Annotated in this window: 60 protein-coding genes and 3 pseudogenes (1 of these 63 cut by a window edge); 20 read left to right on the forward strand and 43 right to left on the reverse strand. The window is 62.0% G+C overall.

Going from position 1 to position 54,529, the window contains the following annotated elements; genetic code table 11:
- Positions 1-113: 113 nt before the first annotated feature.
- From LB572_RS11005 to LB572_RS11040, 8 genes and pseudogenes are all read right to left on the reverse strand, one after another.
- Complete coding sequence (locus LB572_RS11005) at positions 114-674, reverse strand: SH3 domain-containing protein (RefSeq protein ID WP_224667736.1); 561 nt, start codon at positions 672-674, stop codon at positions 114-116.
- 81 nt (positions 675-755) lie between these two features.
- Complete coding sequence (locus LB572_RS11010; protein ID WP_224667737.1) at positions 756-1,001, reverse strand: DUF982 domain-containing protein; 246 nt, start codon at positions 999-1,001, stop codon at positions 756-758.
- 70 nt (positions 1,002-1,071) lie between these two features.
- Entirely contained in the window at positions 1,072-1,587 is a 516-nt protein-coding gene (locus LB572_RS11015; protein WP_412033554.1) for a hypothetical protein, read from the reverse strand.
- Positions 1,588-1,992: 405 nt separating this feature from the next.
- Positions 1,993-2,148 (reverse strand): annotated as a pseudogene (locus LB572_RS11020) (HlyD family type I secretion periplasmic adaptor subunit); the annotation flags it as partial.
- A gap of 696 nt (positions 2,149-2,844) precedes the next feature.
- Positions 2,845-4,092, reverse strand: coding sequence for a GGDEF domain-containing protein (locus LB572_RS11025; protein WP_224667908.1), 1,248 nt, complete (start codon positions 4,090-4,092; stop codon positions 2,845-2,847).
- A 514-nt stretch (positions 4,093-4,606) separates the two neighbouring features.
- On the reverse strand, positions 4,607-5,050 hold the full coding sequence (locus LB572_RS11030) for a VOC family protein (protein ID WP_224667738.1): 444 nt from the start codon (positions 5,048-5,050) through the stop codon (positions 4,607-4,609).
- A gap of 42 nt (positions 5,051-5,092) precedes the next feature.
- A complete protein-coding gene (locus LB572_RS11035; RefSeq protein ID WP_224667739.1) occupies positions 5,093-5,515 on the reverse strand; it encodes a BA14K family protein in 423 nt (140 codons plus the stop codon).
- Between the two features lie 26 nt (positions 5,516-5,541).
- On the reverse strand, positions 5,542-5,964 hold the full coding sequence (locus LB572_RS11040; protein ID WP_224667740.1) for an EF-hand domain-containing protein: 423 nt from the start codon (positions 5,962-5,964) through the stop codon (positions 5,542-5,544).
- 233 nt (positions 5,965-6,197) lie between these two features.
- Here LB572_RS11040 and LB572_RS11045 point away from each other — a divergent pair, with 233 nt between their 5' ends.
- The 5 genes from LB572_RS11045 (at position 6,198) to LB572_RS11065 (ending at position 8,574) form a co-directional block, all read left to right on the forward strand.
- Entirely contained in the window at positions 6,198-6,632 is a 435-nt protein-coding gene (locus LB572_RS11045) for an EF-hand domain-containing protein (RefSeq protein ID WP_224667741.1), read from the forward strand.
- A 32-nt stretch (positions 6,633-6,664) separates the two neighbouring features.
- Positions 6,665-7,048: a hypothetical protein gene (locus LB572_RS11050; RefSeq protein ID WP_224667742.1), complete on the forward strand. Its 384-nt coding sequence runs from the start codon at positions 6,665-6,667 to the stop codon at positions 7,046-7,048.
- Positions 7,049-7,124: 76 nt separating this feature from the next.
- Positions 7,125-7,736 (forward strand): RNA polymerase sigma factor, encoded by a 612-nt coding sequence (locus tag LB572_RS11055; RefSeq protein ID WP_224667743.1) that lies wholly within the window; start codon positions 7,125-7,127, stop codon positions 7,734-7,736.
- Positions 7,733-8,173 carry a hypothetical protein gene (locus tag LB572_RS11060; protein ID WP_224667744.1) on the forward strand — a complete coding sequence of 147 codons (441 nt, stop codon included), beginning with the start codon at positions 7,733-7,735 and terminating at the stop codon, positions 8,171-8,173. Before LB572_RS11055 ends, LB572_RS11060 begins: the two co-directional genes overlap by 4 nt.
- Entirely contained in the window at positions 8,170-8,574 is a 405-nt protein-coding gene (locus LB572_RS11065) for a periplasmic heavy metal sensor (RefSeq protein ID WP_224667745.1), read from the forward strand. Before LB572_RS11060 ends, LB572_RS11065 begins: the two co-directional genes overlap by 4 nt.
- A gap of 35 nt (positions 8,575-8,609) precedes the next feature.
- Here the strand turns inward: LB572_RS11065 and LB572_RS11070 are convergent, their stop codons facing one another.
- Positions 8,610-8,816, reverse strand: coding sequence for a hypothetical protein (locus tag LB572_RS11070; RefSeq protein ID WP_224667746.1), 207 nt, complete (start codon positions 8,814-8,816; stop codon positions 8,610-8,612).
- A 146-nt stretch (positions 8,817-8,962) separates the two neighbouring features.
- Between LB572_RS11070 and LB572_RS11075 the strand changes: the two genes are divergently transcribed.
- A complete protein-coding gene (locus LB572_RS11075) occupies positions 8,963-9,850 on the forward strand; it encodes a zinc ribbon domain-containing protein (protein ID WP_224667747.1) in 888 nt (295 codons plus the stop codon).
- A gap of 102 nt (positions 9,851-9,952) precedes the next feature.
- On the opposite strand, the gene LB572_RS11080 is transcribed toward LB572_RS11075, so the two are convergent.
- Positions 9,953-10,672 carry a DUF4336 domain-containing protein gene (locus tag LB572_RS11080; protein WP_224667748.1) on the reverse strand — a complete coding sequence of 240 codons (720 nt, stop codon included), beginning with the start codon at positions 10,670-10,672 and terminating at the stop codon, positions 9,953-9,955.
- A 38-nt stretch (positions 10,673-10,710) separates the two neighbouring features.
- A complete protein-coding gene (locus LB572_RS11085) occupies positions 10,711-11,256 on the reverse strand; it encodes a MarR family winged helix-turn-helix transcriptional regulator (RefSeq protein ID WP_224667749.1) in 546 nt (181 codons plus the stop codon).
- A 158-nt stretch (positions 11,257-11,414) separates the two neighbouring features.
- Between LB572_RS11085 and LB572_RS11090 the strand changes: the two genes are divergently transcribed.
- From LB572_RS11090 to LB572_RS11120, 7 genes are all read left to right on the forward strand, one after another.
- On the forward strand, positions 11,415-13,259 hold the full coding sequence (locus LB572_RS11090) for a chloride channel protein (RefSeq protein WP_224667750.1): 1,845 nt from the start codon (positions 11,415-11,417) through the stop codon (positions 13,257-13,259).
- Positions 13,260-13,335: 76 nt separating this feature from the next.
- Positions 13,336-13,509, forward strand: coding sequence for a hypothetical protein (locus LB572_RS11095; protein ID WP_181179671.1), 174 nt, complete (start codon positions 13,336-13,338; stop codon positions 13,507-13,509).
- A gap of 275 nt (positions 13,510-13,784) precedes the next feature.
- Positions 13,785-14,318 carry a sigma-70 family RNA polymerase sigma factor gene (locus tag LB572_RS11100; RefSeq protein WP_140807037.1) on the forward strand — a complete coding sequence of 178 codons (534 nt, stop codon included), beginning with the start codon at positions 13,785-13,787 and terminating at the stop codon, positions 14,316-14,318.
- The gene (locus LB572_RS11105; protein WP_140807036.1) at positions 14,305-15,090 is read left to right on the forward strand and encodes an anti-sigma factor family protein; all 786 of its coding nucleotides are present in this window, start codon (positions 14,305-14,307) and stop codon (positions 15,088-15,090) included. Before LB572_RS11100 ends, LB572_RS11105 begins: the two co-directional genes overlap by 14 nt.
- Before the next feature lie 559 nt (positions 15,091-15,649).
- Complete coding sequence (locus LB572_RS11110; RefSeq protein ID WP_224667751.1) at positions 15,650-15,922, forward strand: hypothetical protein; 273 nt, start codon at positions 15,650-15,652, stop codon at positions 15,920-15,922.
- Positions 15,922-16,203, forward strand: coding sequence for a hypothetical protein (locus LB572_RS11115; protein ID WP_140807034.1), 282 nt, complete (start codon positions 15,922-15,924; stop codon positions 16,201-16,203). Before LB572_RS11110 ends, LB572_RS11115 begins: the two co-directional genes overlap by 1 nt.
- Before the next feature lie 65 nt (positions 16,204-16,268).
- Complete coding sequence (locus tag LB572_RS11120; protein WP_224667752.1) at positions 16,269-16,988, forward strand: DUF4336 domain-containing protein; 720 nt, start codon at positions 16,269-16,271, stop codon at positions 16,986-16,988.
- Between the two features lie 193 nt (positions 16,989-17,181).
- On the opposite strand, the pseudogene LB572_RS11125 reads toward LB572_RS11120, so the two are convergent.
- The 15 genes and pseudogenes from LB572_RS11125 to LB572_RS11195 form a co-directional block, all read right to left on the reverse strand.
- Positions 17,182-17,565, reverse strand: a pseudogene (locus tag LB572_RS11125) (chloride channel protein); the annotation flags it as partial.
- Between the two features lie 98 nt (positions 17,566-17,663).
- Positions 17,664-19,841, reverse strand: coding sequence for a glycogen debranching N-terminal domain-containing protein (locus tag LB572_RS11130; protein WP_224667753.1), 2,178 nt, complete (start codon positions 19,839-19,841; stop codon positions 17,664-17,666).
- Positions 19,842-20,179: 338 nt separating this feature from the next.
- Entirely contained in the window at positions 20,180-21,679 is a 1,500-nt protein-coding gene (locus LB572_RS11135; protein WP_224667754.1) for a Do family serine endopeptidase, read from the reverse strand.
- A 361-nt stretch (positions 21,680-22,040) separates the two neighbouring features.
- Complete coding sequence (locus LB572_RS11140; RefSeq protein WP_224667755.1) at positions 22,041-23,387, reverse strand: virulence factor family protein; 1,347 nt, start codon at positions 23,385-23,387, stop codon at positions 22,041-22,043.
- Positions 23,380-26,046: a bifunctional lysylphosphatidylglycerol flippase/synthetase MprF gene (mprF, locus tag LB572_RS11145; protein ID WP_224667756.1), complete on the reverse strand. Its 2,667-nt coding sequence runs from the start codon at positions 26,044-26,046 to the stop codon at positions 23,380-23,382. Before mprF ends, LB572_RS11140 begins: the two co-directional genes overlap by 8 nt.
- 3 nt (positions 26,047-26,049) lie before the next feature.
- Positions 26,050-27,009 carry an ABC transporter permease gene (locus LB572_RS11150; protein WP_224667757.1) on the reverse strand — a complete coding sequence of 320 codons (960 nt, stop codon included), beginning with the start codon at positions 27,007-27,009 and terminating at the stop codon, positions 26,050-26,052.
- On the reverse strand, positions 26,993-27,934 hold the full coding sequence (locus LB572_RS11155; protein ID WP_224667758.1) for an ABC transporter ATP-binding protein: 942 nt from the start codon (positions 27,932-27,934) through the stop codon (positions 26,993-26,995). The genes LB572_RS11150 and LB572_RS11155 overlap by 17 nt, the downstream gene beginning before the upstream one ends.
- Complete coding sequence (locus tag LB572_RS11160; protein ID WP_224667759.1) at positions 27,931-29,148, reverse strand: NEW3 domain-containing protein; 1,218 nt, start codon at positions 29,146-29,148, stop codon at positions 27,931-27,933. Before LB572_RS11160 ends, LB572_RS11155 begins: the two co-directional genes overlap by 4 nt.
- A 248-nt stretch (positions 29,149-29,396) precedes the next feature.
- Positions 29,397-29,822, reverse strand: a complete 426-nt coding sequence (locus LB572_RS11165) for an ion channel (protein ID WP_224667909.1) — start codon at positions 29,820-29,822, stop codon at positions 29,397-29,399.
- Positions 29,823-30,067: 245 nt separating this feature from the next.
- Positions 30,068-31,270 carry an FAD-binding domain gene (locus LB572_RS11170; RefSeq protein ID WP_224667760.1) on the reverse strand — a complete coding sequence of 401 codons (1,203 nt, stop codon included), beginning with the start codon at positions 31,268-31,270 and terminating at the stop codon, positions 30,068-30,070.
- A 12-nt stretch (positions 31,271-31,282) separates the two neighbouring features.
- Positions 31,283-31,888 carry an SH3 domain-containing protein gene (locus LB572_RS11175; RefSeq protein WP_224667761.1) on the reverse strand — a complete coding sequence of 202 codons (606 nt, stop codon included), beginning with the start codon at positions 31,886-31,888 and terminating at the stop codon, positions 31,283-31,285.
- A gap of 64 nt (positions 31,889-31,952) precedes the next feature.
- The gene (locus LB572_RS11180) at positions 31,953-32,198 is read right to left on the reverse strand and encodes a DUF982 domain-containing protein (RefSeq protein WP_224667910.1); all 246 of its coding nucleotides are present in this window, start codon (positions 32,196-32,198) and stop codon (positions 31,953-31,955) included.
- A gap of 60 nt (positions 32,199-32,258) precedes the next feature.
- Positions 32,259-32,684 (reverse strand): hypothetical protein, encoded by a 426-nt coding sequence (locus tag LB572_RS11185; RefSeq protein WP_224667762.1) that lies wholly within the window; start codon positions 32,682-32,684, stop codon positions 32,259-32,261.
- A gap of 492 nt (positions 32,685-33,176) precedes the next feature.
- A complete protein-coding gene (locus LB572_RS11190; protein WP_224667763.1) occupies positions 33,177-33,443 on the reverse strand; it encodes a conjugal transfer protein TraD in 267 nt (88 codons plus the stop codon).
- Entirely contained in the window at positions 33,394-33,771 is a 378-nt protein-coding gene (locus LB572_RS11195; RefSeq protein WP_224667911.1) for a conjugal transfer protein TraD, read from the reverse strand. The genes LB572_RS11190 and LB572_RS11195 overlap by 50 nt, the downstream gene beginning before the upstream one ends.
- 173 nt (positions 33,772-33,944) lie before the next feature.
- Here LB572_RS11195 and traA point away from each other — a divergent pair, with 173 nt between their 5' ends.
- Complete coding sequence (gene traA, locus LB572_RS11200) at positions 33,945-36,992, forward strand: Ti-type conjugative transfer relaxase TraA (RefSeq protein WP_224667764.1); 3,048 nt, start codon at positions 33,945-33,947, stop codon at positions 36,990-36,992.
- Between the two features lie 186 nt (positions 36,993-37,178).
- Here traA and LB572_RS11205 read toward each other — a convergent pair.
- Positions 37,179-37,406: pseudogene (locus tag LB572_RS11205) on the reverse strand (transposase); the annotation flags it as partial.
- Between the two features lie 279 nt (positions 37,407-37,685).
- Positions 37,686-38,747 (reverse strand): site-specific integrase, encoded by a 1,062-nt coding sequence (locus tag LB572_RS11210; protein WP_224667765.1) that lies wholly within the window; start codon positions 38,745-38,747, stop codon positions 37,686-37,688.
- A gap of 115 nt (positions 38,748-38,862) precedes the next feature.
- Between LB572_RS11210 and dusA the strand changes: the two genes are divergently transcribed.
- Positions 38,863-39,861, forward strand: coding sequence for a tRNA dihydrouridine(20/20a) synthase DusA (gene dusA, locus LB572_RS11215; RefSeq protein ID WP_224667766.1), 999 nt, complete (start codon positions 38,863-38,865; stop codon positions 39,859-39,861).
- Positions 39,862-39,941: 80 nt separating this feature from the next.
- Here dusA and LB572_RS11220 read toward each other — a convergent pair whose 3' ends face one another.
- Positions 39,942-40,646, reverse strand: a complete 705-nt coding sequence (locus LB572_RS11220) for a TIGR02281 family clan AA aspartic protease (RefSeq protein WP_140805794.1) — start codon at positions 40,644-40,646, stop codon at positions 39,942-39,944.
- 10 nt (positions 40,647-40,656) lie between these two features.
- Entirely contained in the window at positions 40,657-40,887 is a 231-nt protein-coding gene (locus tag LB572_RS11225) for a DUF1289 domain-containing protein (protein ID WP_224667767.1), read from the reverse strand.
- A 162-nt stretch (positions 40,888-41,049) separates the two neighbouring features.
- On the opposite strand from LB572_RS11225, the gene LB572_RS11230 reads away from it, so the two are divergent.
- Positions 41,050-42,048, forward strand: coding sequence for a nicotinate-nucleotide--dimethylbenzimidazole phosphoribosyltransferase (locus LB572_RS11230; RefSeq protein WP_224667912.1), 999 nt, complete (start codon positions 41,050-41,052; stop codon positions 42,046-42,048).
- 16 nt (positions 42,049-42,064) lie between these two features.
- On the opposite strand, the gene LB572_RS11235 is transcribed toward LB572_RS11230, so the two are convergent.
- The gene (locus LB572_RS11235; RefSeq protein WP_224667768.1) at positions 42,065-43,588 is read right to left on the reverse strand and encodes a sensor histidine kinase; all 1,524 of its coding nucleotides are present in this window, start codon (positions 43,586-43,588) and stop codon (positions 42,065-42,067) included.
- A gap of 76 nt (positions 43,589-43,664) precedes the next feature.
- Between LB572_RS11235 and LB572_RS11240 the strand changes: the two genes are divergently transcribed.
- The 4 genes from LB572_RS11240 (at position 43,665) to LB572_RS11255 (ending at position 46,184) form a co-directional block, all read left to right on the forward strand.
- Positions 43,665-44,279, forward strand: a complete 615-nt coding sequence (locus LB572_RS11240; RefSeq protein WP_224667769.1) for a thermonuclease family protein — start codon at positions 43,665-43,667, stop codon at positions 44,277-44,279.
- A gap of 48 nt (positions 44,280-44,327) precedes the next feature.
- Positions 44,328-44,939: a glutathione S-transferase gene (locus LB572_RS11245; RefSeq protein WP_224667770.1), complete on the forward strand. Its 612-nt coding sequence runs from the start codon at positions 44,328-44,330 to the stop codon at positions 44,937-44,939.
- 28 nt (positions 44,940-44,967) lie between these two features.
- On the forward strand, positions 44,968-45,585 hold the full coding sequence (locus LB572_RS11250; RefSeq protein ID WP_224667771.1) for a uracil-DNA glycosylase family protein: 618 nt from the start codon (positions 44,968-44,970) through the stop codon (positions 45,583-45,585).
- 107 nt (positions 45,586-45,692) lie between these two features.
- Positions 45,693-46,184, forward strand: coding sequence for an Lrp/AsnC family transcriptional regulator (locus LB572_RS11255; protein ID WP_006205209.1), 492 nt, complete (start codon positions 45,693-45,695; stop codon positions 46,182-46,184).
- A gap of 22 nt (positions 46,185-46,206) precedes the next feature.
- Here the strand turns inward: LB572_RS11255 and LB572_RS11260 are convergent, their stop codons facing one another.
- The 12 genes from LB572_RS11260 to LB572_RS11315 form a co-directional block, all read right to left on the reverse strand.
- Complete coding sequence (locus tag LB572_RS11260) at positions 46,207-46,740, reverse strand: DUF3299 domain-containing protein (RefSeq protein ID WP_224667772.1); 534 nt, start codon at positions 46,738-46,740, stop codon at positions 46,207-46,209.
- Between the two features lie 103 nt (positions 46,741-46,843).
- On the reverse strand, positions 46,844-47,284 hold the full coding sequence (locus LB572_RS11265; RefSeq protein ID WP_224667773.1) for a GNAT family N-acetyltransferase: 441 nt from the start codon (positions 47,282-47,284) through the stop codon (positions 46,844-46,846).
- 97 nt (positions 47,285-47,381) lie between these two features.
- Positions 47,382-48,086: a DNA alkylation repair protein gene (locus LB572_RS11270; protein ID WP_224667774.1), complete on the reverse strand. Its 705-nt coding sequence runs from the start codon at positions 48,084-48,086 to the stop codon at positions 47,382-47,384.
- 6 nt (positions 48,087-48,092) lie between these two features.
- Positions 48,093-48,962 (reverse strand): NAD(P)-dependent oxidoreductase, encoded by an 870-nt coding sequence (locus tag LB572_RS11275; protein ID WP_224667775.1) that lies wholly within the window; start codon positions 48,960-48,962, stop codon positions 48,093-48,095.
- Positions 48,963-49,140: 178 nt separating this feature from the next.
- On the reverse strand, positions 49,141-49,965 hold the full coding sequence (locus LB572_RS11280) for an ABC transporter permease (protein WP_140805814.1): 825 nt from the start codon (positions 49,963-49,965) through the stop codon (positions 49,141-49,143).
- Entirely contained in the window at positions 49,962-50,678 is a 717-nt protein-coding gene (locus LB572_RS11285) for an ABC transporter permease (RefSeq protein ID WP_140805816.1), read from the reverse strand. The genes LB572_RS11280 and LB572_RS11285 overlap by 4 nt, the downstream gene beginning before the upstream one ends.
- 77 nt (positions 50,679-50,755) lie before the next feature.
- Entirely contained in the window at positions 50,756-51,541 is a 786-nt protein-coding gene (locus LB572_RS11290; RefSeq protein WP_140805818.1) for an ABC transporter substrate-binding protein, read from the reverse strand.
- 151 nt (positions 51,542-51,692) lie between these two features.
- Complete coding sequence (mobB, locus tag LB572_RS11295; protein WP_224667776.1) at positions 51,693-52,208, reverse strand: molybdopterin-guanine dinucleotide biosynthesis protein B; 516 nt, start codon at positions 52,206-52,208, stop codon at positions 51,693-51,695.
- The gene (mobA, locus tag LB572_RS11300; protein ID WP_224667777.1) at positions 52,205-52,837 is read right to left on the reverse strand and encodes a molybdenum cofactor guanylyltransferase MobA; all 633 of its coding nucleotides are present in this window, start codon (positions 52,835-52,837) and stop codon (positions 52,205-52,207) included. The genes mobB and mobA overlap by 4 nt, the downstream gene beginning before the upstream one ends.
- A gap of 4 nt (positions 52,838-52,841) precedes the next feature.
- On the reverse strand, positions 52,842-53,762 hold the full coding sequence (locus LB572_RS11305) for a DMT family transporter (RefSeq protein ID WP_224667778.1): 921 nt from the start codon (positions 53,760-53,762) through the stop codon (positions 52,842-52,844).
- A gap of 186 nt (positions 53,763-53,948) precedes the next feature.
- A complete protein-coding gene (locus LB572_RS11310; RefSeq protein WP_140805826.1) occupies positions 53,949-54,305 on the reverse strand; it encodes a hypothetical protein in 357 nt (118 codons plus the stop codon).
- A gap of 112 nt (positions 54,306-54,417) precedes the next feature.
- Positions 54,418-54,529: the 3' portion of a hypothetical protein gene (locus LB572_RS11315; RefSeq protein ID WP_140805828.1), read on the reverse strand. The gene runs 383 nt beyond the window's last position; the window shows 112 of its 495 coding nt (coding positions 384-495); its start codon lies beyond the right edge, outside the window; the stop codon is at positions 54,418-54,420.

Genomic DNA, 54,529 nt, shown 5'->3' on the forward strand with positions numbered 1-54,529 from the left:
GGGCCCGCCGCTGGCGGTGCCTTTTCTGCATTCCTGCTTATGCGCGGCTATGTCTCTGCATGGCACGGCGGAGGTGCTGTCTGATCCCACCCGCCATTCGGTGAGCTATCCCTCTAAAGCGATTCATCGGGATAGACGCCCCACAAGTCGGTCTGTTTGACGAAGCCGGACGTTTCCCCTAACGCGACAGCGCACCACTTTCCGTCACACCGTGTCAGTTTGACTCGGACGCGAGGCTCGAGCCAGGCAGTGATGCGACCATTGATGGTCGGTTTGTTGCGCAGCGCGACATTGTTTTTCGTCCAGGGAGCGACAATCCCAGTTCGGTGCCCCGACAGGAGCGGTCCAAAGATCCAGCCGGTGGTTCCCTCCCAATCTCTTACGCGGCGCCAATTGCCATACTGTTGGTAGATTTCCAGCGGGATGCCCGGGCGTGTCATGACCCATTGGATGTCGTACCCGGTGCCCGGCCCGACGCGCAGGTTGGCGGATGAGGCTTTCAGCGAGACGAAGCGAGGTAGAGGAAGAGTTTTGACCTCCGCCCGCAGCCCGGCCATAGGTGCGGGTATCGAGACCAGCGCTGTTGTTAGAATGAAATGGGCGAGGACGAGTTGTAACCGGCGCCCGACCAGCCGGCGGACTGTCAGGAAGTCGAGCGGCACTTCGGAACTCATGGCCGTTCACCTGCGAATACGGAAGGGATCGATCGTCATCAGACGCCCGTCAGAGGCGCCGCTTGCTGGTCGGGACCAGGCCTACTCGACGAGCATGCGCGCCTCTCGAACCGCATCGACCACTGCGTTCCTGGCGACGTCAGCCGCCATGCCGCCGTTCATGGCTTGGCGGCAGGCGCGTAGTGCCGCCAAATGCTTCTGACTTCCTGCGCTGCGCCAGTGCTTGGTAAGCAAGTCGACCGCCTGATTGGCGTTGGCAAGGTTCTTGATCTCGCCCGAAATGCCGGTCGCCACCGGTACCGGCCTTGAAAACGATGCTTCATACATGGCCTCACCTCCATCGCGATGAATGCCCGGCAAACGCACGCGCGCTGCCGGGCGAAAGCTGAAGTGGCGGTCAGCTTTTGGTGTTGTCCTGAGCCACGCTATTGGTCGGGATCGTGTCCATCGCTGCCAACTTGTCAGCACACAGGTCCGCGGCGCCCGGGGCATCGTTCTTGATCCCGGCCAGTTTCACCCACCCGCCGTCGCTGATGAAACTATCTCTCTGGTACGAGGACGTTCCCTTCAGCTTGGTCAGGTTTTCGCTCGCGTTTGACGCGGTGATGAATTTTTGGACGCAAAGATTGGCGACCAGTTCAGCTCGCGCCTTGATGGCGGATGCCTTCGCCATTTCCGCTGCTGTTCCCGCCAGGGTCCAGCCGCCAGCCGTGAAGCCGACTATCATTGTCAGCACCACGGCGCCGACGACCGACCAGAACCATAATGTCTTAGAGGGCTGATATTCGTCGAGGCGCTGCGAAATCGTTTGATTGGCTGCCATGGTTTCCTCCGTTTGAGACACTCTTTTTGCTTCACGTTGATTTCCGCAATCCGGCCGACAATGGCCAGAAATCGCCCTGTTGATCGACATGATGAGGCGTCTCCGCAGAGGCGACCCAGCTTGGGAGATGGGGCAGGGGGATACCGGGTCCGACCGGCAGAATTTTCGGTCGCGGGCAGGTCCGCGCAGATACTGTTGCGCTCACACTTGTCTCGCGCGCTCCAGCGGCTGAGACGCTGTGCTTGAGCAACCGGAAATTCTCCAAAATGGCGAGCGCGGACAAACTTCACCTCGATGCCGCATATACCGAGCCCGGCCGGAAACTATTCCACGCCGGTAGCAATCATGTGAGGATGCGACAGGCTCGGGTAGCGGAATCGATGGCAACGCCTTGAGGCGTTAAGATCTCCGGCGGCTTCTGAAGCAGGGTGTTGACGCGGCGCCGGCCTTGTGGCCGACGCTGGCGGTGCTGCGCGTGGCGGCTATTTCTCCCGCAATGGCCCGGCGGAAGTTCTGCGTGATCGGCTCGGCGAGGTAGGAAAGTACGGTGCGGGCGCCTGTCCGGATCATGGCTTCGCTCGACATGCCGGGCAGAAGCTTGCGGCCATCGAGCTTGGCGAGTTCGTTCTTCTCGATCAATACGGTCGCTGCGCGCTTATTTGTGGAATTTTCAAATCGGACTATTGCCTTTTAACAAAAAGTGTGAAGCAGGAAAAGGTCTCCTCATGCGAGGGACTTTTGTCCATCCCTTCCGAACTCTTTGAAATCAAACAAGAATATGATAGGTCGCGCCAAAGGAATTGACTGTGATACCCGCGGCAGCGATGAAATAGGCCTATGAGGAAGATAATCGCCGTGGCGCCGATGATGGATTGGGCAGATAGATAAGTAATATCAGATAGTTGCGGGAGGCGGTGTGCAAAAATCGCACACGAAAGTTCTGCTTCTCTTCTTTTTTCGTTCCCACGACGGAGCCGCCGACAGCCCTATCCGGACGCTCTTTTACCGACGATATTCGCCGCTCCATCGCGGATATGCGCCGGGATATCCGTGAACTTCATTGTCCGCCTCGGCGGCGGAGGAGGTGACCTTGCTGACGTGCTCCAGGTAACTCCAGAAAACCGACACAACGGGAGAAGTCGTAGAAGTCCAGAGCTTGAAGCATGCTTTGCGGCTGACTGAGAAGCTAGCGGCAAACGCGGCGGGCATGGTCGCATTAACCCGGAAGGGGACCTTGGCACCGGAGAGTTCGAGGATGCTGTTATTCTCTGCGCTAATGGCACGGTTCCCGTACCTAGTTTAGGCTGCCTTGGCAATTGCCTGCTAATCATCCGACCGCTTACGGCGTCATCCTCTCGACCGGAAACTCTTGCGCACGACTGGCTCCGAACCGTGCAGCATAACCCGGTTGCGGCCGGTTTCCTTCGCTAGATAGAGTGCCTCATCCGCTTGACGCTGTAGTTGCTCCGGCGAGCCGGTCTCCCCAGGAGTCTGAAGGGCTACTCCGATGCTGATGGTAACGCGGCGCGAAACGGGGGATCCAGGGTTGCGAAGCGCGGCAGCCTCGACACCTTCACGAATTCTCTCAGCTACGGAGACCGCTTTTTCCTCGTCCACCTCGGGCAGGAGCACGAGGAACTCTTCGCCACCATATCGGGCCACGTGATCCAGATCGCGCCTGACGTTGTCCTGGATGATCCTGGCCACCTCGACCAGACATCGGTCGCCGTCGGCATGCCCGAGGTGATCATTCAGCTTCTTGAAGTGGTCGATGTCGCACATCAGCATCGCGAAACCGTCAGGGCGACCGTTTCCGTTTCCCCATAGGTGGTTGAGCGTTTCCGTCATCCAGCGCCTATTAGCTATGCCGGTGAGCGGATCGGTTCTCGCCAGGAGTAACAGTCGATCGTTCGCTTCCGCCAGTTCGGCGACCCTGCGCCGGTCGCGAAGCTCAAAAAGGAAAGTCTTTTGAGCGAGAATTGTCATGATGCGCCGAGCGGCGACCGTTGCGAAGATACCGCTCGCAAAAAATAGCGTTGCGGCGACGGCGCTCCCAAACTCAATAGCCGGATTCTGCAGTTGAAAAACGAGATAGAGACCGAGCGCCAGCGCGGCAATGGTGGCAGTCCAGGCGAGAGGGATACCGAAGATGATGATAGCTGTTATGGCCACGAACAGCATGATGTTCAAATGCCGCTCGTAGAATTCGCCGCCCGCGTTGACGCCGACTAACGCGACCGACAACAAAATGAAGAACACGCCAGCGATCAGTGAAGCCGCTTGAAACCAAGCCGCCCGCGGCTGTCGCCAGACAAAAACTGTGGCGATGGCCACTGGCGGGATGATGGCGCCGGGCAGCAGCATGGACAGCGCGACCGGCTCTGGCAGGATCAGCATGTTAATCGCCAGAGTCAGCACATCTAGCAAAGCCACCCAGATCATCCAGGCTCGGATGATCTTCGCCGTTTGCGACCAGACTCGTGCTCGAAACAGCCGTTCAATCTCGCCCTTCAGGCGGATATCGCGCGTGCGGCGCGCCAGAAGTCGGTCAACTTCGGCGGTTAAGACACGGTCTTCCTTCCCGTCGCTTTGCATCAGTTCGGACACAGTCGATAGGCCTTAAGCTGCTTTCTCCTGAAAATTCATCCGGCGCATTCCCTCGTCGGGGCGATGGGCAAGCCTGCCGGATCAATCTGAAGATTTGCTTTCGAGGCGAAAGGATTTCGCGGGCAGGACCAATTTCTTCGGGTGAGGGATCCCGGATCGTCAGGCCTATTTTTGGAGAGCGCTTCACGCATCTGTCGTATACCGCAATTTGAGCGACGCCGAGATAAATCCCAGAGCGGAAGCTGTGAGATGGCTCCCGCAGACCCAGACTGCATCTAATTCGCCTGGGGTTCTTGGAAGCTTTTCGAACTTTCTGGATCGCGCCGCAGCCCGAGTTGCAGTTGCTTATGGACAAGGTGGGTCAGTAGATTCGACTTTCGGGTAAGAGGCGTCGACCTCTGGCACGTGTGCCTTGCTGATAGCGCGCGTGAGCACGAGCGATTAAGCATTCCCAACGACAGCTTTGCGCCCATGCAGGCAGCGGCATACGTCAAAACAACGCTTAAAGCGTGTCGTCTGAATCCGTTTCGACGTGACGCTTGGCTCTGCCGCCCCATTCCTCGGGCGCGACATCGGCGATCGTTTGCGAGAAGGTCCAGGCGTGACCGGCGAGATCGCGGCAGGAATATTGCCGTTCGCCATAGGGGTAGCTCGTCGGCGCGGTCAGCGCCATGGCGCCGCGGCGCATCGCGCGACGGTGGTGCGCATCGACATCCTCGACACGCACCATGACCGAGAATTCCTCGGGCGGCGGCGCGGATCCGCCGCTCTTCAGGGTCGTGACCACGACGGCGCCGTCACGGAAGCCGAGTTGGGCGCGATGATTGCCGATCGTCAGCCGCAATTCGAACCCGAAGGCCTCGCAAAGCCAACGGCTGGCCGCTTCCACGTCTGGGTAGGCAAGCACCGGTATGACCGTATTGGCAGGCATGGAGCGGTTCTGCATGGGCGAGCCTCCTTCCGGCGTCGATGACGGCAGCGCCGAGTTTCAATTATAGGGCGACCGGCATTGCTGCCGCGGGCCGTCATAGGGTTGGTAGCTGCTATCCCAGGCGCGGTAGGAGCGGTAGTTGTCAAAGCACCAGCGCACATGGGCGGCCGCCAGGCGCGCCGCGGGGGGCGGGGGTGGCGCGACCGTGGCGGCCGCCACGCCGGCCGCGAAGGCGGCGGCCGGGAACCAGTAGCCATTGTAGTAGCGATAGCCGGGCCGCATGCGCCAATAACCCCGGTAACCATTGTAGTAATAGGCGCCGCCGACGACGTAGAAGCCGCGCCGGTACCAGATCGGCGTTGCCTGGCTCGTCACGGACGTCGGCGCTGCCGGCGCCGCAAGCGGCATGGCCGCTGCGGGCGAGGCAAGGGCCGCAGCGCTGAGCATCACGCCGCACAAAGCATTGATCGTTCTGTTCATCGATTGTCTCCTCTGGTCTGATGTAGTCACTGGCGCCGCAGCGCCCGCAACTCGGTGACCGACAATGCTTTGTCGCCGTCGGTGTCCGCCTGCAGCAGCCTGTCGGGGACGGCAGCCGTAAATTCGTCGCGCGAGATCTTTCCGTCGCCGTTGCGGTCCATGTGGTTTGCTTCGGCCTGCAGGCCGGTGAACCGTGCAGCCTGCACATCGCGCTTCGACTTGATCTCTTCGATTGCCGCCCGTACCTCGCCAGGCTCGAGCACCCCATTGTGATTGACGTCCAACCGGTCGAACATCCGCGCTCGCGCTGCCTGGATTTCGCTGAACTCGAGCTTCCGGTCGCCATTGGTGTCGATGCGTCGGAACGCTGCCCTGGCGCTCTGGTCGGCAGCGAACGCGCTGCAGCCGCACAGAAGCAGCCCCGCAAGGGCGGTTACGATCTTGGTCATCTGGGTCTCCACTGTAATCGACGGCCCGCCGCGGACCGTCCCTGCAGCGTCTCCTACGCGGAAGTTCGACGGCTCCTACGCGCCGCCCGCAATTTTTTTGAGAACTCGATGCCCGGGACTGACGCTATGGCGGCCAACGAAAAAAATCCGGCCGCGGGCGTAGGAGCACGGACCGGGCGGCGTATTGATCGACAGTCGCTCCCCCGCGACGTCACAATCGAAAGGAACCACCCATGATACGCTCAGCGATCCTTGCGGGCCTGCTTCTAGGCCTCACGCCGATCTGCGCCACCGCGGCGCACGACATGCCCGGCCAGCGCATCCTCCAGCGCCTCGACACCAATGGCGACGGGGCGATCTCGAAGGACGAGATCCTCGCCGCCCGCGAACGTATGTTCAAAAGGCTCGACCGCAACGGGGACGGAATCATCGACGAGAAGGAGATCGAAACTGCCCGGCAAGCCATCGAGGACCGCGCCGAGGCGGCCGAGGCCCGCCTCGGCAATCGTTTGCGGCGCATGGACAGGAATGGTGACGGCAAGGTCACCGAGAACGAGTTTCAGGCGAGCACGCCGCTCTTCGATCTCGCCGACCGCAACGGCGACGGCAGGCTCTCCGCCGACGAGATCGCGACCATTCGCAACATCGTCTCCGCTCACGCCAACTGAACCGACGCACGACCTGGAAGGAAAAACGTGACATGATTTCCAAAGCCAAACTTGCACTGCTAAGCCTCGGCGCAATGGTGGTCTGGTCGGCCGCTTCCCCTGCGTCGGCGGAAGACTGGACACGCAAGACCGCGCATGGCGGCGAGTTGAGCCGCAGTGTCAGCCGGGACGGCAACGTCTATACGGGCTCGACGACGCGAACCGGACCGAACGGCGGCACTTACACGTCCGGTTCCACCTGCAAGGCCGGCGTTGTTGACCGCTGCTCCAGGAGCTATTCTGCCACGGGGCCGAACGGCAAGACCGTTTCGGGCCAGCGCTATTCCGCGGCCGGGCCGTTTCGCGGCCGTTCGGTCGGCAGCTTCACAGGCCCGAACGGCAACACGGTTCACGGCTTTCGCCGCTGGCGCCGCTGACATCTGGTGAGGGACTTGACGTCGGAATTCGCCCTTCTGCCGAGCCGGACCGTCGCGGATTTCGTCCTCGCCGTCGATGCTTCGTCAACCGGTGCCGGCCGCCGTGCCGGGTGAAGCGTCCCGCGGCGACGACGAGCTTCTGGCTCGCATCGCCGCGGGCAGTCAGGCGGCTTTGTCCGAGCTCATGGCACGTTATGGCCGTGGGCTGCGGACTTTCGCCACGCGCTATCTCGGCCATGCCGCCGACGCCGAGGACGTGGTGCAGGAGGTGTTCGTGACCGTCTGGAAGCAGGCCGCGCGCTTCGACCCCGGCAGGGGACGCGCCTCGACGTGGCTCTACCGGATCACGGCCAACCGCTGCATCGACCAGCGCCGGCGCCGCGCGCTGCGCAATTTCTTCGGCCTGGACGACATCGGCGAGGAGCCCGCGGCGCCGGAAGCAAATGCCGAGACCGCGACGGCGGCCAGGCAGGAACTGGCGATCGTGCGCGAAGGCCTGTCCAGCCTGCCGGAGCGTCAGCGGATGGCGCTGCTTCTGAGGGCCGTGGCCGAGCTTGACATCGGCGGCATAGCCGACGTGATGGGCACCAGCACGGGTTCGGTCGAGCAGTTGCTCGTGCGAGGGCGCCGTACACTCAGGGATCTTTTGGCAGATGCGGCCCAGGGCCGCGAAAGGAAGTCCTCATGACACGCGAGGAATTCGAGAAGAACCGGCGCCGCTTCGGCGACGATATCGATGCCTGGCCGGTGCCCTTGAGAGGGCCGGCCCTGGCGTTCATGGCGCTTGACGGCGATGCCGGCGCGGATGGCGCGCTCGACAGGCTGGTGCGGCATGCAGCGCTGGTCGAGGGCGACGATCGCGCCCTGGCGCGCGAGGTGATGGCACGGATCGAGCGCGGCGCGGCGCGGCCGTCCCGGCTGCCGCGCTTCCTTGTTGCGCCGGCGGGCCTCGCGGCTTGCACGGCAGCCGTCCTCGTCGCCGCGACGCTCGCCGGCTACCAGGTAGCAGGCCTTCAGGACCAGCCCCAGGATTCCGAACTTCTGGCGCTGGCTGCGGGCGCCAGGCTTGCAGATGATGGAGGGTCGGCGATCGCGGCAGATCCGGGCGAGGGGGATCCGCTATGACCAGGCGTTCATGGATATGGGCGGCCGTGCTGGTTGTGCTCGCGCTGTCGCTTGCCCTCAACTTCTTTTTCATTGGCTATGCCGCGCATGGCCTGCGCCAGGCGGCCGTTGCGCGCGGGCTGCTGGCGGAGGTCGCGGGCGCCTATTCGCCTGAGGTGCGCAAGGAGTTCCGCGCGGTCATGCGCGACAACCGCGCCCGCACGTTCGAAGCGCTGCGGCAGCTGCGCGCGGCGCGCGCCGATCTGAAAGCGGTCGAGAAGGCGCGACCCTTCAACGAAGCGGCGGTCAGCCAGGCGATGGCCGCAGTGCGCGCCGCCACGACCAATCTTCAGGCAACGGTGCAGGATTATCTGCTTGCCGCCATGAAGAACGTCAATGCGAAGCCGGCCGGCGGCGGATGAGCGGATCGCCGCACTCGCGGCACAATTGCGGTGACTTATTTCAACATCGGAAACATGATGACGGTCCAATGCGGCACGACGGGCTTGTCCTGATATTGCTGTGGCGCGAGCTGGTCGCCGGCCTGCGTGCGATGCGGCGCTGCGATCTTGCCTGGATCGCGTTCGGCGGCAGTGGTCTTCTGGCCTATGCGGTCGCCGATACCGTGATCGCCTTGGATACTGCGGCGCCGAAACTCCGCCACGACCAACTTCTATGGACTGTCGGCCTGCCACTTGCCTTGGCGGTGCTCGGAGTGCTCGCCGGCAACGCGGTGTCCGAGCTCTGCCTTCAACGCGCCTTCGCGCCCTTCCTCGGGGCGCTGCCGCTTGCGCCCGGCAGCGCTGCCATATGGCCGGCGTGGCGACGCTCGTGCTCGCAGCACCGCTCGTGCTGTTGGTTGCCGTTTCGGCCGGCCTTGCCTGCGCTGTGATTGGCAAGCCGTTGGCGCTCGCCGCGGGCTTGGGCGCTGCGATCATGTTTGTCGCTGAGATCAAGAAGGGCAAATACGTCTACTATCACTGCACGGGGCATACCAACAAAGGCCGGGGCGGATACGGTGATTGCCGCCGGAAATATGTCCGCGAGGAAGTGCTCGATCAGGCATTCGCAAACCTGCTTGACCGGTTGCATTTCGACGAAGAGATACGGGAATGGGTCAAGGCAGCCCTCATGGCCAGCCATGCCGACGAGCACCGCGAGCATGAGCAGGCGATCCATCGATGCCAGGTCGAGTACAAACGGCTCGAGGATCGGCTGCACGCCATGTACCTCGACAAGCTCGATGGCCGCATCGACAACGCCTTCTACGACCGGATGTCAGCACAGTGGCGAATCGAACAGACGCGGCTGCTATGCGAGATAGAGCGCCATGGTAGCGCCGAAGAATCATACATGGAGGATGGCATCCGGCTGCTGGAATTGTCGCGCAACGCCCGCCGACTGCTTGCGAAACAGCCTGTGCATGAGAAAAAGCGGCTTTTGAATCTCGTGCTGTCGAACTGCCAATGGAACCAAGGCGAGGTTCACGCCATCTTCAGGCAACCGTTTGATCCACTTGCGGAAACGGTCGCAGCCGGAGCAGCGATAGGCGCACAGCGGGGAGCTTTATCGACAGGGAGTCCAGTTTGGCTGGGATTCCTAGAAGCTTTTCGAACTTTCTGGGTCGGACCTCACCCGGAATTACGTGCACTTATCGGGCAATTTGGGACATTAGATCCGGTATTCGAAAAAATCTGACGCGACATCGACTTTCTGACGTAAGATCCCCGGATAGTTTCTCCCGGCCGAAACGGCGGCAACCGTCGTGATCGAGATGGCCCTAAGGCGCCACGCAAGCATTCAGACCCAACGAAAAGCGCGCCTGAGTTCCTTCACCCCGTCTTTCTCGTACCAGCGGCCATGGGCGAAAATAATGCGCTCTGGCGCCCAGACAATCATCTGCCGAACCGCCTTTCGCAGAGCCTGGCTTGAGCGGAAGAAAGTCAATTGCATATCGATCGGAGCCTTGCCGTCGGGATCGGCGGCCCCAGAAAGATGCACAAGCAGGCGGAGGAACCAGCTGTGGATGCGGTTCAGTTCGAAGTTCTCAATGAGATCCGTCAGGATCAGCGTCCGCGACACGCGATGGAAGAACACGGCTTCTGTCAGCACGTCGCCTTTGACCACCAGAAGATCGATTTCGTTCGGCCAGGGAGACTGTCTGTCCATCAACAGTTGGTCGACCTGGATCGGCCTTTTGGCGCGCTTTTCAAGGCCGGGGACGGCATAGACCGGGACGTCCCGCAATTGCGCCTTCCAGTCCGGTATCCACCAGTAGTGCAGCGAATTCGGCGCTACGAGGAAACGGATGGGTCCCAATTTATCGAGGGCCGAATGAAGTCCGGGCGAAAACTCAACGGGCGAGTGAAGGATCAGGTCTCCATTGCTCATTCTGATCACCGTCATCCGGGTGGTGAAGGGCAGTTTCAGCCCGATCCGGTTCAAGGTGATTTCAGGGCCATCGACGATCCATAAGTCAGGGGCGACCGGCTTGAGGACATTGAGCGGCACGTAGGACACCAGCGTCGGTTCCTTCCGAAGGGTCACTGTTCATGGCGTCATCGGCTCAGATGCCTCAGCCGCCGCAGCGATTCCGCCAGCAATGGCTCCTGCCGCAGCATTTCGCGCAGGTGATCCGCGGCAAGCTTCTCCAGCAGGTGGCTGCCTTCGACAGTCATCGTCACAAGGACGCTGCGACGGTCGCTGGGAGCTTGCTTGCGCTCGACCAAACCGGCGCTGACCAGACGGTCGACCAGTTGCACCGCGCCGTTCGGCTGCAGCAGCATGTCGCGGGCGAGGTCCCGGATCATGATTGCCCGGTCCGGATGCACCCTGATTGCCAGCATCGCCTGATATTGCTGGGAGGTGACGCCGGCGGCGGTCAGCGTGGCCTCGCTGAAGGCGAGAAAGCGTCGCATCGCCCCGCGAAAACCGGCCAGTCCTTCATAGACGCTGTCGTCAAGAGCCGTGGATTCGACGGGATCGAAAGTGTCATCCGCGGGATCGATCGTTTGCGAGGCCACAACGTCCGTCCAGCCGCGACGGCGCGCCACACGGTTTTCGTGTGCTGAATCGCCGAGTGCCGGTCGTTCGCGCTCTGCCACTCTTCTCAATCCCGCCATTTTATGTCATGGCATGACATATTCGATTGTAGCTGAAAATGCCAGCAGATTTGGCTGACGTTTGTCGGCTGCAAGAGACGCGGCCCAGTTGCCGGCCGTCCATCGGCTTCGGGCGGGCGAACCCAATGACAAGGAGCGGCATGTCTGCGCCAAGCAATTCGGAAAGTCCGATCAGGAAGCTTGAGACTCTCTATCCCGTCGAGACGGTACCAGCCGACGAGCAAAGTCGGCGGCTGAACCTGCTTTCTCTTTCGCTGCTCGCTTTGGGACTCGGCATCGTCACCGGACTGGGCGCGGTAGTCTTTCGGGATCTGATCGGGCTGCTGCACAATCTGTTCTTCAACGGCACGCTGGCCATTGCCTACGACGCCAACGTTTTCACTGCGCCGAGTCGCTGGGGACCGTTCGTTATCCTGGCGCCCGTGGTTGGTGCGGTGATCGTCACCTTCCTCGTGTCCAACTTCGCACCGGAGGCAAAGGGCCACGGCGTACCCGAAGTGATGGACGCCATCTATTATAAGGAAGGGAAAATCCGGCCGATCGTGGCTCTGGTAAAATCGCTCGCCTCGGCCGTCGCCATTGGCTCGGGGTCGTCGGTCGGGCGCGAGGGGCCGATTATCCAGATCGGCTCGGCGCTGGGCTCGACGCTCGGCCAGATCATAAATATGCCGGTCGGTCAGCGCATTGCCATGGTCGCCTCCGGCGCCGGCGCCGGCATTGCAGCCACTTTTAACACGCCAATCGGCGGCGTGATGTTCGCCATCGAGCTGATGATGCCGGAAGTGAGCGTCAGCACGTTTCTGCCAGTGGCTATCGCGACCGGCACGGCAACCTTCGTCGGTCGCTGGTTCTTCGGCCAGCAGCCGGCCTTTCTCGTACCTCCTCTGCAGGCGCTGCCCGCCGATGCCAACGCCGTCATCCTACTGGTTCTCTATGCGGCTTTGGGTGCGATTGTGGGCGTGGCGGCAGCGGGCTTCATCCGCGGCCTGCATCTGGCCGAGGACTGGTTCGACAAGATTCCCGGCCGCTATACTCGCCATGTGATCGGCATGCTGGCGCTTGGTGTGCTGATGTACGTGCTCTTCGTCACGCTCGGGCAGTACTATGTCGACGGCGTCGGTTATGCCACGATCGAAAGCATCCTGACGGGCCACACATCCATCGTCTGGCTGCTGGTCTTGCTGTTCGTCTGTAAGATGGTGGCCACTTCCATCAGCCTTGGCGGGGGCTCGTCCGGCGGTATCTTCTCGCCTTCGCTGTTCATGGGTGCGACCCTTGGCGGCGGGTTCGCGGCGCTGCTGCAGGCGGTCGGTGTTCCCGTTCAGGTCAGCATTCCGGCCTTCGCCATGGTCGGCATGGGCGCCATGGTTGGCGGCGGTACGGGGGCGGTGATGACCGCCGTCACCATGACCTTCGAGATGACGCGCGAATACGACATCGTCATGCCGATGATCCTCGCGGTTGCCACCAGCGTCGGTGTGCGACGGCTGCTGTCCCGCGAGAACATCTACACGCTCAAGTTGGTGCGGCGTGGTCGCGCCATCCCCAAAGCGCTGCATGCTAACATGTTCCTTGTGCGTCACGCCCACGAGGTCATGGACGCCGACATCATGGTTCTGCCGGCGGAGCAGGGCTTCGACGAGTTCCTGCGCGAGCATGAGACGGAGGGGCGCCTTCGCCATGTTGTGATCACCCGAGGCGATCAGATCTTTGGCGTCTTGCGCGTCAATACGGGGCTGCGGCGCGGTCTGGGAGGCGCCCGCACCGGCGTGACCCTCGGCGACATCGCCAGCCGGGACTTCACCGTCGTGGGCGAGGACACGGTCGCCTCCGATGTCATCGAGCGAATTTGGCGCAGGAATGCCTTCATGGCGGTGGTCGTGAGCGGACGCGGCATCCCGCGGGCTTCCGATGTCGTCGGCGTCATCACACGCGAACATGTCGCCAATTCAGTGGCCGAGGGCATCCGGATCTATCCGCGATAACAGTAGGCCCGAACGAGCAAGCGATCTTGAGCACCCTCGACACGACGGGCGGTGGAAGAAAGAGAAGGGACATTCCATGACCGAAGAAACGCCGCCGGCGGACGAGGAAAAGCCGTTGGCGGAAGAGAACTACTGGGAAACCGCCGCATGGGGACCGTGGCCGACACGCAAGAACAACCAACGAAGGCTCTTTCCTACTGTACAACAGCTCGATGCGCCCCAGCGCCTTAGCAAGATCGTGCCTTCCTGAATCTGATTGCCAGTTCGACCAACTCCGCAACCGGAAGAAATTTCCCACGGCGATGGAATAGTTTCCGGAATAGATCGGTAGATGCAGCGTTGAGGGTGAGCTTCGACTGTGGCGGGTTGCCTCCAGAGGCCGCTGTCGGAACCAGGACCGAAGCAGGCATTGATGACACATGGCTATTCGACGCCTGCACTTCGCGAGGAAAGCGCTCCCATCTGGCCCAGCGGTTGCGTCCCTGACCGCTGGGCCGATCCCAAGCCGAGGCTATGCAGAATGGTATGAGCGCGAACTTCGACGTCACACCTTATCTGGAAGATTTATGGCGTTATGCGCGGGTGCTCACGCGTGATGACTCGGATGCTGACGACCTAGTCCAGGAGGCGCTCGTCCGCGCCTTGTCTTTGGCCAAGTCCTACGATACTTCGCGTCCGCTGTTACCCTGGCTGATCGCTATCGTCCGGAATACTTTTTTGTCCAGCGCAAGCCGCATGGCGGCCGACCGTCAGCGCCTTGCCTCTTACGCTGACCTGTCCGATAGAACGTCGCCGCCAACGCAGGAGCATTGTGCCGAACTTGCCGACGTGGAAAAGGCGCTCTCTGGCATGCCGGCGGAACAGGCGGAAGTTCTTCATCTGGTTGGCGTGTTGGGTTTCACTTATTCGGAAGCTGCCGAGTTGCTGGGAGTGCCCGCTGGGACGGTCATGTCGCGCTTGAGCCGAGCCCGCTCCGCGCTGAAACACAGCGTGGAGAAAGCAAGCGGCCAGGCATCGGGTCCGTTGAGAGTTGTGGGAGGCCGTGATGTGGCCCAATAGCCGGATTTCAGACGAGGAGATCAACCGGTTCCTCGACGGCGAGCTCTCGCCGTCGCAGCGATCCGACCTGCAAGCGCGGCTTGCGCTGGAGCCGGAACGTGCGGCCGAGGTGTTTGCACATGCGCAGCGCATGGAGGCTTTGCGCAATGCTCAACCGCAGCGAACTTTTCCGCCGCGCGCGAGTCTGGAAAAGGCAAGGCAGTTGGAGCGGGTGTTCCGTCGAAAGAAGCTGGTAGCTGTCCTCAAACTGCAGGTCGCCGCTGCCGCTCTCATTGCAGTCGGGTGGTCGGCAAACTCACTGACCGTACCGCTTCGCCAGGGCGGCAAGACGGCTGATGAAAGCTTCATCCTGGCCGCGAGAGACGCCTTGAAAGTTGCGCAGCTCAATGCAGGCCCTGACAGGGGCAACGAGCCGAAGCAGGACAAAATTGAACGGCTGGTCGGTGCAGTCAACGTCAGCATGCCGACCTTGCCGTCGGTGTGGGTGGTGAAGGACGTCCAGGTGCAGCCCTGGAACGGGCAGCAGAGCCTTGTCGTGACAGCCGACACCCCCAGCGTTGGCCGGATCACGCTCGTCGCGGCTCCGATGAACGGCGAGGATGCTGTTCCTCCAACCCCCGCCACTGACGGTCGGGTGCCGACGGTCTACTGGCAATCGGGGGGCACGGCTTACGCTTTGATGGGGTCCGCCGCGCCCGATCGGCTCGAAGTCGAAGCAAAGCAAATCGAAGTCGCCACCCGCAGAAACGTTGCGCCAAAGACAAGAGGCTAGCCAGTCGGTAATGCCATCAGAAGGGAACCGAATGCACTCACTCTGTGACCATTGGCAGTCGGCGTCACTAGCGTATCGTCGGAGCGGCTTTGGTTGGCCCTGTGGCCGACCGACTGCTGCCCTCCCGCAGACAGGGAGACCAGCGCCATGAACGTGCTGTCGTTCGAAAGGCGGTACTTTCCGTCCACCTGCCCGGTCTGTGCCGGGATGGCCCTGGAGGCCGAGCTCACGTCTCGCAAGGTCGAATTCCAATGTGCATCTTGCGGGGCGTTTGAGATTACTTCCGCGGCGCGCTCCGCGATGAGAGGGCTGTCGCAGGAAAACCGTGCTGTGTGGTTGTCGCGAGCTAGGCAGGCGGGTTCCACGATTCCTCTGGTCGACTGCGCAAACGAAACGCTGCACCGAGACGACCGCTCCGGTGCGCACAGCTAGGTTCAAGGAAGTGCGGCTGCGCGGGCACTTCCTAACGGCCCGGCATCAGGCTGGGGTGGTGTCGGGCCGTTTTCATTCACCACCAGCTCAGCCCCAATATCGCAGCGTTCATATCCAGGCGATCACGATGCGCAGATTGGAAGAGTACGAAGAAATAGGCCTGATCGGTTATCCAGGCGACGAAGATTATACCGCAGTCCTCGGCGGTCGAGATAACCAGAACTGGCTGCTTGGTGGTGAGCTTTGCAGGCTGGATGGGACTGTCGTTGCCGACCAAGCCGCAGGCCTGCCCAGATACTACCCGCAGGGATCGCGTCTTGTCCTGGTGGCGATCAGGGACAACTGGATCGTCGCGCTGAGGGACTACGACACGGCTGGGATCAGCCAAAAACCCGACTGATGATCGCGAGGAGCACTTTGGCTGCAGGGGAAAGGGATTCAAGCGAGAACCAGCGGCTGGCCGATCTCCAGGCCGCGGCGATGCTGCGCATGTCTGGCTCCGTGTCGTTTGATGCCGATACTGAGAGCGATCTCTCGGCGATCGCTGCCGAGATGAATCTGGATCGATTGGAGCTCATTCGGCTGGCGGTTGGGCAATGGCTCGCGTTGCGCAAAGGCGGGCGCTTTCCGACCGACGACAGCGCGCCAGTGGTGGCTGTCCGCTCGGACATCTGTGACTAGATTTTCAACGAGAGCTGAGCCAGGCCATGCTTCACAGACACGCCAACGGTAGGTCCGCTTTGGACTTGTACGAGCCAATCAACGTTCTCAAGCCGGTGGCGTCCGACCTCTGGATTGTCGATGGATCTGAAATCAGGTTCGGTTTGGGTTGGCTGAAATTCCCCTTCTCAACGCGCATGACGATCGTTCGGCTGCGAAGTGGGGAATTGGTCCTCCATTCGCCGGTGGCGTATTCCCCCGCGCTTCGGTCAGCCATCGAGATATTGGGACCAATTCGTTATCTGGTTGCGCCGAATTCGCTGCACTATTGGTGGGTGCCCGACTGGAAAGCCGCGGTCCCCGCTGCAAAGGTTCTGGCTGTACGAGGTCTCACGCGTCGGGCGAAGCGTCATATCGATGTTGATACACTGCTGGTGGGGCGTCATTCGCCCTGGCCCGACGACGTGGACCTTCTGGTGGTGCGCGGCGATATGCTAACGGAGGCTGTATTGTTTCACCGGAGTTCCAGAACATTAATCCTGACTGACCTGATCGAGAACTTTGAGCCAAGTCGGATTCATAGCTGGTTTCTCAGAATTCTCGTGAAGGTTGCTGGCGCTGCGGATCCGGACGGCAAAGCTCCTATCGACATGCGAATGAGCTTCTTTGGGCGCCGCACCGCGCTACGCATGGCCGTTCGCCAGATGCTCGACTGGGATCCGGAACGCGTCATCGTCTCGCATGGACGATGGTATGAGAAAGACGGTCTTTCCGAGCTGCAGCGGGCGTTTCGTTGGGCGTTGTGAGCACCCTGCTCAAAAGCTTAACGCCCTTTTGGTTAGTCTCTCTAATCGGAGCGTCTAGACTGGGCTCCAGCCATGAGCAAATCGCTGAAAATCGCACTCTTGATCGCGTTGCCGGCGGCTGTTGCCATCATCTTGTCCGTGTGGCTTTTCGAGCCACCCGATTGGGAGGGCGGCTCTGAGGCCCCTAAACAGCCTAGACGGCATCTCCCGATACCGCCCGCCGCCTCCTGATTGCCTCGGCAATGAACACCCGGGACATCGCATGATAGAGTGGCTCGTGCGAAATGAGGCGGGCAGTCCCGTAAACCCAGCATCGCCGCGCACATCAGCGCAATGAGGTTGTCGTGGTCGCCGGTCATCTCCAGGACGATAACGAAGGCGGTCATCGGCGCCTGCACGACGCCGGCGCAATAGCCGGCCATACCAAGCAGGGCGGCTAGGCCGGTGCCGGTGCCGAGGATCAGGCCGAGCGTGCTCCGAAAGCCGGCGCTGACAGCAAGGGACGGCGCGAAGATACCCCTGGGATGCCTGACACCATCGACAGCAGGCCGGCCGCGAACTTCTCCACGAAAAAGAACCTTCGGAACGGGCTATATCCAGGCGCGCGGTGCAATCGGAGGCACTCCGCTGCCGCCGTTCTGCTCGGATGACTGCTGCACGGTTTGCGCCAATGCATTAGGTGCCACGGCAGGCTTCAGATAAGTTGGGGCCCGTCGCGCAATTGTACGTTTCTACCAGGGAAGCATCTCCTCCGCACACTTCCCAATGCGTGGCAGGGCCAGTACGCCAGAACCGAAGGTGGAGGAGATTCTCGCCCAGGCGCAGGTCCGTTAAGGTCATCTCCGGCATCCAATCGGGCAGCTTCGGGTCGATGTATAACTTGCCGTTGGGCGCGTCTGCTCGCATCCCAACGATCGCCTGCAAAAAGGAAAAGCATGAGCCCGCGGCCCATGCCTGCGGAACGTTTGCCCGCTTGTACTGCACTGGAAAAGTCGTAGGCGTCCGCGCCGACCCGGCGTAGAGTTCGGGCATGCGATGCTGCATGAAGTAGCTCGCCGCACCGCTCACATCTCCGGCGATACAAGCAGCTTCTTTGAAGAATCCATAGCGCCGAAACCCGAGCGCGATCAGACCATTGTCATGGGGCCAGACGGAGCCTCTTTGATACGAATGCGGATTGTAGGCTCGATGATCGGCCGAGAGTGTCCGAATGCCCCAGCCGCTCCACATGTCGGGCATCATGAGCCTCTTCACCACGCTGTTGGCTCGCTCGGGTGCGACAATACCGGACCAAAGACAATGGCCAGGGTTGGAAGCGACGCTCAGAACCGGTTTCTTGTTCCCATCCAACGCAAGCGCATAGAAGCCTGACGCCTGATCCCAGAACACGTCGTTGAACCGCTCGAACAACGTTTTGGCCTTGGCCCTAAGTTGCCCGGCACGATCACCGTCGCCTCTGGCATCGTAGATTTCCGCCATTCGCTGCCAGGCGTCGTAGACATAGCCCTGCAACTCGCAAAGGGCCTTCGGTCCCTTGACCGGTGTGCCGTCGGGATAAACGACGGCGTCGTCGGCGTCCTTCCAGCTCTGGTTCTCATAGCCTGCGTTTGAGCGCGTTTCGTATTCCTGGAACCCGTCACCGTCGCGATCGCCATAGCGATCGATCCAGTCCAGGCACTTCTCGGCGGTGTCGATGTGCCGCTCGATCAAACTTGCGTCTCCGGTGCAGCGCCAGGCGTTGTGAAGCGCGATCAAATAGAGGGGCGTCGCATCGGCGGTGCCATAGTAGGGCGTATGCGGAATGAGATTGAAATGAGCGAGTTCGCCTGTACGAAGCTCGTGCATGATCTTTCCGGGCTCGGCGTCGCGATAGTCATCATGTGAGGTGGCTTGAAACCGAGCAAGGACATCGAGGGCGCCTCGCGCGAAATCAGGATAGATCAACGAATTCTGGAGCGAGACAATCAGACTGTCGCGGCCGAACAGCCCGATGAACCAAGGCAAACCGGCGGCCGGAACATACTCGAGCTGGTCCGTACCTTCGATCGGCAGTCGAAGTGCCGCCATATCTTCGATCGCCTGATTGTAGAGCTGCTGGAATTCGCCATTCGGGGTGCTGAGCTTGCATACCATGCTGCGCCAGGCGGAGACCCGTTTTGCAGCCTTCGAACTCAAGCAGTCGTCGACGCAGACGCGTGAGGCCCGAGACGTCTTTTGGCCCTGTTCGAAGTCGTAGAGCAGGCAGGCGTGCCAGCCAGCGCCGGGATCGAGCCTGATGTCGAACGATATCCTCCCATTCGCATAGACAGGTTTTGTGGGTGTTCTGTCTACCGTTATGGTGATGGCCCGCCTGAAATCCCGATTGACGTACGACGTGCGAAGGCGCGCGCTTTCAGGCGTCCATTTCGTGGTGATACGACCACGGCGAACAACTGAGTCGGCCTTCACTTCGAAGAGGTCGGCGAAGTCACAACGGATGCCGACCTCCAGATTGAATTCAACCGCCTCCGCCCCGTGGTTCACCAGGTCAAAATCCTCATGCAGCCCTCCGTGACCCAGGGCGCGACCGATGATCAACCCCAGATTGCCGGCCTCTACCGGACCGGTTTCGGTCTCGAAGAGCCGGTTTACGAGATAGATCTTGGCGGCGAAGTGGGCGATGTTCCCGGAGTTGAGCAGATCCCAGGGTTCTCCATTCGCATAGATCTGCCAACTGGACATGAGGCGTGTATCGGAGGCGTATAGACCTTGGTGAGTTGGCCAGGTGATTTGGCCATCCTGATCTGTAACCAGGAAGCTGAGGCCATCGTTGATTGCCAAGCGCGGCGGTCCGATCGCAATTTCAAGAGTCATGCCGGAGGTGCCTTTTCTGTCATTGGTCGCAGTCGGTCGCCATTTGATCTGATGCGGAAAGGAATTTGGCCAAGCGCGTGGCATGCCGTCACGGATGAAAGCTCAAGGCCTCCCGCTGCTCACGCCGGCGAGAATATGTCCGGAGCCGGACTGCCAATTTCCCGGGCAAGAACAGCGGTTCCCAGCAAGGGGAGAAAGCCGATGCAGAACTGGACCGCGAGGGTCTCGCCTGGCCTTCTGTCCATCAGCAAGCCATCTTTCCAGCGCGGCGGCTCAAGATGTGAAACCGATGCACTGGAAAGTCAAACAGGCTCAAACCGAATGTAGTTCAGAGCAGGTCAGCCCTGGTTAACAGGCACCGCGACAAAGCGGTTCGAGTCGTCGCGGGTGATCTGCATCAGCACTGCCTTGCGCCCGGACTTCACGGCGTCAGCCATCGCCTTGTTGACGTCTTCGGTGCTGTTCACCTTAGCCGAATTGATGGTGGTGATGACGTCGCCGGGCTGAACGCCGCGGTCGGCCGCGTCACTTGCAGGATCGACGTCGGTGACCACCAGGCCCTTGCCGTTGTCCGATTTGGTGACAGTGAGGCCGAGATCGGCCAGCGTGTCGGCCTTGCCGGGGGCCGCCTGTTTGCTGCTGTCGTTCGAGGCCTGCTTGTCGCTTGCCGGCAGCGTGCCGAGATCGACCTTGAGCGTCTCGTCCTTGCCGTTGCGCCAGACGGTGACGTCGACCGACTTGCCCGGCGCGAATGCGCCGATCAGCCGGGTGAGTTCCTTCGGCGAGGCGACATCCTTGCCGTCGACCTGGGTGATGACGTCACCGGCGGCGATGCCGGCCTTCTTGCCGGGGCCGGCGTCTTCTGCGCTCGACACCAGCGCGCCCTTGTCGGCCTTGAGGCCGAGCGACTCCGCGATGTCTTTGGTGACGGGCTGGATTTCGACGCCGAGCCAGCCGCGCTGGACGGAACCGCTCTTCATTAGGTCCTCGACAACCTGCTTGGCGGTCGATGCCGGGATGTCGAAGGCGATGCCGACGCTGCCGCCCGACGGCGAGAAGATAGCGGTGTTGATGCCGACCACCTGGCCGTTGAGGTTGAAGGTCGGGCCGCCCGAATTGCCGCGATTGACCGGGGCATCGATCTGGATGAAGTCGTCATAGGGGCCGGCGCCGATGTCGCGGCCGCGCGCCGAGACGATGCCGGCGGTGACGGTGCCGCCGAGGCCGAACGGATTGCCGACGGCCACCACCCAGTCGCCGATGCGGACCTTTGAATCGTCGGCGAAATCGACATAGGTGAACTTGGTGCTGCCGCCATCGACCTTGAGCACCGCGAGGTCGGTGCGCGGATCGGTGCCGATCAGCTTGGCGTCGAGTTCCTTGCCGTCATTGGTGACCACACTGAAGTCAGAGCCTTCCGAGACGACGTGGTTATTGGTGACGAGGTAACCGTCTTCGGAGATGAAGAAGCCGGAACCCTGCGCGATCGGGCGCGGCTCGCCATTGCCATGGTCGTGATGGTTGAAACGATGCATGCCGAACTCGCCACCCTGATCGCCAAAGCCGCGGAATTCCTTGAAGAAGCGGCGTAGCTGCGGATTGTCAGGTAGGTTGTTGAAGCCGTTCTGATCGTTCGAACCCTCATCGGCCGTAGACTGGACCTTGGCCTTGACCTTGACGCTGACGACCGCCGGCGACACGCGCTCGACGAGGTCGGCGAAGCCGGGGACCTGCGCCGACTGAACGTGCACGGCATCGGCCAGAACGGGTGTCGTGCCGGTTGCATAGGCCCCGAAGCCGATTGCCCCAGCGATAGCCAGGGAGGCAGCGGCAGCCATCAGACGTCCATGTGTACGGGGTAAGACTTTCATGATCTCGTATCCTCTTTCAAGATATCGCGCCCTGATGGGCGTCGTGTTGAAAAGAATAGGGAGGGGCGCATTACAACGTCATTTCCTGCGCATGAACTTTTAGTAACATTGGCGAATAATTGATCGCGGCTCAGCTATCGGGAGATCTCACGCTGCTTCTTCCGAAGCTGGAAACTTCGATTCCTGACCAAGCCAAATACTCGGCTACTTGGCGTGCTCGAATCTCCTACCCTTGGGACGAACGCAGTCGGTGACGAACAGCACCGGAAGCGTTGCTCTTCGCCAACGGCTGGGCGGGAATTCCAGAGCGGCGTCCAGTCAAGGAGCGCTACATCCTGGCAGCGACCCTCTTGTTGAAGCCATCCAGGATCTCCTCGGCCAAGCGAGCATAATTGCCATCAAAGTGATGGCCGCCGGTTGTCTTGATCACCTCGACGCCCCTCGGGGAGAGCGCGTTGCAGAATGTGTCGGTCTCTTCATTTCCGTAGAAACATTGGAGCAACTTCGCAGGCACCTGCTCGATCGCCGGCCCAACCGGAACGGCCTCGGAGCTGGGCGCGGCTCCAAGCCACCCTGCGACTTGAATCTCCCAATCGGCTGCATTGGCGAACCCCAGCAGGGAGATTTGCGCGATACGGTCTTTGATGCCTGTGGCGAGGTCGTTGTAGACGAATGGGAGCACGTCCGCGCCAAAGGAGTAGCCGACCAAGGCGACATCCTTGGCATGCCATTTTTCGCCATAGGCCTGGATCACCGCAGCAAGGTCGGCCGCCGTCTGCTCAGGCGTTTTCTTTTCCCAGAAATAGCGCACGCTGTCCCAACCGACGACCGAAACTCCCCGCGATTGCAGCTTTTCGGCGATCGTCTTGTCGAGATCTCGCCAGCCCCCGTCCCCCGACAAAACGATCGCCATCTGCCCGGTTGGGTGTGACGCTGGCAATTCGATCAAGGGAAGCGCCGCGAGGCCGCTAGCGTCGCCCGCATCGAAATGCGGCTGCACCAGTGAGGTCACCGCATCGCTCGCGCTGCCGGGGACAGACTGAACGCTCATCGGCATGTCCGCGCTTTGGAGCGAGGCAAAATAGGCGCGCGCTTCCTTCGGCTCGGCGGCCGAAAAACCAAGGTTCCAAAACCCCTGCAGGGCCTTGGACGGTCCGTACTCGAAGCCGCCGGGCTGAGGAGACGAGGGCGCGCCTGCGCAGAGCGGGCGTTCGCTCGGGAGAACCACGGTCGGATCCACCGAGACAGCCCCTGCCACCGTGTTGACCGGAGCCTGCGCCAGAATGGCCCCCGCGAGCGTTCCGCCGGCATCGACACCAGCCAGAATGGGAAAATGGTACTGCAGGCCACTGTGCTCGCGCTGCAGCCGACGGCTCAGTATCTCCACGTCGCCCACGAGGTTGTGGCAGGGCTCCTTTTCTTCCGCGAGCCTGGCCAAATAGGTTTTGGTGTCCACGCCGACGGCGAGTGCACCCTGCCGCCCCAGCGCCGCTAGCGCTGCCTGGTTCGCGTCGCTCCACCCGTCCTGCCCCGAAAACAAGACGACGTATCCCTGGATCGGACCATCCGGCACCACAAGGTGGACATCCCCGTAGCGGCCGCCCTCGATCGCCAGTGATGGTGTTGGCGCCATGATTGCAAATGCCGCTGACAGGAGAATGGCAAGCTTATTCATTCTGCGATCGTGCTCCTGAGCTCTTGAACCTGGCACCAATCAAGGCTGTGGCATCCGCGAGCACGACAAACGGGCTCAGCGTACCCGACGCTGCCAGGTAGCGCGGTTCCCACACCGGATTGAATTTGCTCTTGAACGCTCTGAGGCCCTGGAAATTGTAGAGCCGGGTTCCATAGCGCCAGATCATCTCACCCAGCCTGTGCCATCGCGACGACAGCGGGGCAGCCGACACGCCGCTCAATGGAGCGATGCCGAGGCTTAAGCTGCCGTAGCCCATGTCCTTAAGTTCGAGGATGAGCTTCGTGAACAGGAATTCCATGGCGTAGGGCGAGGCCGTGCTCGTAAGCCGCATAAGGCCGATCGAAGCTTCCTTCTGCGCCCCGGTTGTCATGACGGTAACGAACGCAACGGCAAGGCCATTCTGTCGAACGAGGGCGACCCATTGGGATCCCAGATATGAGGGTTCGAACGCGGCGATCGAGAATCCTTTTTCCCTGGTTCTGCGCGAACGCAACCATGCTGCCGAAATCTCGATCAGGGCATCCATGATTTCGGCGATCTGTCGGGGTGGCACAAGTTCGAACGTCAGCCCATCGCGTTCGCCTCGCTTGAGCGAATAGCGGAGGTGGGCACTTGTTTTGCCCTTCATGTCAAAACCGGCGAGCGCCACGCATGCCTCCTCGCCAAGCTTCATCACTGACAGGCCCGCGTCCAGATAGAACGGCAAGCTTTCAGGACGGATCTCGTAGAAGGCGGCGCGACCTCCATGGCTTGCGGCCAATGCAACAAATCGCTTGATCAACTCCGGCCATTCCTCGATCGGGCCCACGGGGTCGAAGAGCGCAATCCAGCTGCGGCCGCGCTTGCCGTACATTATGAAAGCGTCTCCCGTTTGTGAGAACAGCAGGCTCTTGTCGCCCATGAGAGCTAGCATCGCCTGGCTTCTTGCTTGGGCACGAATGATCCGCGAAGCTTGTCCAAGCGCTAAGATATCCGGGTGAGGTGCGAGCCCCTTTGGCGGGCGGAGCAACTGCCAAAGGCCGATAACGACGGCAAGGATTGCGGCGCCCAGCAAGGCGCGCAGCGCCCTGGGGGCCTGCGCATCAAACTCAAACTGCCACCATAGGTCGCGCGCTGTGTAGTCGGCGTTGCGGAACGCCACGAGGAAGATTACGGCCGCAGCGAGGACGATCACGCCTACGGCGACGGCCCATCCTTGCGTAAAAGGCTGACCCAACATTGAAGCAGGTCGGTCAAACCGACGTTTGGTCGCAAGCAGGAGGCTGATGACAATCGCCAGGAATCCAGCCTCTCCATAAGCGAGTCCCTTGGCCAGGGACAAACCGAGACTTGCTGTCGCCATCAAGAACGCAAGCCACCAGGCACCGTCACGTCGTTCAAACAGCCCACGAGCCACGAAGAGAAACACAACGCCGGCCAGGCTGCCGAGAAAATGAGACGTTTCGACCGCCCACAGGGGCAGGCGCATCGAAAGCACTGCCAGCCTGTGGCCGAAAGTCGGCGTTGCGCCGGACGTGAGCAGCATCACTCCGGTCGCAAATGCGATGACGCCCATGAAGCGGGGCGAAAGTTGAGCGGCCGCCTCGACAAGCCGATCGTTGGCGGTGGGCATCCTCGTTCCCAAGGCAAGGCGGGTTTCGAATATTGCCAGCAAGGCCGCGGAAAGAACCAATGGCATCCCGAAGTATATCCCTCGGTACGCCAACAGCGCTGCCGCAATCTGATCGACGGGGGCATGTTCCGCATAGACCCAAAATACAGCAGCCTCAAATATTCCAATGCCGCCTGGCAGGTTGCTGACGGCCCCCAATGCGGTGGCAGCCGAGAAGATAGCGGCAAAGCTTAGGAAATTTATCGAAGCCCCCGGTAGAAGCATCCACAGAGCGGTTGCTGCTCCGAAGAGACGGATACCCGTCAGTCCAAGCTGCATGCCCGCGATCGCCTTGCTCGGGACTGCAAGGCTGAAGTTTCCCACGCGGACTGGTCCGCGCAAGCCAAACAACAGGAGTATGATGGATCCAGCGAGCGCGCTCCCTGCCGCTACCTGCAATACGCCTGTCGGCCAGCCGAGAAGGTGGGAGACCGGCTCAGCTTCAATGAGTGTCGTCATGCCTCCGAAGCCGGCAAGGCCAAGGCCGAAGCCGCCAGCGACAAACAAAAGGAGCCGGGCAATATCCTCGGACCGAAGCCCGACGGCTCGGTAGATCCGATATCTCACGGCCGCGCCGGTAAGGGTGCCGAATCCGACTGCATTTCCAAGAGCAGTGCCACAAAAGCCAGCCACAATGGGCGCGAGACGTGGCGTGCGAGCGCCGACGTAGTAGACCGCGCACACGTCGCGCCCGACCACGGCCGCCAAGCTTACCGCTGTCGCGAAGACCGACCAGCCTATGGAAGCCGCCGGAAGGTGACTGAGCGCGTGCACAAGCGCATGATAATCGATGCTCTGGATCGTGCTGCCAAATGCCAGGACAAGAAGGGTCAGCGCCGCAAAAATCGTTGCTGAAAGGCCGAGGCGGCGTGCCTTGGCGCCGGATTGGTCGCCCAGGTGCGGAAGGTCCAACTGTACCGCGCTTGGCGTAGAATTGCTTTCTGCGGAGCGCGCGCCTTCACCATCAGTTTGCGCGGTAAGCGACATGTCTTACGCCCGTATCTCTTGTCGCTGGAACGAGACATAGGCGATGGTGAACAACACCAGAAGGGCAGCGATCATGCCGGCGAGTTGTGGCCAGATCAGCGCCACGCTGAGCGAGAAGGGCAAGGGCGCTCCCATCAGCGCCCCGCTCAACTGGCTAGTCAACAGCAGGCCGAGAGAGCGCGTTGCCGGATTGAGCAAGGCAATGGTAGTTTCGCCGTAAAGGGTGTTGGGCGAGATCCGCGCGATGGCCTGCTGAATGTCGATTTGGTGAACCGCCGTCATCGGATCGAGCGGGTCGATCGGCGCAACTGCTCCGGCGATAAGCGGTGCCAGCATCGGCCAGAACACCGTGAACAACAGCCAGGCCGTGAGCGCGCAAAGCGCCGACGTTGCCGGCGATTTGACGATCGTTGAGAAGGCCATCGCCACCGCCAGCCAGACGCCGGCGTAGACAAAAGAGGCGAAGAGAAAAGCAAGGCCGCGGGCGATCTCCTCGCCGCTGGGCGGCAGTCCGAGCAGAAGCATGCCAAGGCCGGTGACCAGCAGCCACAGAGCCAGCAGGCAGATGGCGATGACCAACAGCCCGCCCAGGAATTTGCCGGTGAGAAGCGCATCGCGGTAGATTGGCTGCGACAGGATGCGCGACAGGGTGCGGCGGCTATACTCTCCATTGATCGCGTCGAAGCCCAGCGCGATCGCCACAAGCGGCACGAGGAAACCGAGAAAGAAGACGAAGGACGGCAACGGCTGCTGCGCGGTGGTGAACAGGCGTAGGAACAGGAACGGATCCTCACCGACCGTGGCCTTGATCTGGCCGATCGCGGCATAGACAGAGCCGATCGCCGTAAGCAGCACCAGAACCATCACCAGATGGATGCGGATGCTGTTCATATGATCGGCTGCCTCCTTGCGCGCGATCGTCGACAGACCGGCAAACGGTGATCCTTCACGCCGCGATGTCATGGCTCTCTCCCTCGAAAAACTGGACATAGACCTCGTCGAGCGTAGCCTGGCGAATGGTCATTGAATGGAGCGCACCGCCGGCACCAACGACAAGACGGGCAATGTCGGCCCTGACGTCCGCGTCGGCATCGACCCGCCAGCGTCCCTCCCTCAAGGGCCTCAGGCCCGATATGTGCGGCGCCCGGGCAAGCACCTTCGACAGATCAGTGTTTTCGACTTCGACCTCGACCGTATGCGTGCTGCCAAGGACGTCCGAGGTGAGGTTCTCCACCGAGCCGATGAGGCCTATGCGGCCTCTTCGGAAAAGTGCCACCCGGCTGCAGACCGTCTGCATCATCGCGAGCAGGTGCGAGGAAAGGACGAAGGTCATGCCCTGGCCCGCCAGCTCTCGGATCAGTTCCAGAAGTTCCTGTGTCGATTGCGGGTCGAGGCCGGACGTCGGCTCGTCAAGAATGGCGATCTCGGCCTGCTTGACCAGCACTTCTGCAAGTCCGAGCCGCTGGCGCATCCCGCGTGAGAAGGTTGCGACGCGGCGGTCGGCGACCTCCGCCAGCCGAACACGTCTCAATGCGCCGGCGATACGCGCGTCGGCCTCGCCGGACACCAAACCCGCAAGCCTTGCCGTGTAGGTGAGATTTTCCCATGCGGTCAGATGAACGTAGAAGCCGATCTGGTCCGGGAGGTAACCTACCTGACGCTTGACCGTCAGCGGTTGGCGCAACGGGTCAAGTCCCAGAACGCGGATCGATCCGGCAGTAGGCTCGGTCAGCCCGAGCAGCAAGAGGAGCGTGGTGGTCTTTCCCGAACCATTCGGGCCGAGCAGACCGAAGACCTCGCCCTTCTCGATGGCGAGATCGATTCCGTCGACCGCCGGAAATCGGCCGTAGCGCTTGACAAGGCCGTGCGCTTCGATGACCGGGCTCATCGCCGTCCGTACCGCGTCACGGCAAAAGCGAGCATCAGCGCGGAGGCGCCGATCACGCCAAGGCCTGTCACGCCCCAAAGCGTGGATGTCCGGACTGTCACGCGGAAATCGGCGTTGTCGGATGCGCCGTCACCGTTTGCCCGGACCGAGACCATATAGTCGCCGGCGATCGCCTGGGTCGAAGGCGTCATCGAGACGCCGACATCGGACGTCCCGCCAGGCGCGATCTCATCCACCTTTTCGGGATTGAAGGTAACCTTCCAGCCAGATGGCGGGCTCGCCGAAAGCTTGACGTCGCGGGCCGGGGCCGAGCCGCTGTTCGACAAGGTGAATGTGAAGGTGCGCTCCTGACCGGCCGTGGCATCGCCGGACAACCGGCCCTGCGGACCTGCAAGGGATACCGATGGCCTGCCGGTGATGTCGAGCAGCAGCTTGGTGTCGGCGCTGGCGGTGCCGCCGCTGGCTGCGACTGCCACTGGATATTGACCCGCCTGGGCGTTGTCCGGCGGCTGGACGCTGACCGAGAGCGTCTTCGATTCCCCTGCCTTCAGCGGCAGGCTGGTCAGTTCCTGCGATCCGTAGCCCTGCTTGAAGGTCACCTGAAAACCAGGCGGCGCCTTAGACAGAAGATTAACTGTCGAGTCTTCCTGGCCATCGTTCTTGATATCGACCTGGAAGTCGAAGGCCGATTTGGCAGTTCCGCGCAGCGCGGGAAGCTTGGGTTCCAGCGTCAGCTTCGCCGGCTCGGTCTTGGCAAGCGTCATCGCCATTGGCAATTTCAGAGCCTCCGTGGAGGCCTTGCCAGACACGTCAAAGTTCACTGCCTTGCCAACGTCGCCTGCTGGCGGCGTCAACTTCAGCGTCAGGCTGACCGTGCCGTCCGAGTCGGCGATTGCCGCGGTAACGGGTTTGCCGCCGCCATCGATCTCCCACTTCCAGCCCTCAGGCAGGCCGTCGACACCGAGTTCGACGCGTTGCGGCGGCAGTCCGCGGTTAGCCAGGCTCAAGGGGACGCTGACGTTCTTCCCGGCTTGGGCCGAGAATTCAGGATAGGGCGTGGTCAGCCACAAGCCGGTCGGCGCCTGGCTGGCGGCACCCGCGGCGCCTTGTGCGTATGCCTGAGGTGTTGTTGCAACGAGGCCTACCGCGAATAGAGCTGTTGCGACATAGGTTGTCGGGTTCGAAAAAGGCGCACGAATACCCGCAGGATTCATCGATACCTCCCGCTCACAAATTGAAAATTATCGTTTTCTTGCAAAGCTTTGGCCGCTCTGCTCGGGGAGCAGGGGGTGCCTCTAATGTGGCACGAGTTGGGCGATATTTACCCGGCCGGGCCATGTTCACGAATTTGTTCCAATTCGTCACTATGCGTGATCGACGCCGCCATCGATCTCAGCCGCAAAGAGAGGCTCAAGTGGGAGCGATGGGGACGCTGAGCAGGCACGAAGGGCACTGGTCGAAGCTATTTTCCCTTCCCACGCCAGTCTTCAACCAGCGAGAACAGAAACGAGCCTGACCAGGTGAGGAGCAGCAACCCGTTCAAGGGCGCTATGGACGTGACGAGCCGCATTTCACCGATCGGGATCACGTTGTTGTAGCCGAGGGAGGCATAGGCTTCTGCGGCGTAGTAGAAATAGTCCATGCTCGTCGGAAAGGCCTTCCCGTCGAAATCGCCGAGCGCAAGCGTCTGGTCCGCGAGGTGGAATATCGCGGCATAAATCCCGATCTCCACGAGATGAAGACCGACCAGCCCGCAGATGACGAAGAGCAACGCGGGATAAGCTCCAGTTGACCTGCGGGCCAATCTGTCGAGGCGCTGGATTGCCTCATAGTGAAGAGAAGACGACCCGATGACGGCGACAAATGTCAGGGCGATAGCGATCAGCATATTCACGGGATTGTCTCGCTATCTCTCTTCAGCGTTTTTGAGCTGCGCGCAGAGGACCGGTTCGAGCTTGGCGATGGGTCACGATGATTGCGCGCATGTGGGCCGAAGAAAGGCGGGGTGTCTCGCGCGTGCGGCTGGACGTGGCCGACGCGTTCGTTTGATTGGTCCACCAGATCGGGTTGCCGTCGCAGGTGGAGCAGTTGGCTCGGCAGCTCTTGGGGTGCTGCGTTTGTGGCTCGTGACCGTCAAGAATCGAGGAATGGCCACCGATAGTCAGGTAGCTGTATTTCGTCGGTGATTTCCTTCCCGATCACTGCGCGCGCAAGCCCGGGTACGGCGAATGCCTTTGTCACCAAGTTGCGGATCAGCAACCCGAGCTGCGTCCTGGGCGCCAGGGCGGCGGCAAATCGCTTGGCACCGCGCTGCTTTTTCTGAATGTACTCCCGCAAGAACGCTTCGTAGTTGAGAAAGCCCTCCTGATGCCGTCCATCGGCTTCCAGGAGTTCGCCTGCCAGTACGTAGGCTGAAATGATCGCCAAGGCCGAACCCTGTCCCGCCAGCAGGGAAACGCAAAACGCGGCATCACCGGCGAGGGCTATGCGACCTTGCGACCAGCGGTTCATCCTGATCTGGCTGACGCTGTCGAAATAGAGCCCGTCAGTACGATCCAACTCCTCCAGGATGTGGGCACATTCCCATCCGCCATCTTCGTATTTTTCTCGCAGCATCTGCTTTTGCGTGCCCAACGCTTTTGGCAGGGAGCCGCTGTCGACGGCATAGACGAACAGGAAGAGCGTGCGGTTGTGGTGAAGCGTGAAACGGCCGACCATTCGTCCCGGCTGCCCGTACATCAAATAGACGTCCTCGTCGCGTGGCCGGTAGTCCTCGACCTCAAACGCCGCGACCGCGTAGCCGAGTTTCTTCTCGAATTGATGCCGGGGTCCGAACGCGAGCCGCCGAACGCCCGAATGCAAGCCATCGGCACCAATCACCAAATCAAATTCGCGTTCGGCGCCATGTTTCAGCCGCACGCGGACGCCATCTGACCTTTCCTCGAACCCGACGATCTCATCGCCGAAAATGATCTCGGTTGTGTCTTTGATCTTTTCGAACAGCAAGCGAGCGAGATCGCTGCGTGCGAGGGTCACATAGCGGTCGTTTGTCAACTCGCCGAAGACGTCCGTGCCAAAGCCTGCGACGCGCTTTCCACTATCGTTCACAATGCGCATCTCGCGCACATGATATCCTACGCGATTGATGTCTGCCGCCAGGCCCATCCTCTCTGCGATCCAATAGCCATGACCCCAAAAATCGATAACATAACCCCCGGCACGCAGTTGAGGCGCCTGCTCGATCAGCGTTGGCCGGAAGCCGGCGGCGGCAAGCCAAAAGGCAAGAGCAGGCCCCGCAATTCCCCCGCCGGAAATCAACACCGTTCGGTTGGTCATATGGGCCACCCTTTAAAGCACTTCGCCGGGATACACACCCCACAAGTCGGTTTGTTTGACGAAGCCGCTCACCGTCCCTTGCGCAACAGCGCACCACTTCCCGTCACACCGTCTCAGATTCACCCGGACACGAGGCTCGAGCCAAGCAGTGATAGGTCCATCGATTGTCGGTTTCTGGCGCAGCACCACGTTATTCTTCCACGGAGCGACAATCCCCGTTCTGCGCCACGACAGGAGCGGCCCAAAGATCCATCCGGTGGTTCGCTCCCAATCCCTTACGCGGCGCCAATTGCCGTACTGCTGGTAGATCTCAAGCGGGATGCCCGGGCGTTTCATGACCCATTCGATGCCGTAGCCGCTGCCCGGCCCGACGCGGAGATTGGCATATGAAGCTTTCAGCGAGACGAAGCGAGGTAGAGGAAGAGCTCTGACCTCCGCCCCGAGCCCTTTCATCGGTGCGGGTAGCGAGATCAGCACAGTTGTAAGAATGAAAAGGATTGGGACGAATTGTAACCGACGGCCGACCAGCCGGCGGACTGTCGGGAAGCCGAGCGGTGCTACGGAATTCAGGGCCGTTCCCTGCGAATATGGAAGGGGCCGATCATCATCAGCCGCCATCGGCGGCGCCGCTCCCGGCGTAATCCGGTTCAACACGAGTCCGCACCATCGCTCGGCACGAGGCTTATTCGACAAGCATGTGCGCCTCTCGAGCCGCATCGGCCAATGCGTCCCTGGCAACGTCGGCCGCAATGCCGCCGTTCATGGCCTGGCGGCAGGCGCGTAGTGCCGCCAGATGCTTCTGACTTCCTGCATTGCGCCAGTGCTTGGTAAGGAGGTCGACTGCTTGATTGGCGTTGGAAAGATTGTTGATCTTGCCGGATATGCCGGTCGCCACTGGAACCGGCCTTGAAAACCAAGCTTCATACATGGCCACGCCTCCGTTGCGATGGCTGACGGGCAAACACTGCGCTGCCGGGCGAAATCGAAGTCAACCTTTGGTGCTGTCCTGAGCCACGTTGTTGGTCGGGATTGTGTCCATCGCTGCCAATTTGTCCGCACATAGGTCCGCGGCGCCTGGGGCATCCTTCTTCATTCCGGCCAGTTTTACCCAGCCGCCGTCGCTGATGAAACTGTCCCTCTGATAAGAGGACGTTCCCTTCAGTTTGGTCAGGTTTTCTGTCGCGTTTGACGCTGTGACGAACTTTTCGACGCAAAGATTGGCGACCAGTTCAGCCCGCGCCTTGATGGCCGAGGTCTTCGCCATTTCCGATGCTGTTCCTGCCGTGGTCCAACCGCCGGCTGTGAAGCCGACTATCATCGTCAACACCGCGACGCCGACTACCGACCAGAACCATAGTGTCTTGGAGGGCTGATATTCGTCGAAGCGTTGCGAAACTGTTAGATTGTCTGCCATAACTTCCTCCTTTTCAGATGTACGCTTTGCTTCAGGTTGATTTTCGCAGCCTTGGCCGACAATGGCCGGAATTCGAGCGATCGATGGACACAAGGCCTCTCTGCCGGGTCGACCCAGATCAGAAGATGGGACAGGGGGATGCTAGGCCCGATTGGCAGAACTTTCGGGCGCGAGCACGTCGGCGCAGATCCTTGATCGTCCGCACTCATTTCCCGCACTCTGGCGCCTGAGACGATGTGCTTGAGCACCCGGAAACTTTCGAAAATGGAAAAAGCGGTCAAAACTTCACCTCGATGTCCGATATACCGAGGCAGACCGGAAACTATTCCAACCCAGTCGCGATTATGTGAAGTGGCATTGTGCTGCCGGGCCTCTGCCGAGTTGATTGGGTACGTTGTGATCGCTGGTGCAGCATGAGCCAGCCTAGCTTGGCGAACCGCGTGATGACGGGCAGTACCGCGATGTTGGGTCTCCGCGCTTGCCCGGCATCTGTCATTCCCGACTTCGCTGTCCCTGCGCAACGATGGGCGCCCCATCTTTCCATTCTGCTTCGAACACTTCTTTCCCCTTTTCGGCCCAAAGTGTGCGCGCGTGTTCGCCTTGCACGCTTCGGAGCTTGTTCGCCATCCAGAGCAGCGCGCCGTAGATGATAGCGCGATCATCAGCGGTCAGATCAACAATGCCTGCCTTGACGACGAGACCGCCGAGTTCAATCAGATGTCGGGTGCGCTTGCGGCGCTCGACCTGCCACGTACGCATGTCGTTGCGAGCTTGTGCCGCTTGCCGGTGATTGCGAGCTGCCCGGTTGCGCTTGAGCGCTGCGCAGGTTTCGCCCAGTAGTCGGAGCAGTTCTCCTGGAATCGCTCTCGAAAAACGTCACCCCACGCTTAGCCCATGCCTCACGCTTTGTGGTGTCTTTCGTTTCAGCGATTGCGACCAGCGCGCCGGCCAGTTCGTCAGTGCTGAGTTGATCGGCGCCGGTGGCGATCACCAGTTCACCGAGTTGCTGGACTTTTCGCATTTTGAGCTCTCGCGCCTTTTCTTCCAGCGCGTGCAGTTCGGCGTCGAAGTCACGTAGTTTGCGCATGGCTGTCTCCGTTCGATTGTCGATCGGAGAATAATAGGGGAGCGCCTGCCGGAAGGCTTCAGGGTTGCCGAGACGGCCCGGGACGGACTGGTCCATCCCGAGAATTTTTCGAGGGAGGGCGCGCTTATACGTCGTGCCGACATGCGCTTTGACGTGCAAATGATCTGGTCGCGATGGCGATCTATCATCTTCACGTCAAGGTCATTGGCCGCAAGGCGGGCTCAAGTGCTGTTGCCTCGGCCGCCTACCGCTCGGCTTCGCGGCTGCGCGACGAGCGGATCGAACGCACGCATGATTTCTCGGCCAAGCGCGGCGTCGTCCATTCAGAGGTGATGCTGCCAGAGACTGCGCCAGAAGCCTGGAGCGCCCGCGAACGGCTGTGGAACGATGTCGAAGCGTTCGAGGTCAGGAAGGATGCGCAATTGGCCCGCGAGGTGGAGTTTGCCCTGCCGCGTGAACTCAGCCAGGCGCAGGGCATCGAACTGGCGCGCGACTTTGTACAAGCCGAATTCGTCAGCCGTGGCATGGTCGCCGATCTCAACGTGCATTGGGACAGGGCGGAGGATGGCAGTCCAAAACCGCATGCCCATGTCATGCTCGCCATGCGGTCGGTCGATGAGAACGGTTTCGGGGCGAAGGTTCGAGACTGGAATGCTACCCAGATGGTCGAGCGCTGGCGCGAGCGGTGGGCGGAGCTTGCCAATGAACGCCTGGCCGAACTCGACATCGACGCCCGCATCGATCATCGCAGTCTGGAAGCGCAGGGCATTTCCCTGGAGCCGCAGACCCAGATCGGTGCACCGGCCCAACGCATCGAGGACGGTGGCCTCGACACGGCCGGCTTAGAAGCAGATCGCGCTGAACTGCACCGCGAGATCGCGCGTAACAATGGTGCGCGGATCATAGCGGATCCAACTGTGGCTCTGGACGCAATCACCCACCAGCAATCGACCTTCACCCGAAAGGATATTGCCAAGTTTGCGCATCGCCACAGCGACGGAATGGAGCAGTTCGACGCGGTGATGGGAGCCGTCAGCAAAGCGCCCGATCTTGTCGAACTCGGCAGGGATGGACGCGGCGAAGATCGCTTCACCACCCGGCAGATGATCGATGCCGAACAGCGCCTGCACCGCGCGGCGGAACACATGGCCGGGCAAGGACAGCATTCGGTGAGTGACCGGGATCGTGCGACGGCTCTGGCGGATGCCAAGCATCGCGGCCTTGCTCTGTCGGGCGAGCAGTCCGATGCACTGGATCACATCACGGACGGCCGCGATCTTGGTGTCGTTGTCGGTTTTGCCGGCACGGGCAAGAGCGCCATGCTGGGTGTCGCGCGTCAGGCTTGGGCAGCAGCAGGCTACGAGGTTCGAGGTGCGGCACTTTCCGGCATTGCGGCCGAGAATCTCGAAAGTGGATCAGGCATCTCGTCGCGCACTATTGCCAGCCTGGAACACGGCTGGGGACAGGGCCGCGATCTGCTCAGCGCCGGCGATATCCTGGTGATCGACGAGGCCGGCATGGTCGGCACGCGCCAGTTGGAGCGCGTGCTCTCCCATGCTGCCAACGTTGGCGCAAAAGTCGTGCTGGTCGGCGATCCGCAACAACTGCAGGCGATCGAGGCCGGCGCTGCATTCCGCTCGATTCACGAGCGACACGGCGGCGTCGAAATCGGTCAGGTACGCCGGCAGCGCGACGACTGGCAGCGCGCCGCCACGCGCGATCTGGCAACCGGCAGGATCGGCGCCGCGATCAACGCCTACGACGCGCAAGGCATGGTGCATCAGGCTGCAACGCGCGACGAAGCGCGAAGTGCACTCGTCGAGCGCTGGGATCGCGACAGGCAGGCGCATCCAGAGGCAAGCCGGATAATCCTAACCCACACAAACGACGAGGTGCGGGCGCTCAACCAGGCAGCGCGCGAGCACATGCGTGGTGCCGGCGATCTCGGCGACGAAGTTCGGGTGAATGTGGAACGTGGTGCAAGGGCCTTCGCAAGCGGCGACCGTGTCATGTTCCTGCGCAACGAGCGCGGGCTCGGCGTCAAGAACGGCACGCTCGGCATCGTGGAGGAAGTCAGCAAACAGAGCATGACCGTGCGCACCGATGACGACAGATCGGTTCGCTTCGACCTGAAAGACTACGCGCACATCGACCACGGCTATGCCGCGACCATTCACAAGGCGCAGGGTATGACAGTCGAGCGCGTCCATGTGCTCGCCACGCCGGGCATGGATGCACATGGCAGCTACGTCGCACTGTCGCGGCATCGAGACGGGATGGAGCTACATTACGGGAGCGATGATTTTGCTACACGAGACCGGCTGGTTCGGGCGCTGTCACGCGACCGCGCCAAGGACATGGCGTCGGATTACGACCGGATCGACCCGGCGCAGGCCTATGCCGAGCGGCGTGGCATCAGCTTCCGAAAGCGTGTGGTCGAGATCGTGCGCCGGATCGTTCCGGAGAAGCTGCGTGACAGGATCGACGGTCTGCTGGACGGCTTGCGCTCGCCCGCAGACGGCGAGCCCAGGCAGGAAGGTCGACCTGGGCCGGGAAGGGAGAGTGTTGGGGCACAGATCGGAGATGCAGTCCGGACGCCGGAAAGAGATCCTTCTGCCAGGGGAGTGCCGGGCGACACGAATCTGCCGGTGGACGCGGAAGCGGCGTTGCGCAGCGCTCGTACCAAGGCGCTTGTTCGTCACGCGCGCGCTATCGACGCTATCCTGCGCGGCGGAAATGTGGACGGGCAGGGCAGTCCCGACCAGATGCGCGAATTGAGGGATGCCCGCAGCGCTTTTGAGAAGGTGCGGCCGTATGGCTGGCGCGATGCCGAGGCGGCCTATGTGAAAAATCCTGAACTTGTCCGCGAGGCGGTGGCCGGCCGCGTCAGCCGCGTCGTGCTTGCCCTCCAGCTTGAGACGGAAATCCGCACCGGCACGGACATCGATCCCGGCCGCCGCGCCGACCGGTTTGTGGAACGTTGGCAAAAGCTCGACCGGACAGGACGGGAGCAATATCAGGCCGGCGACATGTCCGGCTACAAGTCAACGCGTTCGGCCATGTCCGATATGGCCGAGAGCCTTGAACGCGATCCTCAGCTTGAATCGCTCCTGACCAACCGCAAGCGCGAGCTTGGCATTCACACTGATTCCGGCCGCCGACTCGGGGCGGAGCTCGCATTCAGCCATGGCATCGGAAGGGGACGCGGCTTCGGAATCTGAACCCTCCGGATTGCCGCCGTTTCCACGCCGCAGGCGGCTGAAGCCACAATCCTGATTGCGTCCAGCGCTAGCTCCGTCCTGTACCAGCAACAACCACTGACAAGCAGGCGAGCTATGTCCGAACCGGATCGCATCATCCGCCTCAGAACTGTCCTTGACCGGACCGGCCTGTCGAGGCCGGCTTGCCGAGCGGATCGAATAGAACACCTGCAAAAGCATCGCCCGCAACAGCTTCTCCGGCGGGATCGATGGTCGTCCGATCGGCGAATACAGCGCCGCGAACTCACGCTCCAGCGTCGACAGGGCTTCTGTCACGATCGTCCGGATCGCACGCAACGGATGATTGCGCCGAACCCGGGCCTCAAGGTCCACGTAGCTGAACAGTTCGCCAGTTCGATCGTCGCCGGTGCGCACTCGTCACTCCGAATCCCTTCGGGCCCGGGTGAATCACCGCTGCGGTTCGGTGGCGAGTGCCTTTTTCAACAGCCTGTTAGAACCACGACGGAGCGACCAATTTTGATTAGACAAATCCTCGCACATGACTCCAAAAATGCGAAATACATCAATATAAACAAAGCGATGTGAAAAGGGTATTCGGTCTCCAAAACCGCCGCTTTCTTCGAGGCCCTGCCGTGGTTGCGCGAAGATTGCGCTCAGGCTGGCCCAGCTAATGCTGCCACCCCTCGATCTCAACTATGCAGCCCTCGCAGCGTGGATAGTATGAAGCATCTCGGGCTTTAGATGTGTGTAGCGGCGCAGCATCTTCCAATCTTTGTGTCCCGTTACTAGCGCTACCTGTTCGATTGAGAACCCAGATTCGAAAAGGCGGCTCGTGCCTTCGTGTCGCAAATCATGAAAATGAAGGTCGTGGATGTCCAGGTCAGCGCATCCTCGGCGAAAGGCGGTGCCGACTGACCGATGGTTGAACGGGAAAATTCGATCGTCGTCATTGCTTCGCTTTGCGCGCTGCTCCTCAACAATGGCCCACGCATCGTATCCAGTTGCCGCAAACAGCGGTATGCGCTGATTGTTACCCTTTTTGTTGCGTGGGTCTTTGCGGTCGCGGATGAGAAGCATCCGCGTACAAGACTCCAGATCGGACCAACGCGCCTTGCAAATTTCCTCCTGACGCATCGCGGTTGCAACGGCGAAACGTATAATCCGGCCAACCGGCGCTATCTGAAGAGGGTTTGCATCGAAGTGAGCGATTAGCCTGTCCAGTTCATCCTGGGTGGGCCGCCTGTCGCGCTCGCACCCCTTGCCGACAAGGCCGAGGCGCTTAAGCGCGATACGCGCGAGATCGACGGGTTCCACCTTAACCGGCAGACCGTGGACGGCCGCAGCATGAGACAGAATAAGTTTTATAAAGCCGATGTCTATTCCGAGCGTCATCGGCCCAGCACCCTGGGCGGCCCGGTCACGACCGAATCGAATGAGCCGTTCGCGATCGAAAGTCGCGATGTTGCATTTTCCGAGATGTCTTTGGAGCATAGCGAGGGCCGCGGCCTTGGAGCGGCGAGGGGACTTGCCTACATCGCACATGTCGTCGATATGGAGGTCGATGAGTTCGCCGAATGTTTTTAGGCGCGCTATACGGGACTTGGTCGGCGTCTCACCGCGATCGACTTGGCGCTCGGTTTCGGTTGCCCAGCGCCGTGCATCGTCTCGGCGCAGGAAGGTCTCGCTGACGTAGCGACCTTTGCGACGGACCTGGACACGCCAGGAACCGGACGAGAGCTTTGTGTAGGTGGCCATTTTTTCGTGTGCGCTCCGTGTGCACTGAGAGATCGAAACGTGGCGAAAAGGGTCGTATTCTGGCGTAAATTCGTGTGCACTCGGCAGGTTCTAACGAATTGATGTTAAAGAAAAAATGCTGAAAAATCAAGAGCATAGAGTGGCCGTGGCGCCGATGATGGATTGGACGGACCGGCATTGCCGGTTCTTCCACCGCCAGTTGACGGGTCGTGCGCTGCTCTACACCGAGATGGTTGTGGCGGATGCGGTCATCCATGGCGCGCGCGAACGATTGCTCGGGTTCGACGCTGTCGAGCATCCGGTTGCCCTGCAGCTTGGCGGATCGGATCCGGCAAAACTCGCCGAGGCGGCGCGGATCGGCGAGGCCTTCGGCTATGACGAGGTCAACCTCAATGTCGGCTGCCCGTCCGACCGCGTCCAGTCGGGGACGTTCGGCGCCTGCCTGATGAAGACGCCGGCTCTGGTCGCCGAGTGTGTCGCGGCTATGAAGGCCACGGTGAAAATCCCCGTCACGGTCAAATGCCGGATCGGCGTCGACGAGCAAAACCCGGAACCTGCGCTCGATATGCTTGCCGACGGCGTGTTCGCGGCCGGCGCCGACGCGCTCTGGGTGCATGCCCGCAAGGCCTGGCTGGAGGGGCTGAGCCCCAAGGAGAACCGCGACATCCCGCCGCTCGACTACCAGCGCGTCTATCGGCTAAAGGCCCGAAAGCCGAACGAATTCATCGGCATCAATGGCGGCATTCAATCGCTCGGCGAGGTGTCGTCGCACCTTGGTCATGTCGACGGCGCGATGCTCGGCCGCGCGGCCTATCATACGCCCGGCATCCTCGCCGGCGTCGATGCCGCCTTCTATGGCGAGGCGGCTGCCGCCTTCGACCACGCGGCGCTGATCGACGCCATGGCCGGCTATGCCGCGCGCCATATCGAGCGCGGTGGTCGGCTTGGCCACATCACTCGCCACATGGTCGGACTGTTCCACGGCTTGCCCGGCGCGCGCCGCTTCCGGCAAATTCTATCGACGGATGCGAACAAGCCTGGCGCCGGTCCGGAGGTGCTGAAGAGCGCGTTCGCGGCAATCGATTTCGCGGCGGCGGAAGCCGAGGCGGCCTGACTCCCGATCGAAGCGCGTTGCGCTTTAAGTCTTTTTCTTATCGTGGTCGAGAACCGCTACGCCCTTCTGGGCGACAAGCACTAGTCCCGCAGGATCATGCGGTCGCCACGCACGTCGAAACCCGACAATGAGCCGATGAAGTTCATGCCGAGCAGGCTTTGATCCAGCATGCCGGGCGCGGCGACCATCACCGACATGTCCTTGCGCACGATGCCGCCGATCGCGACCTGATCGGTCCTGACCGTCGCCGCGCGCGCCATACCGTTGGCGGTGGAGACGTCCACGCTGTAGCTGAGCGCCGCCGGATTGAAACCCGCGGCCTGGGCATCTTCTGACGTCAGCACCGTGCTGGTCGCGCCGGTGTCGACCACGGCGCGCACCGACGTTCCGTTGACTAGGATGCGGGCTTCGAAATGGCCGTTGTCGGCCTTGTCGAGCGTGACGGTCGGGCGGCCATTCTCCACGCCGAGCGCCAGCGGGCTGCCCGGCACGAGGCCGGCGGTCACGCGGCTCGCGACGTCCTGCAATTCGTAGCGATACTGGTAGCCGGCGATCAGCACGAGCACGAAGGCGGCCCAGACACCGAGATTGCGCGCCATGTCGCCCATTGGCCGGCCGGAGCGGAGCAGGCTTGCGCCGATCACCATCACCAGCACGCCGACCCAGATCAGCCGGCCGAAATCATTGTTGTTCACGCCGAAAGTGCGGCCGGCCGAATTGTTGAGCATGAGCAGCACGACGCCGACGCCGATCACCGCCATGACGATCCAGAACAGCCGGTTCATCGGTTTCTTCTCACAAAACGCCGCGCTCGCGCGCCATGCGGGTACGCCGGGTTTCGCGGCGCGGCCGCCGCTCGACCGTTTCGAGCCGTGCCGGCAGTTCGGACATCACCGCCCGGCGCGTTTCGGGCGTCATGGTGAGCCAGCCGGAAATCTCGTCGCGCGTGCGACCGCAACCGAAGCAGAAGCCGGTTTTCATATCGATCGAACAGACCAGGATGCAGGGAGATTCGATGGCGGTCATGCTGTTCTCTAGCCTTTATTCCACATGGTGCAACCGCCGGGGCAATGCAAGCCCTCCGCAATGCGCCGCGAGGCAGCGCATTCGCGGCATCGTCAGGCGGTTGTGCCGGCCGGAGAAGGCGGCTATGCCGCTTGCGATTTTCCGCAACGAACCGCGACCGACATCATGACCGCAACGCCTTTCGACGATTTCCGAAGCCTTCTGGCGGCGTTGCCGCCTGCCGATGAAGCGGCGGCGGCCCGTGTCCGTGCGCTTTTCGCCAAAGCGGACAAACCGAAAGAATCGCTGGGGCGTATCGAGGACATCGCGGCCTGGATTGCCGCCTGGAGCGGGCGCGCGCCGCCGGCGATCAACCGGCCGCTGATGGCGATCTTCGCCGGCAATCACGGCGCCGTCAGGCACGGCATTTCGCCGCGGCCGGTTGCGGCGACCGCCAACGAGGTCGAGCTCTGCGCCGCCGGCGGCGCCGCGATCAACCAGGTCTGCATCGCCAACGATCTCGGCCTGAAGGTCTTCGACCTCGCCTTGGATATCCCCACGGGCGACATCACCGAGGAGGCGGCGCTCGATGAGCGCGGCTGTGCCGCGACCATGGCCTTCGGCATGGAAGCGGTGGCGGGCGGCGCCGATCTCCTGTGCCTGGGCGATCTCGGCGTCGGCAATTCGACAATCGCCGCCGCGCTTTGCGCCGCGCTGTTCGGCGGCGCGGGGGCCGAGTGGGTAGGGCCCGGGGCTGGCGCCGACGCGGCGATGATGGTGCGCAAAGCCGAGGTCGTGGATCGGGCGCTGGCATTCCACGGTTCGGGCCTTGGCGATCCGCTCGAGGCCTTGCGTCGGGTCGGCGGGCGCGAGTTCGCGGCGATCTGCGGCGCCATTCTCGCCGCGCGCATGGAGAAGATCCCCGTCCTTCTCGACGGATTCGCAGCCACGGCGGCGGCCGCTGCCCTTTATGCGGCCAATCCAGGCGCGCTCGATCACTGCCTGCTTGCCAGCCTGTCGCCGGAGCCCGGCCATGCCAAAGCGGCCGAAAGGCTCGGACTGCGGCCGCTGCTCGATTTCGGCATCAGCCATGGCGAAGGGGTAGGGGCCGCTCTCGCCGCCGGTATCGTCAAGGCCGCGGCATTGGCCAGTTCCGGCATGGCGATGGCTTTCCGGCATTAGAGCCGGTAGGATTGCTTCACCGGCGTCCGCGCGCTACCGCGACGGTCTTGGTCGGCAGAGCCGGCAATTCCTCCATCACCCGGCTCAACGGGAAGATGGCGATCGCCTCGGTGCCCTCGCGCAGCTTGGAATGAAGCTCGAACTCGCCGCCATGCATGGCAAGCAAGCCCTGCACGATCGGCAGGCCGAGGCCGGTTCCCTGTTCGGCGCTCTTGATGGCGATCGAGCCTTGGCCGAAAGCGGAGAGCACCACCGGGATTTCCTCTTCCGGTATGCCCGGGCCGTTGTCCTTGACCGAAATGTACTGGCCGCCGCCGGCGGTCCAACCGACGCGCACGCGCACTTCGCCGCCGGACGGGGTGAACTTGATCGAATTGGACAAAAGGTTGAGCGTGATCTGCCGCGCCGCGCGCTCGTCGGCGAAGAGGCGCGGCAGGGTCTCCTCGAACTCCTGGATGACGCGGATGTCCTTGTTGCGGGCGCGCAGTTCCATCATGTGGCAGCAGTCTTCGACGATGGTCACCAGCACGACCGGCTCCTCGTTGAGCTGATAGCGGCCGGCCTCGATGCGCGACAGGTCGAGGATCTCGTTGATCAGGTCGAGCAGGTGCTGGCCGGATTCGTGCACGTCATGGGCATAGTCGCGATAGGTGGGGTTGTTCATCGGCCCCAGCACCTCATTGGCCATTACCTCGGAAAAGCCAAGGATGGCATTGAGCGGCGTCCTGAGCTCGTGGCTCATCGAGGCGAGGAAACGCGATTTCGCCAGGTTGGCGTCCTCGGCGCGCCGCCTTGCCTCGTCCGACATCGATTTCGCCGTCTCCACCTCGGCAATCAGCGCGTCCTTCTCCGAGCGGAACGACAGCACCATCAGCGAAGCCTGGTTGAGGTGGCGCGCGACATAGCCGAAGAAGGGAAGCGCCGCGATAAGCAACGCCGCCATCGTGGCTTCGATCGGCGTCCACTGGCGCATGACGGTGTAGACATAGACGGCAACGGGAATGGCGAAGGTGGCGAACAGGGCGCCGCCAAGCGAGGACGCCAGGACCGCCGTCATCGCCATGGCGACCAGGATCACCATGGCCTTGGCCACATGGAACTGGTCGACCTGGCATGTGTCGCAGCCGACCCAGGCGAACCACGCCCAGCCAAGGCCGCACAGGAAATGGCCGATCAGGAAGTCGCGCCGCGTCTGCGCTGGGTCGAGTTCGGCCGCCTCGGTTCGCTCCACGCGACGCGCCATGAAAGCGACGATCGTGTAGCAAAGCAGCGTCGACAAGGCCCAGATGGCGATCTGGTTGTCCAGGCCCGCCAGCCGACCGATCGCCGCGACGGCGAGCACGAGCAAGGGGATCGCGACCGCGCTGACCATGGCGCGCGCATGCAGCTTCAGCAGCTCACGGTCGAAATCGAGGCTGCCCGCCTGCTGCGAAAGGCGATCGCGCGTCTTGCGCACCGCGCGCGCCACATCGCTGTTGCGGTGCGGTTTACGGCGGTCCACAATAAATTTATCCGCTGTGTTCGAGCGTTGCAAAGGCATACAGACTTCAATTTCTGCGCGCAGCGACTGTCAGTTCGTTAAGCTACGTTCGAATGATTAAGAGACTGTTTGCCATATGAGCCGTTTAGGGCCGCGCCGACGCTATGCGGCAAGTGCGCCGCGAAGCCTCTGGCGCAAGCTGCTGGACTACGGACTGGCCATCCTCTTGCTCGGGCTGCTGATCCTGGTGGCGGCGCGCCTCGACCGCTTCGAGACACGCAAGGAGCAAGGCACGGCAATCATCAATGACGGCGATTCGATCACGCTCGGGACCGAGCGCATCCGCATGCGCGGCATCGACGCTCCGGAGTACCAGCAGACCTGCCAGAAGGCCGGCGCCGACTACCCCTGCGGCAAGCTGGCGCGGCAATCGCTGGTGCGCATGATCGCCGGCAGGCCCGTTTCCTGCAGCGGCTGGCAGCGCGACCGCTACGGCCGCCTGCTCGGCGATTGCAAGGCAGGCGATACCGACCTGAACCAGGCCCAGGTGCGGGCCGGATGGGCGGTTGCCTTCGGCGACTTCGAGACCGAGGAAGCGGTGGCGAGAGCGGCCAAAGCCGGCATCTGGGCGGGCACCTTCCAAGAGCCGCAGGAATGGCGCGACAGCCATCACGCTGCGCCGGTCGAGAGAAAGCACGGCACGCTGGCCTCGTTCGGCGATGCGTTGCGCGAATTCATTCGCTTCTGGTGATGGGCCGGCCCGCGCCCTATGATCGGCGAAGAGACTTGGAGGCATGGAATGAAGCTGTTCGACGGCGGCCGAGCGCCCAACCCCCGGCGCGTGCGCGTCTTCCTTGCCGAGAAGGGCCTGACGGTGCCGCTGGTGCCCGTCGACATGGGCGCGCTGGAGCATCGCGGCGAGCAGGTGGCTCAGCGCAATCCGTTGCGGCGCCTGCCGGTGCTCGAGCTCGATGACGGCACCATCATCACCGAATCGATCGCCATTTGCCGCTATTTCGAGGAGTTGCATCCCAAGCCCGCGCTGTTCGGCACGGGCGCGCTCGGCAAGGCCATAGTCGAGATGTGGCAAAGGCGCCTGGAACTGAATCTCATGGTCAGCGTCGCGGCCGCGTTCCGGCACATCCATCCGGCGATGAAGGAGTGGGAAGTGCCGCAAATTCCGGAATGGGGCGAGGCCAACAAACCGAAGGCAATCGAATTCCTGCATCTCCTCGATCACGAGTTGGCGGAGCGCGAATTCGCCGCCGGCGATAGTTACTCGGTCGCCGACATCACCGGCATGATCGCCATAGATTTCATGAAGCCGGCACGCATCAAGGTGCCGGAGGAGTGCGCGAACGTGCTGCGCTGGTATGCGGCGCTTACAAGCCGGCCGAGCGCGGCGGCCTGAGCGACAACAATTGGATAATCCGCCTGATATGAGCGAAGCGCTGGAGCGCCTCACCGCGAGGGTGCGGACCTGCCGCATCTGCGTCGAGGAGCCGCTTGGCCGGCCTTTGCCGCATGAGCCGCGGCCGGTGCTGCAGCCGTCGTCCACGGCGCGGATCCTGCTTGCCGGCCAGGCTCCGGGCACGAAAGTGCATGCGTCGGGCATGCCGTTCACCGATGCCTCGGGAGACCGGCTGAGAGACTGGCTCGGCGTCAGCGCGCAAGAGTTCTACGACGCCGGGAAATTCGCCATCGTCCCGATGGGCTTTTGCTTTCCCGGCCAGGACGCCAAGGGCGGCGACCTGCCGCCGCGTCGCGAATGTGCACCGGCCTGGCGCTCGGACCTGATGGCGCTGATGCCACAGATCGACCTGGTGCTGACCATCGGCGGTTATGCGCAGGCATGGCATATGGGTACGACGCGCCTCCCGTCGCTGACCGAGACAGTCAGGAACTGGCGCGCCATATGGGATGGGCCAGCCATGCCGAAAGTGCTGCCGCTGCCGCATCCGTCCTGGCGAAACACCGGCTGGCTGAAGAAGAATCCCTGGTTCGAAATGGATTTGCTGCCCTTCCTGAGATCGGAAATCCGCTATCGCATCGATTAGGCATCGTGCAAGAAATCACTCGCTTTTGCCCTCCTCGGCAGAATTTCTTTCTTGTGAAAGGCTTGGATAAAAGGGACTATAGCCAAACTATTCCCCTGGAGCTTCCCATGGATCGCCTCGACAGAAAAATTCTCCGCCTCCTGCAGGAGGACGCGACGCTCGCGGTCGCCGATGTCGCCAAGAAAGTCGGCTTGTCGACCACGCCGTGCTGGCGGCGTATCCAGAAGCTCGAGGAGGAGGGCGTCATCAAGCGGCGCGTCGCCATCCTCGACCATGAGAAGGTCAATGTGCGCGTCACCGTCTTCGTGTCGATCCGCACCAATTCGCACAGCCATGAATGGCTGCGGCGCTTCTCCGAGGTCATCCAGGAATTCCCGGAAGTGGTCGAGTTCTACCGCATGAGCGGCGACGTCGATTACCTGCTGCGCGTGGTGGTTCCCGACATCGCCGCCTATGACGCTTTCTACAAGCGGCTGATCGCCAAGATCGAAATCCGCGACGTCTCGTCGTCCTTCGCCATGGAGCAGATCAAGTATACGACCGAGATCCCGCTCGACTACATGGTTTTGGACAAGGAATCGGGCGCCAACGCGGCGTAGGCGCCACGCCAGATCGCAGGCCTTAGTTCTTCTTCTTGTTGAGGAAATTCCACGGCGAGTTGACCGGCAGGGTGACCGCGTCCGGCACCGTGTCGACGCTCGCCACCTCCGCCTTGCGCACCGTGTAGCCGGACTGGACGATCGAGACGCCGTCGAGGATGAAGAGCTGGCTCTTCTCCATGCCGGGCTTCAGCACACCGGTGACCGCGACCGGCTCGTATGCCTCTTTCATCTTGTAGGGATGCGCCGGCGTGACCAGCACGATCTGGTTCGGCGGCGGCGTCGGCATGTGGCTGCAGGCGCCGGTCCACGGCACCAGCAGGAACTGGTAGACAAGGTCGGCGTCGCGATCGACCGGCAATGCATAGCCGGCTAATTGTATCGCCTTGTCCTGCAGATTGAGCGACAGCGTCTCGCCGTGGTCAGGCAGCTTTGCCGCGATCATCGGCAGGTTCGCGTCCTCGGCTATCGCCTGCGTCGCGGGGCGCAGATCCTTCCAGAAGATGTGCGCGACATCGGCCGCGGCATCGGCTCCCGAGGCAACGAACAGGAGCACGGCCGCTAACATCGCGCATGATCTGAAACGTTTGTTCATCGTTGCTCCATCCTCCGCCTGTCCGTTGGCGGAATCGAGTAAAAGCGTCGTGACCGGTCAGGGCTCATCGGCTCAGCCGCATGACATGCCGGCGCGTGCCGGCGGCTCCGATCTCGTGGAAGCCTCGCGCGACGAAGATGTCGCGAAATCCCATGAAGCGGTAGCTGGGGGCTGCCTCGTCGACGGGATAGGCCTCGACGATGCGCGCGCCCCTGGCGAAAGCGTGGTCGATCGCGGCATCGAGCAGGGCGGAGGCCAGGCCGCCGCCTCGCAGAGCCCTCGGCACATAGAAGCAGACGATCGACCAAATGCCGGTTTCGGTGTCGTCCTGCTGCCTTGAAAGTTTCCGGTAGGTCTCGCGCGGCGCGACCGAGCACCAGCCGACCGGGCCGCCATCCAATTCGGCGACGATGCCGACCGGGGTGCCGGCATTGATGAGCGTCATCATCATGCGCTTCTTCTCGTCGTTCTGGATGTGCTCGCGGCTGGAATGGCGCCATGCCATGCACTAGCAATATTTAGGCGCGCCGGGCTGCTCGAACAGGTTCTCGAAACGGCCTTGTGTGTTTGGCGTCACCTCGACAAAGCGGATGCCGGAGAGGTCAGGCTTTTGCGGCTGCGAGCCTTTCGATCTGTCTGGCATCCGTCAGTTCCTTCACCGCATCCTTGCCGATCCAGCGCGCCGTCCTGTCCGACGATGCCGCCAGTTTCTCGGCCAGCGCAAGGGCAGGGGCGTGCAGGCTCATCGACCGCTTGCCGATCTGCCGCAGCGCCCAATTGACCGCCTTGCGGACGAAATTGCGTGGGTCGCCGGCATGTCTTTCGATCAGCGGCAGATAGGCAATGAAGGTCGCGTCCGGCTCTTTCTTGAGATGCACCGCGCTCCAGGCCAGCATGGCAAAGGCGGTGCGGCGGACGAATTCGCGTTCGTCTTCGGCGAACTCGTCGATCAACTCGCGCCAGAACGGCGTCTCGGCGAACAGGTCGGCAACGGTGTCGACGATCTCCCAGCTGTCGAAATCCGCCGCCCAGTGTCGGCACTGGTCGATATCGACCTTCTTCGGCTCGCCGGTGAAGGCCGCCATCAGCCGCGCTTCCCGGACACCGCTGTCCCAAAGCAGAAGCGACCGCTCGTGGTTCTTCTTCAGCTTGCGCGCCAGCGGCCGCAATTCGGAATTGCCGACGCCGAGAGCGCTGGCTGTGTTGATGCCGAAGCGCGCCATGCCCGCCCGGTTCTCATCGGTGCCGATCGCCCGCAAATGAGCGACGATGTCGTCGGCGCTCCAGCTTGGATCAGGCAGGGCCATCGCCGTCTATTTTTCCAGGCGGGCAAGCAGCGAGGAGGTATCCCAGCGCTTGCCGCCCATGTCCTGCACATCCTTGTAGAACTGGTCGACAAGCGCCGTCACCGGCAGCTTGGCGCCGTTGCGGTTGGCTTCCGCCAGGCAGATGCCGAGATCCTTGCGCATCCAGTCGACGGCAAAGCCGAAATCATATTTGCCGGCATTCATCGTCTTGTGGCGGTTTTCCATCTGCCAGGAGCCGGCGGCCCCCTTGGAGATCACCTCGACGACCTTTTCGATGTCGAGGCCGGCCTTCTTGCCGAAATGAATGCCCTCGGCAAGTCCCTGGACAAGGCCGGCAATGGCGATCTGGTTGATCATCTTCGTCAACTGGCCGGCGCCCGCCGAGCCCATCAGCCCGACCATGCGGGCGTAGGCGTCGATGACGGGCATTGCCTTGTCGAAGGCGGCCTGCTCGCCGCCGACCATGACGGTCAGCACGCCGTTCTCGGCGCCGGCCTGGCCGCCCGACACCGGCGCGTCGAGGAAGGAAAAGCCCGCCTTGCGCGCGGCTTCGTCAAGCTCGCGCGCGACCTCGGCCGAGGCGGTGGTGTTATCGATGAAGATGGCGCCCTTCTTCATCGCGGCGAAGGCGCCGTTCGCACCGGTCGTGACCGAGCGCAAATCGTCGTCATTGCCGACGCAGGAGAAGACGAAATCCTTGCCCTCGGCTGCCGCGGCCGGTGTCAGCGCCAGTTTGCCGCCGTGCTGGGCCACCCACTGCTCGGCCTTTGCCCTGGTGCGGTTGTAGACGGTGACGTCATGGCCGCCCTTGTTCCTGAGGTGCCCGGCCATCGGATAACCCATGACGCCAAGACCGAGAAATGCAACCGATGCCATAAGCCTGCCTTCCAACAAAACAGAGATTTCAGTGGCGGAAGGTCTAGGCCATGCGAAAAATTCGTCAAGGCACGCAGCGCCGCATCGACTGGTGCAGGCTGCCGAGGCGCGGCAATTTAAGTCTTCGTCTTATGCATGTCGTTCCCCTAAACCGCTGCGCGCTTTTAGGCGACATGCATTATCGATGCAGGTGGACGGTGATGCGGCGCTCGATCCATTCGACGCCGTGGCGCAGGATCTCGACCATCACCAGATAGACGATCGCCACCCAGATATAGGCCTGGATGTCGAAGGATTTCGCGTAGGCGAGCTTGGCGTTGCCCATCAGGTCGTAGACCGTGATGATGGCGACGATCGCCGAGGCCTTGATCATCAGGATGAGTTCGTTGCCGTAGGGCCTGAGCGCGACGATGATCGCCTGCGGCAGGACGACTTTGCGCAGCGTCTGCAATTTGTGCAGGCCGAGCGAGGCCGCACCTTCCCACTGGCCGCGCGGCACGCTTTCGATGGCGCCGCGCAGGATTTCGGCCTGGTAGGCGGCGGTGTTGAGCGAGAAGGCGAAGACCCCGCAATAGAAGGCTTCGCGGAAGAACCACCACAGTCCGACCGTTTCAAGCTCGGGTCGGAACGAACCGACGCCGTAATAGACCAGGTAGGTCTGCACGAGCAGCGGCGTGCCGCGGAAGAAATAGACGTAGCAATAGGCAAGCCCCGACAGGATCCAGTTCTTCGACATGCGGCCATAGGCGACCGGCAACGAGAAGATGGCGCCGAGAACCATTGAAATGCTGACCAGCGACAGCGTGGTTCCCAGGCCTTGCAGATAGGCTGGAGCGTATCGGGCAAAGAACTCGGCGTTCCACGCATAGATCAGGTAGGCAACGATGCCGGCGCCGAACAGAATCCAGACACCGACCAGCGCGGAGCCAAGGATGCGGGCTCGCGGCCAGCCGCGCGCTTGCGGCGGCGGTTTGTCGATAGCGATAACCTGGCTGACGCTCATCGCGCTTCCCTCCGTCCGACGTAGCGCAGGATGTAGCTCGTGGCGATCGACGACAGGACGGCCAGCGCCAGGAAGATCAGCGCCGCGACGCTGTAGAAGAGGAAGGAATGCTTGGTGACGCGCGCCGCGACGCCTGACTGGCGCAAGGTCTCGGCGAGATTGACCACCGAGACCAGCGATGTGTCCTTGAGCAGGCTCAGCCAGCAATTCTCGAGGCCCGGAAAGGCGATGCGTATCAGCTGCGGCAAGATCACCAGCCGCATCGTCTGCCATTTCGACAGGCCAATGGCGTAGCCACCCTCATACTGGCCTTTCGGAATGGCTCGGAACGCGGAGAGGAAAACCTCGCTGGCGTAGGAGGAGAAGATCAGCGCCAGCACGATCATGCCGGCGACGAAGCTGTTGACGTCGATCGTCGCGTCCGGATTGAACAGTCGCACGACATGTTGCAACAGAAGGGGCATGCCGAAGAAGAACAGGAACAGCGTAACCAGTTCCGGCAGGCCGCGAAAGACCGTGGTGTAGATGTTGCCGGCCAGGCGCAGCGACGGCTCTTCATGCTGCTTGGCGAAAGCGACGAAAAAGCCGATCACCAGGCCGATCGGCAGCGTGGCGAGCGCCAGCGCAATGGTGACCAGAACGCCAGACGCAATGTCGTCACTCCAGCCGTCCGGTCCCCAGCTGAGAAGTGTCCAAATGCTCTGGGCCGGCATTGACGGGTCGTGTCTCCGTGGGGATCCCGGGAGAAGAGAAGGGCGGCGAGGGGTGCCTCACCGCCCTGGCTAACTTATCAGGATTCGGCGCCGTAGACGTCGAACTTGAAGTACTTGTCGTTGATTTCCTTGTACTTTCCGTTCTTGCGGATGGCGTCGATCGCGTTGTTCAGCTGGTTGACGAGATCGGTTTCGCCTTTGCGCACGGCGATGCCGGCGCCCGGTCCGAAGATATCGACCGGCTGCGGCGAGGGCTGGCCGAGGATCTTGCAGCAGGCGCCGTCCGGCGAATCCAGCCACTGCTGCAGCACGACGATGTCGTCCTCGATGGCGTCGAGACGGCCATTGGCGAGGTCGGCCTGCTCCTCGGGGCTGCTCGGATAACCCTTGATGGTGCTGTCCGTGTAGGTCTTGGAAGCGTAATTGTAGTGCGTGGTCGTGGTGGCGACGCCGATGTTCTTGCCGGCGAGGTCTTCCTTGGTCACGCCCTTGAGCGGCGAATCCTTCGGCACGGCGATGGCCGACGGGGTGTTGTAGTATTTGTGGGTGAAGTCGACCTTCTCGGCGCGCTCGGGCGTGATCGACATCGAGGCGACGATGGCGTCGAACTTGCCGGCCTGCAGCGCCGGGATGATGCCGTCCCAATCCTGCGCGACGAAGGTGCACTTGACCTTCATTTCGTCGCAGAGAGCCTTGGCGATGTCGATATCGAAGCCGACCAGCTGGCCGTCCGAGGTCAGGTTGTTGAAGGGCGGGTACGCGCCTTCGGTGCCGATCCTCAGGGTCTTTTCCTGAGCCTGGGCGACGCCAAGTGTCAGCAGCGCGGCCGAAGCGGCAAGCGCGATACGCAGTGCAATACGCATGATAATCCTCTCATATTGTCATGGCCGCTGTCCCGTGCGGCTCTTGTGGGCGGAGCTTTTTTACCGCCCGCTGATGCGGATACTCCCACTCTTTCCAAGAAAAAAGCAACTGCAAATCAACGGCAAACGACAATCGGGATGTGCCGCTGCGTTACTTGGTTTGAGCCACGAGACCTGTGCTGCGCTCGACAAAGTCAGCTATCGATTTCGTGTCGTCGAGATCGAAGACCGGCAACGTTTCGCCTTCGACTGTAAAGTCGGCGGCGATGGCGACAATGTTGGGATCGTTGACCGAAAGCGGCGTCCGGTCCTTGGCTTCGAGCCGCCTGGCCTCGATCTTCCTGTGCGCTTCGCGCTTGTAACCTTCGACCAGCACGATGTCCGAGGGCGCCAGCCGCGCCAGGATGTCGTCCAGCGTCGGTTCGCTCTCGCCGCGCAATTCGTGCATCAGGGCCCAGCGCCGGCCGGAGACGATCGCAACCTCGGTCGCGCCCGCCTGCCGATGGCGAAAGCTGTCGGCGCCCGGCTTGTCGATGTCGAAGTCATGGTGGGCGTGCTTCACCGTAGAAACCGCCCAGCCGCGCGCCACCAGTTCGGTGACCAGCTTTTCCGTCAGGGTCGTCTTGCCGGAGTTCTTCCAGCCGGTGATGCCGAATACGCGTCTCATGGCCCGAGGCTTTGCAACAGACGCTCCGCCGCCGCAAGATCGTCCGGCGTGTTGACGTTGAAGAACGGGTCGATCTTCTGGTTGCCGGCCTCGATCATGGGGAACTCGACCTCGACATAGCCCTGGCGCTGCATGAAGGCCGAAACCCGCCGGTTGTCCTCGTCGACGAGGAAATGACGCAAGGCGCCGCGCAGGCCGAGCGGCCAGAGAGCGAAGGTCGGGTGCCGTCTGCCGTCCGAACTGGCGACAGCGATCGCGCCAGGTCGGTCGCGGGTTGCGGCTGTGAGGCGCCCGACGAGGTCGCCGGGGAAGAACGGCGTGTCGCCGGCGGCGCTCACCAGCCATCGGCAGCCGGTTTGGGTTGCTGCCCATTCGAGACCGGTCAGGATGCCGGCGAGCGGTCCAGCATGGCCCGGCACCGTGTCTTCGAGCACCGGCAGGCCCATGGCAGCAAATCGCGCCGGATCGCCATTCGCGTTGAGTCCCAGGGTCGCGACCTGTGGGTTCAATCGCGCCGCGACATGATCGATCAGCCTGTCATTACCCAGCGAAAGCAATGGCTTGTCGCCACCGCCCATTCGGCGCGACTGGCCTCCGGCCAGAATGATCCCCGCAACATCTCGGTCCATCGGCCTATATGCCGTCCGGCGCCATGTCGGGTCCAGCGCTTTCAGCGGCAGGTTGCTGTCTGCCGACGACGCGCTCGCGGTAGAGCGCATAAAGGCCGGAGCCGATGATGATGGTGGCGCCGACGATCATGGGCAGGTCGGGGACGTCGCCGAAAATGACGAGGCCGAGCAGGATCGACCAGAGCAGGGCGGTGTAGCGGAAGGGCGCGATGAAGGAGATGTCGCCTGAGCGCATCGCCATGATGATGAACTGATAGCCGATGAGCACCAGCACCGCCGCGAGCGCCAGAAGCATGGTCGCTCGCCCGCTCATCGGCGTCCAGCCGCCCATCGGCGACAAAAGCAGGGCGCCCAGCACCGTCATGGCAAGCGCGGTCGCCGTCGACACCAGCAGAGTCGGGATCGCCTCGGGGATGCGCTTGGTGGAGAGGTCGCGCACCGCGCAGCAGGCGACGCTGGCCAATGCCACCAGCGAATAGACGCTGAACCCTTCGAACCCCGGCCGCACGATGATCAGCACGCCGACGAAACCGGCGGCAATGGCAGTCCAGCGCCGCCAGCCGACGCTTTCGCCGAACACCAATGCCGCGCCCATGGTGACCGCCAGCGGCAGCGCCTGCATGACGGCGGAGACATTGCCGATCGGCAGATGCGCAAGCGCGATCAGGAACGACACCGTGGCGCCGGCTTCGCCGGCCACGCGCATGGCCACCATCGGCTGCAGCATGGCGGCCGGATTGGCAAGCGCGCCGCGCCGCCAGGCAAGCAGGCCGACGAAGAAGGACGCAAAGACGCCGCGCACCAGCATGACCTGCGCCATGTTCATCGATTCGGAAGAGAATTTGGTGATCGCGTCGTTCAGGGTGAAGCCGACCATGGCCACGATCATGAACAGCGCGCCGCGCAGATTTGGCGAGAGAGGCAAAGGCGTTTCCGGATTTTATTCTAAATCAAGCGGTTTATTCTTGTTTTGATGCATGTTGTTTCCCAAAACCGCACGCACTTTTGGGAGACACGCATTAGCAGGCGACCGGAAAACAGCAACGCCAAAAGAAATGGGCCACGAATTTCTGCGCGGCCCATGAGATCGATTTGCCGAGGCTCCGAAGGCTTACTTCGGCGTCAGCACTTCGGTGCCGTTGCCATTCTGGCCGGCGATGGTCCACAGCCCGTGCAGGGAGCCGTCCTTCTCGATCTTGTAGACGACGAGACCGATCTCCTTGCCCATCGCGTAGCCGGCGGAAAAGGCATTGTCGTTACGCATGCAGATGCCGTCCGAGGTCGAGCCGCCGGTCTCCCAATGGATCGTGCAGGTGGTGTCGCTGGTCAGCGTGATGGTTGCCTCGCCGCCATATTTCGAGCCGTCGAAATTGGTGCCGGCGACCGTGTAGGTGCCGCCGATCGACTGAGCGGCGGCCGGCACGGAAACAATCCCAAGCATAGCAAGTGAAAGCATGAATGTGCGCATGTGCACTCCCCCTAGAGCGAAAATCGCGCTCGAAGGCTAGGCCGGAAAAGGTTGGCGGTAAATCGGCCGGAAGGCGGCTGGGGCGCTTTATTTTCAGTGCAGCCGGCTGGTCTCAGGGGCCGCGCAGGCTCTTGGCGATGGCGCCGGCAAGCGGGTCGTATTTTGCCTTGAGCGACGAGGGGTATTCGAGAAAGACGGTTCGGATCACGTCATCCTTGCCGAAC

The sequence above is a fragment of the Mesorhizobium sp. BH1-1-5 genome (assembly GCF_020165615.1).
Lineage (GTDB): Bacteria > Pseudomonadota > Alphaproteobacteria > Rhizobiales > Rhizobiaceae > Mesorhizobium.

What these genes read in the sequence shown, in the direction of transcription:
- LB572_RS11105 (WP_140807036.1), top strand. Translation starts at nt 14,305, where the DNA reads ATGTGGCCCAATAGCCGGATTTCAGACGAGGAGATCAACCGGTTCCTC.
- LB572_RS11090 (WP_224667750.1), top strand. Translation starts at nt 11,415, where the DNA reads ATGTCTGCGCCAAGCAATTCGGAAAGTCCGATCAGGAAGCTTGAGACT.
- LB572_RS11010 (WP_224667737.1), bottom strand. Translation starts at nt 1,001, where the DNA reads ATGTATGAAGCATCGTTTTCAAGGCCGGTACCGGTGGCGACCGGCATT.
- LB572_RS11155 (WP_224667758.1), bottom strand. Translation starts at nt 27,934, where the DNA reads ATGAGCCCGGTCATCGAAGCGCACGGCCTTGTCAAGCGCTACGGCCGA.
- LB572_RS11250 (WP_224667771.1), top strand. Translation starts at nt 44,968, where the DNA reads ATGAGCGAAGCGCTGGAGCGCCTCACCGCGAGGGTGCGGACCTGCCGC.
- LB572_RS11115 (WP_140807034.1), top strand. Translation starts at nt 15,922, where the DNA reads ATGATCGCGAGGAGCACTTTGGCTGCAGGGGAAAGGGATTCAAGCGAG.
- LB572_RS11130 (WP_224667753.1), bottom strand. Translation starts at nt 19,841, where the DNA reads ATGACTCTTGAAATTGCGATCGGACCGCCGCGCTTGGCAATCAACGAT.
- LB572_RS11275 (WP_224667775.1), bottom strand. Translation starts at nt 48,962, where the DNA reads ATGGCATCGGTTGCATTTCTCGGTCTTGGCGTCATGGGTTATCCGATG.
- LB572_RS11170 (WP_224667760.1), bottom strand. Translation starts at nt 31,270, where the DNA reads ATGACCAACCGAACGGTGTTGATTTCCGGCGGGGGAATTGCGGGGCCT.
- LB572_RS11190 (WP_224667763.1), bottom strand. Translation starts at nt 33,443, where the DNA reads ATGCGTACGTGGCAGGTCGAGCGCCGCAAGCGCACCCGACATCTGATT.
- LB572_RS11195 (WP_224667911.1), bottom strand. Translation starts at nt 33,771, where the DNA reads ATGCGCAAACTACGTGACTTCGACGCCGAACTGCACGCGCTGGAAGAA.
- LB572_RS11185 (WP_224667762.1), bottom strand. Translation starts at nt 32,684, where the DNA reads ATGGCAGACAATCTAACAGTTTCGCAACGCTTCGACGAATATCAGCCC.
- LB572_RS11065 (WP_224667745.1), top strand. Translation starts at nt 8,170, where the DNA reads ATGACCAGGCGTTCATGGATATGGGCGGCCGTGCTGGTTGTGCTCGCG.
- LB572_RS11270 (WP_224667774.1), bottom strand. Translation starts at nt 48,086, where the DNA reads ATGGCCCTGCCTGATCCAAGCTGGAGCGCCGACGACATCGTCGCTCAT.
- mprF (WP_224667756.1), bottom strand. Translation starts at nt 26,046, where the DNA reads ATGTCGCTTACCGCGCAAACTGATGGTGAAGGCGCGCGCTCCGCAGAA.
- LB572_RS11075 (WP_224667747.1), top strand. Translation starts at nt 8,963, where the DNA reads ATGGCCGGCGTGGCGACGCTCGTGCTCGCAGCACCGCTCGTGCTGTTG.
- LB572_RS11180 (WP_224667910.1), bottom strand. Translation starts at nt 32,198, where the DNA reads ATGTATGAAGCTTGGTTTTCAAGGCCGGTTCCAGTGGCGACCGGCATA.
- LB572_RS11225 (WP_224667767.1), bottom strand. Translation starts at nt 40,887, where the DNA reads ATGACCGCCATCGAATCTCCCTGCATCCTGGTCTGTTCGATCGATATG.
- LB572_RS11135 (WP_224667754.1), bottom strand. Translation starts at nt 21,679, where the DNA reads ATGGCTGCCGCTGCCTCCCTGGCTATCGCTGGGGCAATCGGCTTCGGG.
- LB572_RS11220 (WP_140805794.1), bottom strand. Translation starts at nt 40,646, where the DNA reads ATGAACCGGCTGTTCTGGATCGTCATGGCGGTGATCGGCGTCGGCGTC.
- mobA (WP_224667777.1), bottom strand. Translation starts at nt 52,837, where the DNA reads ATGGACCGAGATGTTGCGGGGATCATTCTGGCCGGAGGCCAGTCGCGC.
- LB572_RS11140 (WP_224667755.1), bottom strand. Translation starts at nt 23,387, where the DNA reads ATGAATAAGCTTGCCATTCTCCTGTCAGCGGCATTTGCAATCATGGCG.
- LB572_RS11240 (WP_224667769.1), top strand. Translation starts at nt 43,665, where the DNA reads ATGAGCCGTTTAGGGCCGCGCCGACGCTATGCGGCAAGTGCGCCGCGA.
- LB572_RS11100 (WP_140807037.1), top strand. Translation starts at nt 13,785, where the DNA reads ATGAGCGCGAACTTCGACGTCACACCTTATCTGGAAGATTTATGGCGT.
- LB572_RS11310 (WP_140805826.1), bottom strand. Translation starts at nt 54,305, where the DNA reads ATGCGCACATTCATGCTTTCACTTGCTATGCTTGGGATTGTTTCCGTG.
- LB572_RS11060 (WP_224667744.1), top strand. Translation starts at nt 7,733, where the DNA reads ATGACACGCGAGGAATTCGAGAAGAACCGGCGCCGCTTCGGCGACGAT.
- LB572_RS11290 (WP_140805818.1), bottom strand. Translation starts at nt 51,541, where the DNA reads ATGCGTATTGCACTGCGTATCGCGCTTGCCGCTTCGGCCGCGCTGCTG.
- LB572_RS11095 (WP_181179671.1), top strand. Translation starts at nt 13,336, where the DNA reads ATGACCGAAGAAACGCCGCCGGCGGACGAGGAAAAGCCGTTGGCGGAA.
- dusA (WP_224667766.1), top strand. Translation starts at nt 38,863, where the DNA reads ATGCTGAAAAATCAAGAGCATAGAGTGGCCGTGGCGCCGATGATGGAT.
- LB572_RS11235 (WP_224667768.1), bottom strand. Translation starts at nt 43,588, where the DNA reads ATGCCTTTGCAACGCTCGAACACAGCGGATAAATTTATTGTGGACCGC.
- LB572_RS11025 (WP_224667908.1), bottom strand. Translation starts at nt 4,092, where the DNA reads ATGCAAAGCGACGGGAAGGAAGACCGTGTCTTAACCGCCGAAGTTGAC.
- LB572_RS11050 (WP_224667742.1), top strand. Translation starts at nt 6,665, where the DNA reads ATGATTTCCAAAGCCAAACTTGCACTGCTAAGCCTCGGCGCAATGGTG.
- LB572_RS11285 (WP_140805816.1), bottom strand. Translation starts at nt 50,678, where the DNA reads ATGCCGGCCCAGAGCATTTGGACACTTCTCAGCTGGGGACCGGACGGC.
- LB572_RS11030 (WP_224667738.1), bottom strand. Translation starts at nt 5,050, where the DNA reads ATGCAGAACCGCTCCATGCCTGCCAATACGGTCATACCGGTGCTTGCC.
- LB572_RS11035 (WP_224667739.1), bottom strand. Translation starts at nt 5,515, where the DNA reads ATGAACAGAACGATCAATGCTTTGTGCGGCGTGATGCTCAGCGCTGCG.
- LB572_RS11280 (WP_140805814.1), bottom strand. Translation starts at nt 49,965, where the DNA reads ATGAGCGTCAGCCAGGTTATCGCTATCGACAAACCGCCGCCGCAAGCG.
- mobB (WP_224667776.1), bottom strand. Translation starts at nt 52,208, where the DNA reads ATGAGACGCGTATTCGGCATCACCGGCTGGAAGAACTCCGGCAAGACG.
- LB572_RS11255 (WP_006205209.1), top strand. Translation starts at nt 45,693, where the DNA reads ATGGATCGCCTCGACAGAAAAATTCTCCGCCTCCTGCAGGAGGACGCG.
- LB572_RS11175 (WP_224667761.1), bottom strand. Translation starts at nt 31,888, where the DNA reads ATGGCGGCTGATGATGATCGGCCCCTTCCATATTCGCAGGGAACGGCC.
- LB572_RS11005 (WP_224667736.1), bottom strand. Translation starts at nt 674, where the DNA reads ATGAGTTCCGAAGTGCCGCTCGACTTCCTGACAGTCCGCCGGCTGGTC.
- LB572_RS11015 (WP_412033554.1), bottom strand. Translation starts at nt 1,587, where the DNA reads ATGTCGATCAACAGGGCGATTTCTGGCCATTGTCGGCCGGATTGCGGA.
- LB572_RS11160 (WP_224667759.1), bottom strand. Translation starts at nt 29,148, where the DNA reads ATGAATCCTGCGGGTATTCGTGCGCCTTTTTCGAACCCGACAACCTAT.
- LB572_RS11210 (WP_224667765.1), bottom strand. Translation starts at nt 38,747, where the DNA reads ATGGCCACCTACACAAAGCTCTCGTCCGGTTCCTGGCGTGTCCAGGTC.
- LB572_RS11165 (WP_224667909.1), bottom strand. Translation starts at nt 29,822, where the DNA reads ATGCTGATCGCTATCGCCCTGACATTTGTCGCCGTCATCGGGTCGTCT.
- LB572_RS11045 (WP_224667741.1), top strand. Translation starts at nt 6,198, where the DNA reads ATGATACGCTCAGCGATCCTTGCGGGCCTGCTTCTAGGCCTCACGCCG.
- LB572_RS11110 (WP_224667751.1), top strand. Translation starts at nt 15,650, where the DNA reads ATGCGCAGATTGGAAGAGTACGAAGAAATAGGCCTGATCGGTTATCCA.
- LB572_RS11055 (WP_224667743.1), top strand. Translation starts at nt 7,125, where the DNA reads ATGCTTCGTCAACCGGTGCCGGCCGCCGTGCCGGGTGAAGCGTCCCGC.
- LB572_RS11265 (WP_224667773.1), bottom strand. Translation starts at nt 47,284, where the DNA reads ATGGCATGGCGCCATTCCAGCCGCGAGCACATCCAGAACGACGAGAAG.
- LB572_RS11245 (WP_224667770.1), top strand. Translation starts at nt 44,328, where the DNA reads ATGAAGCTGTTCGACGGCGGCCGAGCGCCCAACCCCCGGCGCGTGCGC.
- LB572_RS11040 (WP_224667740.1), bottom strand. Translation starts at nt 5,964, where the DNA reads ATGACCAAGATCGTAACCGCCCTTGCGGGGCTGCTTCTGTGCGGCTGC.
- traA (WP_224667764.1), top strand. Translation starts at nt 33,945, where the DNA reads ATGGCGATCTATCATCTTCACGTCAAGGTCATTGGCCGCAAGGCGGGC.
- LB572_RS11150 (WP_224667757.1), bottom strand. Translation starts at nt 27,009, where the DNA reads ATGACATCGCGGCGTGAAGGATCACCGTTTGCCGGTCTGTCGACGATC.